General features: G+C 62.7%; 59 protein-coding genes and 1 pseudogene (2 of these 60 only partly in view). 37 read left to right on the top strand and 23 right to left on the bottom strand.

Annotated features, from left to right (window positions below):
* Positions 1-640, top strand: the 3' portion of a protein-coding gene (purD, locus tag NKI29_RS09505; protein ID WP_352571408.1) for a phosphoribosylamine--glycine ligase. It extends 638 nt beyond the left edge of the window; 640 of the gene's 1,278 nt are visible here — the last part of the coding sequence; the start codon falls outside the window, past its left edge; it ends in the stop codon at positions 638-640.
* A gap of 22 nt (positions 641-662) precedes the next feature.
* Here the strand turns inward: purD and NKI29_RS09500 are convergent, their stop codons facing one another.
* The 3 genes from NKI29_RS09500 to NKI29_RS09490 all read right to left on the bottom strand — a co-directional run bounded on the left by NKI29_RS09500 (position 663) and on the right by NKI29_RS09490 (position 2,746).
* Entirely contained in the window at positions 663-1,763 is a 1,101-nt protein-coding gene (locus NKI29_RS09500) for a glycoside hydrolase family 25 protein (RefSeq protein ID WP_352571407.1), read from the bottom strand.
* A gap of 195 nt (positions 1,764-1,958) precedes the next feature.
* Positions 1,959-2,462 carry a GNAT family N-acetyltransferase gene (locus NKI29_RS09495; protein ID WP_352571406.1) on the bottom strand — a complete coding sequence of 168 codons (504 nt, stop codon included), beginning with the start codon at positions 2,460-2,462 and terminating at the stop codon, positions 1,959-1,961.
* Entirely contained in the window at positions 2,459-2,746 is a 288-nt protein-coding gene (locus NKI29_RS09490; protein WP_352463862.1) for a type II toxin-antitoxin system TacA family antitoxin, read from the bottom strand. Before NKI29_RS09490 ends, NKI29_RS09495 begins: the two co-directional genes overlap by 4 nt.
* A 252-nt stretch (positions 2,747-2,998) precedes the next feature.
* Here NKI29_RS09490 and NKI29_RS09485 point away from each other — a divergent pair, with 252 nt between their 5' ends.
* Both NKI29_RS09485 and NKI29_RS09480 read left to right on the top strand, forming a co-directional pair.
* Positions 2,999-4,762, top strand: a complete 1,764-nt coding sequence (locus tag NKI29_RS09485; protein WP_352700346.1) for an acyl-CoA dehydrogenase family protein — start codon at positions 2,999-3,001, stop codon at positions 4,760-4,762.
* Positions 4,763-4,815: 53 nt separating this feature from the next.
* Positions 4,816-5,568: a crotonase/enoyl-CoA hydratase family protein gene (locus tag NKI29_RS09480; protein WP_352571404.1), complete on the top strand. Its 753-nt coding sequence runs from the start codon at positions 4,816-4,818 to the stop codon at positions 5,566-5,568.
* Positions 5,569-5,640: 72 nt separating this feature from the next.
* Here NKI29_RS09480 and NKI29_RS09475 read toward each other — a convergent pair whose 3' ends face one another.
* Both NKI29_RS09475 and pdxH read right to left on the bottom strand, forming a co-directional pair.
* Positions 5,641-5,916, bottom strand: a complete 276-nt coding sequence (locus NKI29_RS09475) for a hypothetical protein (protein WP_352571403.1) — start codon at positions 5,914-5,916, stop codon at positions 5,641-5,643.
* A 256-nt stretch (positions 5,917-6,172) separates the two neighbouring features.
* Positions 6,173-6,790 (bottom strand): pyridoxamine 5'-phosphate oxidase, encoded by a 618-nt coding sequence (gene pdxH, locus NKI29_RS09470; RefSeq protein ID WP_352449910.1) that lies wholly within the window; start codon positions 6,788-6,790, stop codon positions 6,173-6,175.
* 39 nt (positions 6,791-6,829) lie between these two features.
* On the opposite strand from pdxH, the gene NKI29_RS09465 reads away from it, so the two are divergent.
* The gene (locus NKI29_RS09465) at positions 6,830-7,291 is read left to right on the top strand and encodes an RT0821/Lpp0805 family surface protein (RefSeq protein WP_352700347.1); all 462 of its coding nucleotides are present in this window, start codon (positions 6,830-6,832) and stop codon (positions 7,289-7,291) included.
* A 100-nt stretch (positions 7,292-7,391) separates the two neighbouring features.
* On the top strand, positions 7,392-8,321 hold the full coding sequence (locus NKI29_RS09460) for a DnaJ C-terminal domain-containing protein (RefSeq protein WP_023674103.1): 930 nt from the start codon (positions 7,392-7,394) through the stop codon (positions 8,319-8,321).
* Positions 8,322-8,398: 77 nt separating this feature from the next.
* On the opposite strand, the gene NKI29_RS09455 is transcribed toward NKI29_RS09460, so the two are convergent.
* Positions 8,399-9,637, bottom strand: a complete 1,239-nt coding sequence (locus NKI29_RS09455; protein ID WP_023674104.1) for a YcaO-like family protein — start codon at positions 9,635-9,637, stop codon at positions 8,399-8,401.
* A 169-nt stretch (positions 9,638-9,806) separates the two neighbouring features.
* On the opposite strand from NKI29_RS09455, the gene NKI29_RS09450 reads away from it, so the two are divergent.
* Complete coding sequence (locus NKI29_RS09450) at positions 9,807-11,537, top strand: adenylate/guanylate cyclase domain-containing protein (protein ID WP_031211050.1); 1,731 nt, start codon at positions 9,807-9,809, stop codon at positions 11,535-11,537.
* Between the two features lie 10 nt (positions 11,538-11,547).
* Here NKI29_RS09450 and NKI29_RS09445 read toward each other — a convergent pair whose 3' ends face one another.
* Positions 11,548-12,126: a hypothetical protein gene (locus tag NKI29_RS09445; RefSeq protein WP_023674106.1), complete on the bottom strand. Its 579-nt coding sequence runs from the start codon at positions 12,124-12,126 to the stop codon at positions 11,548-11,550.
* A gap of 173 nt (positions 12,127-12,299) precedes the next feature.
* On the opposite strand from NKI29_RS09445, the gene NKI29_RS09440 reads away from it, so the two are divergent.
* The 4 genes from NKI29_RS09440 (at position 12,300) to NKI29_RS09425 (ending at position 16,777) form a co-directional block, all read left to right on the top strand.
* Positions 12,300-13,667: a S8 family serine peptidase gene (locus NKI29_RS09440; RefSeq protein ID WP_023674107.1), complete on the top strand. Its 1,368-nt coding sequence runs from the start codon at positions 12,300-12,302 to the stop codon at positions 13,665-13,667.
* On the top strand, positions 13,658-14,815 hold the full coding sequence (locus NKI29_RS09435) for a DUF1501 domain-containing protein (protein WP_352635352.1): 1,158 nt from the start codon (positions 13,658-13,660) through the stop codon (positions 14,813-14,815). Before NKI29_RS09440 ends, NKI29_RS09435 begins: the two co-directional genes overlap by 10 nt.
* 524 nt (positions 14,816-15,339) lie before the next feature.
* Complete coding sequence (gene fabI / locus NKI29_RS09430) at positions 15,340-16,158, top strand: enoyl-ACP reductase FabI (protein WP_031211054.1); 819 nt, start codon at positions 15,340-15,342, stop codon at positions 16,156-16,158.
* A gap of 31 nt (positions 16,159-16,189) precedes the next feature.
* Positions 16,190-16,777 (top strand): histidine phosphatase family protein, encoded by a 588-nt coding sequence (locus NKI29_RS09425; protein WP_352756324.1) that lies wholly within the window; start codon positions 16,190-16,192, stop codon positions 16,775-16,777.
* Between the two features lie 63 nt (positions 16,778-16,840).
* Here NKI29_RS09425 and NKI29_RS09420 read toward each other — a convergent pair whose 3' ends face one another.
* Positions 16,841-17,104 (bottom strand): DUF1344 domain-containing protein, encoded by a 264-nt coding sequence (locus tag NKI29_RS09420; RefSeq protein WP_023716902.1) that lies wholly within the window; start codon positions 17,102-17,104, stop codon positions 16,841-16,843.
* A gap of 275 nt (positions 17,105-17,379) precedes the next feature.
* Here NKI29_RS09420 and aroC point away from each other — a divergent pair, with 275 nt between their 5' ends.
* Complete coding sequence (gene aroC / locus NKI29_RS09415) at positions 17,380-18,489, top strand: chorismate synthase (RefSeq protein WP_352796040.1); 1,110 nt, start codon at positions 17,380-17,382, stop codon at positions 18,487-18,489.
* A 117-nt stretch (positions 18,490-18,606) separates the two neighbouring features.
* On the top strand, positions 18,607-19,707 hold the full coding sequence (gene ribB, locus NKI29_RS09410) for a 3,4-dihydroxy-2-butanone-4-phosphate synthase (RefSeq protein WP_023674113.1): 1,101 nt from the start codon (positions 18,607-18,609) through the stop codon (positions 19,705-19,707).
* A gap of 59 nt (positions 19,708-19,766) precedes the next feature.
* On the opposite strand, the gene NKI29_RS09405 is transcribed toward ribB, so the two are convergent.
* Positions 19,767-20,990, bottom strand: coding sequence for an MFS transporter (locus NKI29_RS09405; protein WP_352756326.1), 1,224 nt, complete (start codon positions 20,988-20,990; stop codon positions 19,767-19,769).
* Between the two features lie 118 nt (positions 20,991-21,108).
* Between NKI29_RS09405 and NKI29_RS09400 the strand changes: the two genes are divergently transcribed.
* The 7 genes from NKI29_RS09400 (at position 21,109) to NKI29_RS09370 (ending at position 26,839) form a co-directional block, all read left to right on the top strand.
* Positions 21,109-21,762 (top strand): TetR/AcrR family transcriptional regulator, encoded by a 654-nt coding sequence (locus tag NKI29_RS09400; protein ID WP_352756328.1) that lies wholly within the window; start codon positions 21,109-21,111, stop codon positions 21,760-21,762.
* 133 nt (positions 21,763-21,895) lie between these two features.
* The gene (locus NKI29_RS09395; RefSeq protein WP_352456880.1) at positions 21,896-22,822 is read left to right on the top strand and encodes a histone deacetylase family protein; all 927 of its coding nucleotides are present in this window, start codon (positions 21,896-21,898) and stop codon (positions 22,820-22,822) included.
* 3 nt (positions 22,823-22,825) lie between these two features.
* The gene (locus tag NKI29_RS09390) at positions 22,826-23,077 is read left to right on the top strand and encodes an exodeoxyribonuclease VII small subunit (RefSeq protein ID WP_031211056.1); all 252 of its coding nucleotides are present in this window, start codon (positions 22,826-22,828) and stop codon (positions 23,075-23,077) included.
* A 109-nt stretch (positions 23,078-23,186) separates the two neighbouring features.
* Positions 23,187-23,453: a DUF2277 domain-containing protein gene (locus tag NKI29_RS09385; protein WP_023716908.1), complete on the top strand. Its 267-nt coding sequence runs from the start codon at positions 23,187-23,189 to the stop codon at positions 23,451-23,453.
* Positions 23,454-23,462: 9 nt separating this feature from the next.
* Complete coding sequence (locus NKI29_RS09380) at positions 23,463-24,383, top strand: pirin family protein (RefSeq protein WP_023674119.1); 921 nt, start codon at positions 23,463-23,465, stop codon at positions 24,381-24,383.
* An 81-nt stretch (positions 24,384-24,464) separates the two neighbouring features.
* Positions 24,465-26,378, top strand: coding sequence for a 1-deoxy-D-xylulose-5-phosphate synthase (gene dxs / locus NKI29_RS09375; RefSeq protein ID WP_023674120.1), 1,914 nt, complete (start codon positions 24,465-24,467; stop codon positions 26,376-26,378).
* Positions 26,379-26,587: 209 nt separating this feature from the next.
* A complete protein-coding gene (locus tag NKI29_RS09370) occupies positions 26,588-26,839 on the top strand; it encodes a hypothetical protein (protein ID WP_352571390.1) in 252 nt (83 codons plus the stop codon).
* Between the two features lie 68 nt (positions 26,840-26,907).
* Here the strand turns inward: NKI29_RS09370 and NKI29_RS09365 are convergent, their stop codons facing one another.
* On the bottom strand, positions 26,908-27,309 hold the full coding sequence (locus NKI29_RS09365; RefSeq protein ID WP_023674122.1) for a GFA family protein: 402 nt from the start codon (positions 27,307-27,309) through the stop codon (positions 26,908-26,910).
* Positions 27,310-27,484: 175 nt separating this feature from the next.
* On the opposite strand from NKI29_RS09365, the gene NKI29_RS09360 reads away from it, so the two are divergent.
* From NKI29_RS09360 to NKI29_RS09350, 3 genes and pseudogenes are all read left to right on the top strand, one after another.
* Positions 27,485-28,264, top strand: a complete 780-nt coding sequence (locus NKI29_RS09360) for a TlyA family RNA methyltransferase (RefSeq protein WP_023674124.1) — start codon at positions 27,485-27,487, stop codon at positions 28,262-28,264.
* Positions 28,261-29,502 carry a class I SAM-dependent RNA methyltransferase gene (locus tag NKI29_RS09355; protein ID WP_352571389.1) on the top strand — a complete coding sequence of 414 codons (1,242 nt, stop codon included), beginning with the start codon at positions 28,261-28,263 and terminating at the stop codon, positions 29,500-29,502. Before NKI29_RS09360 ends, NKI29_RS09355 begins: the two co-directional genes overlap by 4 nt.
* Positions 29,503-29,577: 75 nt before the next feature.
* Positions 29,578-29,948: pseudogene (locus tag NKI29_RS09350) on the top strand (antitoxin Xre/MbcA/ParS toxin-binding domain-containing protein).
* 54 nt (positions 29,949-30,002) lie between these two features.
* Here NKI29_RS09350 and NKI29_RS09345 read toward each other — a convergent pair.
* The 4 genes from NKI29_RS09345 to NKI29_RS09330 all read right to left on the bottom strand — a co-directional run bounded on the left by NKI29_RS09345 (position 30,003) and on the right by NKI29_RS09330 (position 32,871).
* Positions 30,003-30,392 (bottom strand): type II toxin-antitoxin system VapC family toxin, encoded by a 390-nt coding sequence (locus NKI29_RS09345; protein WP_023674128.1) that lies wholly within the window; start codon positions 30,390-30,392, stop codon positions 30,003-30,005.
* Positions 30,379-30,654, bottom strand: coding sequence for an AbrB/MazE/SpoVT family DNA-binding domain-containing protein (locus NKI29_RS09340; RefSeq protein ID WP_023674129.1), 276 nt, complete (start codon positions 30,652-30,654; stop codon positions 30,379-30,381). The genes NKI29_RS09345 and NKI29_RS09340 overlap by 14 nt, the downstream gene beginning before the upstream one ends.
* A gap of 151 nt (positions 30,655-30,805) precedes the next feature.
* Positions 30,806-32,218 (bottom strand): metalloprotease TldD, encoded by a 1,413-nt coding sequence (gene tldD / locus NKI29_RS09335; RefSeq protein ID WP_352456885.1) that lies wholly within the window; start codon positions 32,216-32,218, stop codon positions 30,806-30,808.
* Between the two features lie 128 nt (positions 32,219-32,346).
* On the bottom strand, positions 32,347-32,871 hold the full coding sequence (locus NKI29_RS09330) for an invasion associated locus B family protein (protein ID WP_023674131.1): 525 nt from the start codon (positions 32,869-32,871) through the stop codon (positions 32,347-32,349).
* Between the two features lie 359 nt (positions 32,872-33,230).
* Here NKI29_RS09330 and coxB point away from each other — a divergent pair, with 359 nt between their 5' ends.
* From coxB to NKI29_RS09270, 12 genes are all read left to right on the top strand, one after another.
* The gene (gene coxB / locus NKI29_RS09325; RefSeq protein WP_352796037.1) at positions 33,231-34,121 is read left to right on the top strand and encodes a cytochrome c oxidase subunit II; all 891 of its coding nucleotides are present in this window, start codon (positions 33,231-33,233) and stop codon (positions 34,119-34,121) included.
* Between the two features lie 38 nt (positions 34,122-34,159).
* Positions 34,160-35,812: a cytochrome c oxidase subunit I gene (gene ctaD / locus NKI29_RS09320; RefSeq protein WP_031211058.1), complete on the top strand. Its 1,653-nt coding sequence runs from the start codon at positions 34,160-34,162 to the stop codon at positions 35,810-35,812.
* Between the two features lie 75 nt (positions 35,813-35,887).
* Complete coding sequence (locus NKI29_RS09315; RefSeq protein WP_352796036.1) at positions 35,888-36,832, top strand: heme o synthase; 945 nt, start codon at positions 35,888-35,890, stop codon at positions 36,830-36,832.
* Complete coding sequence (locus NKI29_RS09310; RefSeq protein ID WP_502896658.1) at positions 36,829-36,996, top strand: cytochrome c oxidase system small membrane protein; 168 nt, start codon at positions 36,829-36,831, stop codon at positions 36,994-36,996. The genes NKI29_RS09315 and NKI29_RS09310 overlap by 4 nt, the downstream gene beginning before the upstream one ends.
* Positions 36,997-37,003: 7 nt before the next feature.
* On the top strand, positions 37,004-37,636 hold the full coding sequence (locus tag NKI29_RS09305; RefSeq protein ID WP_352796034.1) for a cytochrome c oxidase assembly protein: 633 nt from the start codon (positions 37,004-37,006) through the stop codon (positions 37,634-37,636).
* A 1-nt stretch (position 37,637) separates the two neighbouring features.
* Positions 37,638-38,519 (top strand): cytochrome c oxidase subunit 3, encoded by an 882-nt coding sequence (locus NKI29_RS09300; RefSeq protein ID WP_352578608.1) that lies wholly within the window; start codon positions 37,638-37,640, stop codon positions 38,517-38,519.
* Between the two features lie 82 nt (positions 38,520-38,601).
* On the top strand, positions 38,602-38,988 hold the full coding sequence (locus NKI29_RS09295; protein ID WP_352796033.1) for a DUF983 domain-containing protein: 387 nt from the start codon (positions 38,602-38,604) through the stop codon (positions 38,986-38,988).
* The gene (locus tag NKI29_RS09290; RefSeq protein WP_352796032.1) at positions 38,985-39,740 is read left to right on the top strand and encodes an SURF1 family protein; all 756 of its coding nucleotides are present in this window, start codon (positions 38,985-38,987) and stop codon (positions 39,738-39,740) included. Before NKI29_RS09295 ends, NKI29_RS09290 begins: the two co-directional genes overlap by 4 nt.
* 107 nt (positions 39,741-39,847) lie before the next feature.
* Positions 39,848-40,852 (top strand): 4-hydroxy-3-methylbut-2-enyl diphosphate reductase, encoded by a 1,005-nt coding sequence (ispH, locus tag NKI29_RS09285; protein WP_254818458.1) that lies wholly within the window; start codon positions 39,848-39,850, stop codon positions 40,850-40,852.
* Between the two features lie 5 nt (positions 40,853-40,857).
* Positions 40,858-41,820 carry a homoserine kinase gene (locus tag NKI29_RS09280; RefSeq protein WP_352456890.1) on the top strand — a complete coding sequence of 321 codons (963 nt, stop codon included), beginning with the start codon at positions 40,858-40,860 and terminating at the stop codon, positions 41,818-41,820.
* A complete protein-coding gene (rnhA, locus tag NKI29_RS09275; protein WP_352796030.1) occupies positions 41,817-42,344 on the top strand; it encodes a ribonuclease HI in 528 nt (175 codons plus the stop codon). The genes NKI29_RS09280 and rnhA overlap by 4 nt, the downstream gene beginning before the upstream one ends.
* A gap of 42 nt (positions 42,345-42,386) precedes the next feature.
* Positions 42,387-42,980: a histidine phosphatase family protein gene (locus NKI29_RS09270; protein WP_352593374.1), complete on the top strand. Its 594-nt coding sequence runs from the start codon at positions 42,387-42,389 to the stop codon at positions 42,978-42,980.
* Between the two features lie 4 nt (positions 42,981-42,984).
* Here NKI29_RS09270 and NKI29_RS09265 read toward each other — a convergent pair whose 3' ends face one another.
* The 3 genes from NKI29_RS09265 to NKI29_RS09255 form a co-directional block, all read right to left on the bottom strand.
* Positions 42,985-43,464 (bottom strand): DUF2938 domain-containing protein, encoded by a 480-nt coding sequence (locus NKI29_RS09265; protein ID WP_352796029.1) that lies wholly within the window; start codon positions 43,462-43,464, stop codon positions 42,985-42,987.
* Positions 43,465-43,612: 148 nt separating this feature from the next.
* Entirely contained in the window at positions 43,613-44,113 is a 501-nt protein-coding gene (locus NKI29_RS09260; protein ID WP_352622961.1) for a peroxiredoxin, read from the bottom strand.
* 82 nt (positions 44,114-44,195) lie between these two features.
* The gene (locus NKI29_RS09255) at positions 44,196-45,002 is read right to left on the bottom strand and encodes a protein-disulfide reductase DsbD domain-containing protein (protein WP_352796027.1); all 807 of its coding nucleotides are present in this window, start codon (positions 45,000-45,002) and stop codon (positions 44,196-44,198) included.
* A gap of 147 nt (positions 45,003-45,149) precedes the next feature.
* Between NKI29_RS09255 and NKI29_RS09250 the strand changes: the two genes are divergently transcribed.
* Positions 45,150-45,758 (top strand): YqgE/AlgH family protein, encoded by a 609-nt coding sequence (locus NKI29_RS09250; protein ID WP_031211061.1) that lies wholly within the window; start codon positions 45,150-45,152, stop codon positions 45,756-45,758.
* 24 nt (positions 45,759-45,782) lie between these two features.
* Here NKI29_RS09250 and NKI29_RS09245 read toward each other — a convergent pair whose 3' ends face one another.
* The 4 genes from NKI29_RS09245 to thrC are packed head-to-tail and all read right to left on the bottom strand — an operon-like array spanning position 45,783 to position 51,990.
* The gene (locus NKI29_RS09245; protein WP_352796026.1) at positions 45,783-48,671 is read right to left on the bottom strand and encodes an EAL domain-containing protein; all 2,889 of its coding nucleotides are present in this window, start codon (positions 48,669-48,671) and stop codon (positions 45,783-45,785) included.
* A gap of 2 nt (positions 48,672-48,673) precedes the next feature.
* Complete coding sequence (locus tag NKI29_RS09240; RefSeq protein ID WP_254818464.1) at positions 48,674-49,270, bottom strand: GNAT family N-acetyltransferase; 597 nt, start codon at positions 49,268-49,270, stop codon at positions 48,674-48,676.
* A 15-nt stretch (positions 49,271-49,285) separates the two neighbouring features.
* Entirely contained in the window at positions 49,286-50,578 is a 1,293-nt protein-coding gene (locus NKI29_RS09235) for a M16 family metallopeptidase (protein WP_352456896.1), read from the bottom strand.
* A gap of 14 nt (positions 50,579-50,592) precedes the next feature.
* Complete coding sequence (gene thrC, locus NKI29_RS09230; protein ID WP_352796025.1) at positions 50,593-51,990, bottom strand: threonine synthase; 1,398 nt, start codon at positions 51,988-51,990, stop codon at positions 50,593-50,595.
* A gap of 128 nt (positions 51,991-52,118) precedes the next feature.
* Here thrC and NKI29_RS09225 point away from each other — a divergent pair, with 128 nt between their 5' ends.
* Positions 52,119-52,817, top strand: a complete 699-nt coding sequence (locus NKI29_RS09225; protein WP_352796023.1) for a hypothetical protein — start codon at positions 52,119-52,121, stop codon at positions 52,815-52,817.
* A 38-nt stretch (positions 52,818-52,855) separates the two neighbouring features.
* Here NKI29_RS09225 and NKI29_RS09220 read toward each other — a convergent pair whose 3' ends face one another.
* The gene (locus NKI29_RS09220) at positions 52,856-53,545 is read right to left on the bottom strand and encodes an HAD family hydrolase (RefSeq protein WP_254818468.1); all 690 of its coding nucleotides are present in this window, start codon (positions 53,543-53,545) and stop codon (positions 52,856-52,858) included.
* Positions 53,546-53,725: 180 nt separating this feature from the next.
* Here NKI29_RS09220 and NKI29_RS09215 point away from each other — a divergent pair, with 180 nt between their 5' ends.
* Positions 53,726-54,859: a site-specific DNA-methyltransferase gene (locus NKI29_RS09215; RefSeq protein ID WP_352796021.1), complete on the top strand. Its 1,134-nt coding sequence runs from the start codon at positions 53,726-53,728 to the stop codon at positions 54,857-54,859.
* A gap of 11 nt (positions 54,860-54,870) precedes the next feature.
* Here NKI29_RS09215 and NKI29_RS09210 read toward each other — a convergent pair whose 3' ends face one another.
* Positions 54,871-54,976: the final stretch of a hypothetical protein gene (locus NKI29_RS09210; RefSeq protein WP_352756330.1), read on the bottom strand. The gene runs 233 nt beyond the window's last position; the window shows 106 of its 339 coding nt (coding positions 234-339); its start codon lies beyond the right edge, outside the window — the gene reads right to left on this strand; it ends in the stop codon at positions 54,871-54,873.

Genomic DNA, 54,976 nt, shown 5'->3' with positions numbered 1-54,976 from the left:
GCGCCTCAGTGACGGCGACACCGGCCCGAACACCGGCGGCATGGGCGCCTATTCGCCGGCCCCGGTGATGACGCCGGAGATGATCGACCGAACCATGCGCGAGATCGTCGAGCCGACCATGCGCGGCATGGCTGAAACAGGCGCGCCGTTTTCCGGCGTGCTGTTCGCCGGGCTGATGATCACTGACAGCGGGCCGAAGCTGATCGAATACAACACCCGTTTCGGCGACCCGGAATGCCAGGTGCTGATGCTGCGGCTGAAGGACGATCTGCTCGTCCTGCTCAACGCAGCCGCCGACGGCCAGCTGGCGCATACTTCGGTGCGCTGGCGCGACGAGGCGGCGCTCACCGTGGTGATGGCAGCCAGGGGCTATCCCGGCACGCCGGAAAAGGGCTCGGTCATCCGCGGCGTCGAGGCAGCGGCAGGCGACGGCGTCGAGATCTTTCACGCCGGCACCGCCATCAACGGCGGCGCACTCGTCGCCAATGGCGGTCGCGTGCTCAACATCACGGCGACCGGCCGCACCGTCGGCGAGGCGCAGAAGAAGGCCTACGCCGCGCTAGACCGGATCGACTGGCCGCAAGGCTTTTGCCGCCGCGACATTGGCTGGCTGGCGGTGGCGCGCGAGCAGGCGAACTGATGCTTCGGGCGGGCCTTCGGCCTCAGCGCAAGCCGTGATCGAATTCGGTCGAGACGCTGCTGACCGCATCGGCGGTGGAGACAAATCCTGGCACCGATGCCGCACGCTTTTCGTTTCGCGTCCAGGCGACATATTCGGCAATCCCGCGCGGAAGGCCCGGCGCCGCTTTCGCCGCAGGCATTTGAAAGCCGCTGCTGAACCTGGCTAGGCGCGCCCTGAATACCGCGACCATCTCCTCGAAGCTTGCTGGCGTCACGCTAGCGTAAGCGATGGTGCCGCCGGCGAGCCCGGCTTCGCGTGAGAGCGGCACCGGTATCGAGGTGAGATAATCCGGCTGCACGTCGATCAGGCCGCCGAACGGCCACTGCGCGCGCAATTCCGTGGCGTTCATCGGCGCGACGCTGACGTCGATATCGTTGGGTGTGCCCGCGACCCTGTAAGGGCAGCGGAACCGGCCGCAATTTGCTCGCGCCGAAAACTGCCAGAGCGCATAACCCTGCCAGTTGCCCATCGGAAAATGCACGTCGATGTCGGGCTTGTAGCGCGCATACCACAGCGGCAGCCGCGACAGCAGCTGGTATTTGTATCTGTTGTCGGCGATGTGCCGGGCGGTCGTTCCATTGGTGTAGAGCACCGGAAAGCGGCCGAGCCGCCGATGCACCTGGCGGACGAATTCTTCGGCGTCGTTCAGCGACATCCACTGCGCCGGGTCGTCGTCCTCGATGTCGAGGGCAAGCAGGTCGTCCGGCCCGGGTTCGGCGAACTCGATGAAATGATTGGCCTGGCCGACCGGGTTGCCGGGGCGGGCGAGGTGATAGGCGCCCCATTTCAAGCCAAGCGCCTTGGCCACAACCTTGCGCGTCTGGAACAGCTCACGCGCCACCGCATGGCGCTTCCAAAGCGTCTTGCACAGCCGCGTCTCGGTCTCGTCGCCGAAACAGAAATAGGGTGGCGGCATTCCGTCGGATGCCTTGTTGATGAAGCCGACAAGACGCTTGTCGGTGGCAAGCCTGGTCCAGTCGATGGAATTGTATTCGTAGGCGTCGACGACCAGCGCCCTGTCGGCATCCTTCCACGGTTCGGAGAAATCCGAGGCCTTTGCCGGCGTCAGCATCAGGGTCATTGCGGCCGCGACAAGGAGAAGCGCTGAGCGGACAAGGGGGCGCGCCGGCGTTTTCAAACAGCAGATCCTTGCTGGCCAAAGCCAAATCCTGAACCGCCATGGTTAAGGAAATGCTTCGGGTGCCGAGTGGGCGAGTTGGAGCGCTGGCGAAGCGATCCTTGGTGCTCCTCAAGAGCAAAGCGATGGTTGCGATTGTCAGCCAAATAGCTTCAACGCTGTTGCTATGGGCAGGAACAGTGATGCCGGGCGGCTCTGAAACGAGGTGAAGCCATGCCTGCGATAATACGCGACCGCCTGGTCATCCTTGGCGTCGACAATCAACGCGAAGGCTGCTGGGGCAGCGCTGACGCTACGTCGTAGCGCATCCACGATCAGCGCCGACCCGACCCGCCGCCGCTGGTATCCGGCATCGACGGCCAGCCTGCCGACCAATATCGCGGGCAGAACCGGGTAGCGTGGCAGATGTTTTGTCTGTTCGTCAGGCAAGGACGCGATCGGTATGCTCGACGCCGCCAAAGTGTAATATCCGGCGATCGCGCCGCCATCGCGATCCACGGCAACGAAGCAATTGCCGACTCGGCGTTTGACATCCTGGCTGGCTTGCTCCCGAATGTAGCGGTCGAGCGCCGGTACCCCGCAGCTGAACGCCTTGCGATCATGCGATCCGCCGAGCGGTTCGATAATGACGGCGAAAGTCACCGGGTTTCGACGACCAGCCGTTTGTGGGCGTCGGCAGCCTTGCGCAGTGCCTCATTAGGCTCGGGCGGATTGAGAATCGCCTCCATCATGGCGCGCTGATCTTCGACGGAGATACGCATGATGGTGGTGTTCTCGATAGTACGCTGCGCCGCCTCTTGAGCGGCGGCGACCACGAAGTCGCTGACGCTGCGGCCCTGGATTTCGGCGGCACGTTTCACCACGTCCAGCATATCCGGCGAAATACGGGCTTCGAGACGGGCGGTGCGGGTCTGTTGGTTTGGCATTATCGTCACCCCTGATGCTGCCTTGTACGGGAACTAGCCGTACAAATCAAGTGCGTCGTCCGGCTCTAAGTAATTTTGCATACGAGCCAGCAATTGCAAAATCCGCGTGACAAAGTTTGACGTTTACGTAAAAAGAAGATGGACAGGGAACTCCGAAAGCAGATGATTTTGCATCGGCACAGGTCTTAAGTAGACCTGCCAGACTGGGGAGGGCCAGACTGGGGAGGGCCGGGCTGAGGAGGAGCGAACGCCATGTATCGGGCACCGGTCGAGGAGATCGCCTTCACCCTGAAGCATGTCGCCGGCTTGAAGCCGGCGCTCGATGCCGACACCTTTGGCGAACTCGGTGAGGACCTCGTCGACGCCATTCTGGCCGAGGCCGGCCGCTTCGCCAGCGAGGAGGTGGCGCCGCTCTACACGGTCGGCGACCAGCACGGCGCGGTGCTCAACGGCGCTGCCGTCATTACCCCGCCCGGCTGGAAGGAACTTTATCGCCGCTGGATCGGCGGCGGCTGGAATGCGCTGTCCGCGCCGGAAGCGTATGGCGGCCAGGCGCTGCCGGCCATGCTCGGCGTCGCCGCGCTCGAAATGTGGAACTCCGCCTCGATGGCGTTCGGCATCGCCCCGACGCTGACCATGGCCGCGGTCGAAGCACTCGACAAGCATGGCTCGAAGGCACTCAAGGTCAAATATCTGGAAAAACTGGTCTCCGGCGAATGGATGGGCACCATGAACCTGACCGAGCCGCAGGCAGGCTCGGACCTGAATGCCTTGCGAACCCGCGCCGAACCGGCCGGCGACGGCACCTACCGCATCTTCGGGCAAAAGATATTCATCACCTATGGCGAGCACGATTTCACCGACAACATCATCCATCTGGTGCTGGCGCGGCTGCCGGACGCGCCGGTCGGCACGCGCGGCCTGTCTTTGTTCCTGGTGCCGAAATTCCTCGTCGGAGACGATGGCGCGCTGGGCAGGCGCAACGACGTCTTCTGCTCCGGGCTGGAGCACAAACTGGGCATCCACGCTTCGCCGACCTGCACCATGATCTATGGCGATGGCTTCGAAGGCAGCAGGCCCGGCGCGATCGGCTGGCTGGTCGGCGAGGAGAACAAGGGCCTCGCCTGCATGTTCACCATGATGAACAATGCGCGCCTTGCCGTCGGCATGCAGGGCGTCGCGGTCGCCGAGGCGGCGACGCAGAAGGCGCTCGCCTATGCAAACGACCGCCGGCAAGGCAAAGCGGCGAGCTATCGCGGTGCCGGCATGGCGCCGATCGTGCATCACCCCGACATCCAGCGCAGTCTTCTGACCATGAAGGCGCTGACCCAGATTGCCCGTGCCATCTGCTATTCCTGCGCCCACGCCATCGATCTCGCGTCACAGAGCGAAGATGCAAAGCACTGGCAGGAGCGCGCCAATCTGTTGACGCCGCTGGCCAAGGCCTTTTCGACCGATGTCGGCGTCGAGGTCGCCTCGCTTGGGCTGCAGGTGCATGGCGGCATGGGGTTCATCGAGGAGACAGGCGCCGCAGCACTTTATCGCGACGCGCGCATCGCGCCCATTTACGAAGGCACCAATGGCATCCAGGCGATCGATCTGGTGACGCGCAAGCTGCCGCTCGGCGGCGGCCGGCATGTGCATGGCTACATCGCCGAACTCAAGGCCGTCGCCGATGCGGTGCGAGCGTCGAACCTTGAAGGCTTCGGCCGCACCGCCGATCGCCTCGACCAGGCGCTCGACGACCTGTCACAGGCGAGCCGATTCCTGCAAGACCTGCAAGCCGAAGGCCGATCGGACGAGGCGCTGGCCGGCGCCACACCCTATCTCAGGCTGATCTCGCTTGCCGCAGGCGGCGCCTATCTGGCGCGCGGCGCGCTTGCCGACCAAAACCGCATCGCGCTTTGCCGGTTCTTCGCCGAGAACCTGCTTGGCGAAGTGGGCGCGCTGAAGGAGCGCGTCGTCGGCGGCGCCGACAGCCTTGCCGTTGCCGGCAAGGCGCTGATTTCAGCCTGACGTTCGCAACGCCCGAAATTCACCAAGGCCCGAAATTCACAAAGGACCAATCCGTGACAGACCACATCCTCGTCGAACGCCAGGGTGCCATCCAGATCATCCGGATGAACCGTCCGGACAAGAAGAACGCCCTGACCCGCGCCATGTACGCGACGATGTCGGCGGCTCTTGCCGGCGGCGACGCCGATCCGGCGATCCGCGTCCATGTCTTTCTTGGCGTGCCCGGTGCCTTCTCGTCCGGTAACGACCTTGCCGATTTCATGGTCGTCGCCTCGGGCGGCGAAAGCGGTACCGAAGTCTGGGATTTCCTGATGGCGCTGGCCAAAGCGGAGAAGCCGATGGTTTCCGGCGTCGACGGCATTGCGGTCGGTATCGGCACCACGCTCAACCTGCATTGCGACCTGACCTTCGCCACGCCGCGCACAATATTCCGGACGCCCTTCGTCGATCTCGGCCTTGTGCCGGAGGCCGGTTCGAGCCTGCTCGCGCCGCAGATCCTCGGCCGCCAAGGCGCCTTCGCGCTGCTTGGCCTCGGCGAGGGCTTTTCGGCCGAGAGGGCGAAGGCCGCCGGGCTGATCTACGAGGTGGTCGAGGAGAGGGAACTCGAAGCATCGGTATTGGCGGCGGCGGGCCAGATCGCCGCCAAGCCGCCGCAAGCGCTGAAGATCGCGCGCGACCTGATGCGCGGCTCGCGCGACGCCCTTGTCGAGCGCATCGGCCAGGAAAGCCAGCATTTCCGCGAGCGGCTCAAATCCGACGAGGCCCGCGCAGCCTTGACGGCCTTCATGACCAGGAAGAAGGCCTAGACCTTCTGGCCTTGTCTCGCACCGTGGACCCGCCGGCAGCAACCGGCGGGTTTTCTTGCCATGATCTCTTTGTCACATCGCCATTTTTTTACATTCGGCCTGGGCCTTTGGCGAAGACGTGTCGATCATGAATGTCTTGCCTTTGGCGTCGGTCATCAACATCATGCAATGCTTGATCGGTTTCGCCATTTTCATCATTTCGGCGCTCATCTTCGCGTCGGGCATCATGGTGCCCATATGCCCATCGGGCATGATCGCCATGACCTCCCCACCCTTCATCACCGTCATTGTCCCCATCGCGTCCTCCGCAAAGGCTTGCGAAGCGAAAAGGCAGGCAAGACCGGCCATCGTGACCAACCTGAGTGAATGCATTGCTTCCTCCTGAATTTGCGCCAGCGGCGCGTTGAGCCCTTCCCTGGTTCGTTCCGGCAAGCTGGAACGTTTCACGCACACGAGATCGTGATAGTGGGAATTGGAAATCCGGCAGAAGCGGCCCGGCCTTGGCCGCCTTCATGACCAGGAAGAAGGGCTGAAAAAATGGGCGCCGGTGCGGAAGCTGCCGATGTCCCCCTTGTGGGGGAGATCGGCGCTCCACCGTCGTGCCCTACGGATAAAGCCTCACCTTGTCCCAACCGCCCTCGGCGTTGCGCGAAAACACCACACGGTCGTGCAGCCGGAACGGACGGTCGTGCCAGAACTCGATGGTCTGCGGCACGATGCGGAAGCCTGACCAGTGTTTTGGCCGCGGGATCTCGCCGATCGCATGGCGCGCCGTATATTCGGCGACCGCCTTTTCCAGCGCGAAGCGGCTCTCCAGCGGCCGCGACTGTTTGGAGGCCCAGGCGCCGATCCGGCTGCCGCGCGGACGCGTCGCGTAATAGGCGTCGGCTTCGGCGTCGGTGACGATCTCCACCGGGCCGCGCGCTCGCACCTGCCGGCGCAGCGATTTCCAGTGGAAGCACATCGCCGCTTTCATGCTGCCAAGAATCTCACGGCCCTTGGCGCTCTCGAAGTTCGTGTAGAAGACAAAGCCGCCCTCGTCGAAGCCCTTAAGCAGCACCATACGGACATTCGGCATGCCTTCGGCATCAACGGTCGCCAGCGCCACGCTGTTGGGGTCGTTGATCTCGCTCTTCGTCGCGTCGTCGAGCCACGCCGCAAAGAGCCGGAACGGCTCCGCCGCCTCGGTAAAGTCACCGCTTGTTAACCCGGTTTCGCTCATAGTTTTCCCAAATTTGTCGCCGGCTGGGGAGATTGCCGATTGTCGCGTATCGCGCAAGCTTTTGACAGTGGGCAATGGAGCGTTATCGCTTCGGCCAGCGCCAAAGCCATGATCGTGACAATCATCCTGCCGCTTGCCGCCTGTGGCGGCGGCGGCTTCAGCCTGGAGCAGGCGGAGGTCGACCGCTCGATACTGACCTCGAGCACGCCGGCCTCAGTCATGTCGCTCGATCAAGACCGCGCCTCCGATCAGGCCACGATCCGCAACGCCGTGTCCTCCGCTGACGTCGAGCAACTGGCTGGGCAGGCCGTTCGCTGGGCGAATGCCGACACCGGCTCGCGCGGCTCCATCACCGAGCTGGCGGAATTCAGGGCTAACGGCGAGACATGTCGTCGCTTCACCGCATCGCGCGAAAGCTTCGACGGCGTCGCGCTGTTCAAAGGCGAAATATGCCTGGCCGGCGGCAGCATCTGGCGCATACAGGACTTCAAGGCGCTCTGATTTTCCGCCGGCAACATGGTGGTAAGCCACTGGAATTCCTTCCTATGCGAGCGCATATAGGAGGCGATTATGGACTCACTCCTTCTCCAGGGCAGTAAGCATGCGCGACCCCTATGAGGTGCTGGGCGTTGCCAAGAACGCATCGGCCAAGGACATAAAATCCGCATACCGGAAGCTCGCCAAGAAGTATCATCCGGACCAGAATCCGGATGATCCCAAGGCGAAGGACCGTTTTGCCGCCGCCAACCAGGCTTACGAGATCGTCGGCGACGAGAAGAACCGGGCGGCATTCGATCGCGGCGAGATCGACGCCGACGGCAAACAGCGTTTCCAGGGTTTCGAAGGCGCGGCCGGCGGCGCCGATCCTTTCGCCGGTTTCCGCCGGCAGCAAGGGCCGGGCGGCGCGCATTTCGAATTCCGCACGGGCCGTCCCGGCGGCGATCCGTTCGACGGCAACAGCGACATCTTCAGCCAGATCTTCGGCGATGCTTTCAGCCAGCAGCGCGGCGCCGGCACCGGCGGCCGCCGTCAGGCCCCGACCGCCGCCGATCTCAACGTGACGCTGGACGTCACCATCGAGGAGGCCGCCACCGCGGAGAAGGTGACGGCGATGTTCCCCGACGGCCGCAAGATGGCGGTCAAGTTGCCGGCCTATGTCGAGGACGGCCAGACCATCCGGTTGAAAGGCCAGGGTGAGCAAGGACCGGGGCAGCCGGGCGATGCGCTGGTTAAAATCCGTTTCCGCCGGCACCCGCGCTACCGCGTCGAGGGCCGCGACCTGCATGTCGACCTGCCGGTGGAACTGGCCGATGCGGTGCATGGCGCCAAGGTGGCGGTCGAAACCCCGACCGGCAGGATTGCGGTCAACGTCCCCCCTTGGTCGAGCTCGGACAAGGTTCTGCGGCTGAAGGGCAGGGGCCTACCGGAAAAGGCCGGCGGTCACGGCGACCTCTACGCACACGTGCGGCTGATGCTGCCGGAAGGCGGCGACGCCGAGCTCGAGGCGCTGATGCGCCGTAGAAAGGGCTGACGGTCGAAAAGGCTGGCGCTTAATGCCGTGTGTGTAAAGCGGGCACTCCGGGGTGGGCATGCCCGCGACCATCCGGATCACAATGGAAAGGGAACCTCGTTGATGGCCTGGGAAACTGATGGCTTCAAACCTAGGCGCACAGGAACATCATAGAGCCTGCCGCCGCCCAACCGGGGCTTGGTAGGACGAAGTCCAGGTACAAACACTCGTGCAACAGGCGATTCGGCGTTGTGCGTCAGGTTGACCGCGAAGATCTCAAGTTCCTGCTCGTGGCAGATGTCGAGGCAATAGTTCCAATCCAGTCGCAACTCGGCCGACGAGGCCTGAACTGCTGAATTGCCGGAAAGGTGAGGAAGGCGATGAATGTTCTCGTCCATGTGCCACCGATAGAGGTGCAGCGCGCCGGGGGTGAAGGCCGCCGTGCCGGACGTATCGGCGTTCCGTTTGAGCAGGGTAAGGTTCGCCTCACATTCTGCAAGTTCCCCCACCGCGCGCCGGGCCGCCTCCGACATGGATCGTCCGGCCGCGAATCCGAACGCAATCGCGTCACCGCCCACGTGATGAGAAATTGCAGCGACAATGGGGATGGGCAGGTCAAGCGTCAGGAGCAGAAGCCGCAATTCGCGGTTCTGCGTCAGCAGCCAATCGGCGTACTGGGACGCCAGTCCATCCGACAGCGAAGTCAGGTCTATCCGAGGCAGAACCAGCCGATTGTACCACCATATGGCTGTTGCATCGCGCTCCACGACTTCGCAGAAGCCGCGCACGACCGCGTCCTCTATGCTCGATCCCCTCGCAAGACCATTGGAGTCCGCCGGGGGCAGACCTGATGACTCATCGTTGGGATACCCGAGAAAGCACAATCCCGCAGGCACCCAGGCCTCGCTCGTGCTGAAGCGCGGATCGCTCCGGATCCAGTCCAGCGGCTGCGACCTGCGCCAGCGGATCGGGACCGCGCGGCTATCATCGACGTTTTTGTTCCAATGCAGCCGCTCGCAATACTGCGCATCACTGAAAAGTGTGAGTGCAGGCGGCTCGATCACGCGCCCGCGCAATTCGCCGGCGCGGGCGCGTGAGAGTCGCTCATGAGGGATCATCTGGGCGAAATAGGTTTCATCGGCCTCATACCCGCAGGCGGTTGCCGCCTCCTGGGTGGTGTTGCCCCACCCTGACACAAAACGAGAAGGTCTGGCCCCTCGGACGGGGCCGACCGCGACCGTGATCGGGCATCTGAGCGTGGGATCGGTGATCACGATGGGGCCGTAAACCAGGCTTGACCCGCCGGCCCCTGCCTCGGACGCCCGCCGCTCCGGCATTATGGACCCTTCACCCAAGCACGGCCCTCACATGTTCAATCCTCTACAGTATCGGCACCAATTGCTCATTCGCACGCTGACACGCACTGGAGTATGATGCAAACTCCTGCGAGACGCTTTGATATCGTCAAGCCGACGTCGAACATAATATAACCCGCCGAGGGAGAGAATGAACGCGGGCGACAGCAATCTTCAGCGACGTCTGACGGCTATCCTGGCTGCTGACATGGTCGGTTACTCGTCGCTGATGGCCCGCGACGAAGAGCGCACCTTCGCGCTCGTCAAACATCTCATGCAGGACGAAATAGAGCCTAGGATCACGCAGCACCGGGGACGGGTTGTGAGAACGACCGGAGACGGGATGCTCGCCGAGTTTCCAAGCGCTTTCGGAGCCGTGCAGTCAGCAGTGGAAGTCCAGGAACTGCTTGTCGGCCAGTCTTCGGGGAAGGCCAGCCAGGAAATTTTTCTCCGGATTGGGATCAACTTCGGTGATATTATTGTCGATACCGATGGCGATGTGTTTGGAGATACCGTCAACATAGCCGCGCGCCTGGAACAGTTCGCCAGCCCGGGCGGTATCTGCCTTTCCGGAAAGGTACACGACGAAGTTCGCGACAAATTTAATCTTCCGTTTGAATATTGCGGCGAACAGCATCTCAAGAACATTCCACGCCCGATTCCCGTATACTCGTTGTTCCAAAAGCCCAAAGGGCTGCCACCTGCATCGACTGCGCAGGTGGCTGGTCCGAGCAAGCCCTCCATCCTCGTTCGCCCGTTCAAGAGCGCGGGCGACGTCCAACCCTATTTCAGTGGCGGCTTCACCGAAGACATCGTCACGGAACTGACGCGCTTTACTCAGCTTACGGTTGCGTCCCATTATACGTCGACGCGGCTCAAGGATGTGGACCTGGTCGCGGATAACGGCGTGGATTTCGTCATCGAAGGCGGGATCCGCCGCATGGGCCGGCGAATGCGCATTACATGCGAGCTGGTCGACGCAACCTCGGGTGAGTGCTTGTGGGCCGAGCGCTACGACGGGGACGAGCAGGACATCTTCGATGTCCAGGACGAACTGATCGGGAAGATCGTCGGGACCGTTATCGGCCGTCTTACGGCCGCAGGCGCCGAGAAGGCGCGGCGTAAACCACCTGCCAATCTCGCGGCCTATGAGTGCGTGCTCCGGGGCAATGCCCTGCCCCTGGGCGACATCGCGGCCGAAATGGAGGCTCGACAGTGGTATCAGCGAGCGATCGAGCTCGATCCATCCTACGGGCGCGCGTACGCCAAGCTCGCCCACTATAAGCAGCTTGAATGGTTTCGCGACATGGGGCCGTCGGATGCGGTGCTTGCCGAGGCTTATGACATCGCCAAAAAAGCGGTGGCGCTTTCCCCCAATGATCCAGTCTGCCTGAACATACTGGGCTGGGTGCTCCTCCACCGTCGTGATTTCGACGTCGCATCTCAGCTATACACACGCGCGCTCGAACTCAATCCGCACGATCCCGAGCAGGTCTCCTATCAAGGGACTTATCAAACATTTGCCGGCGAGCCCCAAAGTGCCTTGGACTGGTTCGAACGGGCGCGAGTGCTCGATCCCCTATACGAGCCTTCATGGTATTGGCCGTTCCGCGGTCTTGCCCATTTCATTGCCCACCGTCCGGATAAGGCAGTCGTCGATCTGGGCCGCTCGTCCACCATGCCGACCTGGGTTAAGGTCTATCTGGCTGCAGCGAACGCCCTGCTTGGCCGAAACGAAGAGGCGAAGAGCTACACGTATCTGGTTCTGCGTGGCGCACCGGAGTTCTCCGGGCGGCGGTTCGCCACCAAGGAACCTTACAAGCTGGAGGGTGACCGTAACACGCTGCTCAACGGCATGCGGGAAGCGGGATTGCCCGAGTAGGGACTGGCGACTATCTGCAGCCGAAGAGCACGGCCGTGGCGAGCTCGTCATGGTAGTGCCTGCCCTGGGCGTATTTGTGGTAGTCGTGGAGATAATCGATCAGATCGCTGCGGGTCAGGACCCCCCTCGGCACCTGGGGCACCACCACATTGATCAAGTTCGGTTCGTCCACGTGAACTTCGACAGACACTCCCGTTTCCACGATGTCTTCCAGCACCATTTTGAGATCACGCTTCAGGTCCGCATAGGCGGCAGCATCCGGGATCGCGTCGCCCCCGTCGAGAGGGTCATCCTCGTATTTTATGGGCTGCCCATTCAGATCTTCTATCGTTAGTGTCTGCGAATGTGGCGCTGTTCCGGCGGCGGCGGTCCGGACCCTGATGTTGCCGATAGCACGGCCTGCTTCCGGCCGAAGTCTGATAGTATCACCGACGGCGAAAATCTGCCGATCAATGGTAATTGTTAGGGGATCTGTTGAATCCATGGACAAGATACGTGACGAGGCCGGCAAAAGCTTGAGCCAGGCCCCTACGATCGCTGCGCCGATCTCTTGGACTTGCCGACCTGGCTTCAATTCTGCCCTGGGCATCGCCGAGGCTCCCCTCCGAGGTCAATGCAAATAGCCTAAACGCATTTTGCATCTGTCGCAAGCAATGCGCAGGCGGCATGCTCGCATCGACTCGATGTTTTCATGGACAGAAAGCCGTATTGGGAGCATTCTGATCCTCGCGGTATCAGTAACGACAGCCGGAGGGTGTACGAATGATACTTGCTCAACTTCGTGTGCTGTTGCTCGGCTGTCTCCTCGCCGTTGTCGGAACAGCGAGACCGGAAGCGTCAGGCGAGGAGGGCTTCACCGACAGCGGTGACATCGAAAAGACTTTCATCGTCGACATCGCCAGGGCGGCGGAGTTACGCAAGGATATCGGCGCGCTAAACAAGTTCATCGCAGGCAAGGGCAAGCTGGAAGCGGTGGACATGCCGGATATCGGTATCAGCATCGTGACGGGGACCTTTTCCGAGAGCGAGATCGAAGAGCTGCGCTCCAGGGGATATGAGGAGCCGGATCCTTTCGTGGTGAACCTGTTCGATGGTGCCACCTGCGAGGGGCCGGAACTCCTGGGCATCTCGCCGACTGCGGATGTTGTCCCTCCCAGCGTCTGCAGGGTCGTCGGGTCACCACAGCCGGTGGCTTCAGGATCGCCCACCGTATGGATCATCGACAGCGGAGTGGATTGGAGCGTTGTCACCGCCGGGCTCCTCAAGGTTCAGGAAGCCATCGATTGCACGAGCAGCCCATGCCAGACCGTGTCGAGCCTCGACGACACAGTAGGGCACGGGACGATGGTGGCAGCAGTTATCGGCGGAAAGCGTGTCAAGCAGGGCGACCAGTATATAGGTCTGGTTGGTGTCAGCCCCGACGCCCCGCTCAAGATCGTAAAGGCCTTCAGTAAGCTGAAGACCGAAATTTTCGGCCCGCCTCTTCTCGCGCTTCGCCATGTTCGGGACAACGCGGTCGCTGGGGATATTCTGAACTTGAGTTGGGGTGCATTATATCTGGAGAGCACCAGACGCGGAAGCACGTTGCAAGATCTTAAATTTCTCGACGCCCTTCTTTATCAGATCGCCGACCGTCAGGTGCGCGTTGTGGTAGCTGCGGGCAACCCCCGGGAAGACGAAGAGGGCCCTTGGGTACAGTCTTATTTCCCGGCCAATGCGGCGACTTATTTTTCGCCTGTGACGACAGGAAACAAGGTGGGAGCGATATACAGCGCTTCGGCTTCCAACAGCGAATATATTCAGGTGGCAACTCCTGGGAAATGCCAAGGCATCAGCAACGCCTGGTGCGACACGCTATGGCGCGGGGGGGCGTTCGGCGCGTCCTATGCCGAACCGGGCGTCAATGTCCTGTCACTGTGGAAGAGCCGAAAGAACGGCAAGCTCCGGAGGAACATCTGTTCGGGCACATCTTTCGCAGCCCCGGCACTTGCCGGCCTTTTGGTTCGCAACGCGCAGCCGACTAACAAGGCTCTGACAACGGGAAGTCTTAGCCCGAATACGGATCTGCTAGGGTATATGACCGCGGGTACGCCGGTGAACCCAAGTTCGGACGAGCCTAAATGCAACTGACCCGAAGGGCAGCGCTGCAAGGTTTGGCCTTGGCGTCCGCGTTCGGTAGCGTGCGTCTGGCCGGTGCCTCGCTTGTGGACGAAGATCCTCGCCTTCTGCTCGTCCACGTGCGTGGCGGACTCGATGCACTAGCTGCCGTGCCGCCCTACGGCGATCCGCATTTTGCCTCGGCGCGCGGGCCCCTCGTGCCTTTCCCGAACTCTGGCGTCGCCGAGATGCTCAAGCTCGACGGGCTCTTCGCGCTTCATCCGGCGCTCGGGTCTCTCCTGCCCCACTACTCGTGCGGCGAGTTGCTCATCGTGCCCGCGACCGCCATTCCGGATGTGGGCCGGTCCCACGCGGCCGCCCAGGCGGCGCTGTTCGACGGCGATATCGACGGCGGCAGCGCCGGATGGCTCGACCGGGCTTCTTCTGTACTGTCGGGCCGGCAGAAGGCGGTGTGGCGGGGCAGACCGGCCGATCGATCGATGGACATGCTGGCCCATCTTGCGCTGGCCAATCCTCGGCTCGAACTCGTCCGCCTCTACGCCGAGGGCACTTGGCCGTCCGGCGCAAAAGGCAGCGAAAGCCTGCTGGAACAACATGCCGCATGCGACGCGGCTCGCTTCGGCGACGCGGCCAGGAGCGCGGCGCTTGCCCTGTCAGCTACGGGCGGACCGCGGATCGCGATGCTCGAGGTGGCCGGCTTCGACACGCATGTGGCGCAGGGAGCGGACTTCGGAAGGCTGGCGCGGAGTTTGAATGGGCTGGCGCGGGGCCTCATTGCATTTGCCCAAGCGTCCGGGCCTGCCTGGAACAGGACGGCGGTGCTGGTGGTCACGGAGTTCGGCCGTTCCGTGGTGCCCAACACCGACGGCGGCACTGATCACGGCGTCGCGAGTGTCACCTTGTTAATGGGTGGCGCCGTTGCCGGCGGGCGAGTAGGCAATCGCTGGCCCGGTCTTGCTCGAGACCTGCTTCATGGCGGAACAGACTTGGCTGCTACGACGGACGTACGATCGATCATAAAGGGCGTGCTGACGGAACACCTGCGTCTTCCTGACCGAGCAATGGCTGAAATTTTCCCAGGCGCTGCCGGGATACCGGCGGTGCGTGGACTGTTTATCGGGAGCCGTTGTCCAGGCGGAGGTCGACTGGCTTCGATGTGATCTCCAGCGCGGTTTAGCTTCTTATCCGCGTCGGCTACGGGACGCATCGGACTGCAATAGGCGGACGCCTAATCTTAAGTGGCCGCTTCTAAGAAGCTTCCGGAATCACGGCTATTGTGAAGGGTTTCGAATGCCGGCCTCCCAGCGCGGTCGCCTATAATGTCCGGTTTAAGGCAATGGCCGAGCTAACTTGAATGGCCGAGATGAGGCGCAAAGCGGTCGCCAACGGCCCAAAGTATGGAAGTCGGCTCGGGGTCATGAGCGTGACTTCGGCCGCTGGCCAACGAAACTTCCGCCAAAGGGTCATCTTCCGCCGTGCCACACCGACACCAGTGTCGGATTTTTCCACTGGCCCACGACCGCAAGGTCAAGGCGCTACAGCGTCCTTTGCGCGCCCAAAGGACGCGCGGCGCTGTTGAGCAACCGCTTTGTCCCCCGAACTGTCCGCTTTGAACGCTTGAAGGGGCACTGTGGCTGTGCGATAGGCACTCCACAAAGTAGAGAACCTTGCGGAGAGCGCTGACATGGCGGGTGGACGGGGCCTTATGGCCGGCAAGCGCGGCCTTATCCTTGGCATCGCCAACAATCGCTCGATCGCTTACGGCATCGCCAAGGCCTGTGTCGACCACGGCGCCGAGATCGCGCTGACCTATCAGGGCGAGGCGTTCAAGAAACGCGTCGAGCCGCTTGCCGCGGAACTGGGCGCGCATGTCGCCGGCCATTGCGATGTGACCGACCCGGCCAGCCTCGATGCGGTGTTCGCCGATATCGCCAGCCATTGGGGCAAGCTCGATTTCCTCGTCCACGCCATCGCCTTTTCCGACAAGGACGAGCTGACCGGCCGCTATGTCGAGACGACGCGCGACAATTTCCTGCGTACAATGGATATTTCGGTCTATTCCTTCACCACCATCGCCAAACGTGCCGAGGCGCTGATGACCGATGGTGGGTCGCTGCTGACGCTGACCTATTACGGCGCGGAAAAGGTGATGCCGCACTACAACGTCATGGGTGTTGCCAAGGCGGCACTCGAAGCCAGCGTGCGCTATCTGGCCGTCGATCTCGGCGCCAAGAAGATCCGTGTCAACGCGATCTCCGCCGGCCCGATCAAGACGCTTGCCGCATCCGGCATCGGCGATTTCCGCTATATCCTGAAGTGGAACGAATACAATTCGCCGTTGAAGCAGACGGTCACGCAGGAGGAGGTCGGCGATTCCGGCGTCTATTTCCTGTCCGACCTTTCGCGCGGCGTCACCGGCGAGATCCATCATGTCGATTCCGGCTATCATGTCGTCGGCATGAAGGCGGTCGACGCGCCGGATATTTCGACCGTCAAAGACTGACGCCACCGTCTGACCTCTTCCGGAAGACCCGATGTACCCGCTCGTCTATATCGTGCGCCACGGCCAGACGGCGTGGAACGCCGAGGCCCGGCTGCAGGGGCAGGCCGATACCGACCTCAACGAGCTTGGCCGCGAGCAGGCTAGCCGCAACGGGCGCAGGCTGGCCGAACTCATCGACAAGCCCGAAGATTTCGAATTTGTCGCCAGCCCGATGCGGCGCACGCGCGAGACGATGGAGCGCCTGCGCGCGGCGATGAAGCTCGATCCGCACGCCTATCGTACCGAGCCGCTGCTCGTGGAATTGAGCTTTGGCGACTGGCAGGGTTTCACCTTTGCCGAACTCGAGGCGAACAATCCCGGTTCGACCAGGCGCCGCCGCCTCGATAAATGGAATTTCCAGCCGCCCGGCGAGGGCGCCGAAAGCTACCAGATGCTGCTCGAACGGGTGAAGCCGTGGTTCGACGCGCTCGATCGCCAGACGGTCTGCGTGACCCATGGTGGCGTCATGCGCGCGCTGTTCCGCTTCGTGCTGGGGATGTCCGAACAAGATGCGGTCAGCATGGAAGTGCCGCAGGACCGCGTGCTCAGGCTGGACGGCCGGCGCCTGGAGTGGCTTTGAGACCGATGACGTAGCCTATGTTGAGATCAGGTCGGGCCGGCCTCAGCTGAATATCGACGCGCCCTATTCCGTCGATCCGGTGTCCGGCAGTTCCATGTCGGTGACGACGTTCTCGCCATTCGTCACGTCGTAGGCGAGGACGATGTCCATGCCTGGCTTCAGCGCATCGAGGTCGGTTTCGGCGTTCAGCTTGTAGGACTTGCCGTCGTCCAGCGTCAGCGTCAGCGCATCCTTATCGACCTTCTTGATCAGGCCTTCGGTCTGGCCGGCGAAGGCGGCGGTGGAAATCAACAGCGTGGCGGCAACAGCGCCAATCAGGATACGCATCATCGTCCTCTTTAATCATTGCCGGTACAGCGGCTCGGTCCAACGGAACAGAACTGAGCAGAAACCAATCGAATGTGTCAAAACTAAATCCGCGGGATCACAGTTTGACCACTGTGGAAAACGCCAATAGAAGGCAGGCGACAGCGCCGCGCGTCCTCCTGGGCGCGCAAAGGACGCTGTAGCACTTTTGATTTTGTGCATGATCCTTTCCGAAAATCGCTCCGATTTTCGGGGTCATGCGCTGAGCCGGCTTCGACGCCGGCAGGGCTGGTTCCATGTCGCACAACACGTTCGGCCATCTTTTCCGCGTCACCACCTGGGGCGAAAGCCATGGGCCGGCGCTGGGCTGCGTCGTCGACGGCTGTCCACCAGGCATCCGCTTCAGCCGCGACGAGATCCAGGCCAAACTCGACAAGCGCCGCCCCGGCCAGTCACGTTTTGTGACGCAGCGTCGCGAACCTGACGAGGTCAAGGTCCTGTCCGGCTTCATCCTCGATGAGGACGGCGAGACGATGATCACCACCGGCACGCCGGTGTCGATGCTGATCGAGAACGTCGACCAGCGCTCCAAGGACTATGGCGACATCGCCCGCCAGTTCCGGCCGGGCCATGCCGACTACACTTACGAGGTCAAATACGGCCTGCGCGATTACCGCGGCGGCGGCCGCTCCTCGGCGCGTGAGACGGCGGCGCGGGTGGCGGCCGGAGCGCTTGCCCGCAAGGTCGTGCCCGGCATGGTGGTGCGCGGCGCGCTGGTGTCGATGGGCGATAAATCGATCGATCGCGCCAATTGGAACTGGAATTTCGTCGGCGACGCCGAAAACCCGTTCTTCACGCCTGATCCGGCGTCCGTCGCCGTCTTCACCAAATATCTGGACGGCATCCGCAAGGCGGGCTCCTCGGTCGGTGCGGTCATCGAGATCGTCGCCGACGGCGTTCCGGCGGGGCTTGGCGCGCCGATCTATGCCAAGCTCGACCAGGACATCGCCGCCGGCCTGATGTCGATCAACGCCGTCAAGGGCGTCGAGATCGGCAACGGTTTCGAGGCCGCCCGCATCACCGGCGAGGAGAATGCCGATGAGATGCGCATGGGCAATGACGGCAAGCCGGTCTTCCTATCCAACAACGCCGGCGGCATCCTCGGCGGCATCTCGACCGGCCAGGCGATCGTCGCGCGTTTCGCCGTCAAGCCGACCTCGTCGATCCTGACGCCGCGAAAGTCGATCGACAAGGACGGCAACGACGTCGAGATCATGACCAAGGGCCGCCACGATCCATGCGTCGGCATCCGCGCCGTGCCGATCGGCGAGGCGATGGTTGCCTGCGCCATTGCGGATCATTATCTGCGTCATCGGGGACAGACAGGTAGGGGAGTAGGGGAGTAGGGCAGTAGGGCAGTAGGGCAGTATGTTTATGTTAATGCCCGGCAGGCAGCCATTTTCGCTTTCCCCTACTGCCGTACTGCCCTATTCCCCTACTCCCTGCGAGCGAAGCGAGCACCCATGCCTTACGACCAGAAGAAGATCGTTGAAGCCCTGCGCGCCTTCGAGCGCGGCGAGATCGTCGTCGTCATGGACGATGACGGACGCGAGAACGAGGGCGACCTGATCGTCGCCGCCGTCCATTGCACGCCGGAAAAGATGGCGTTCATCGTCCGCAACACGTCAGGCATCGTCTGCACGCCGATGCCGCGCGAGGAAGCCAAGCGGCTCAACCTGTCGCCGATGGTGGCCGACAATGATTCCGCCCACACCACTGCCTTTACCGTCAGCGTCGACTTCAAGCACGGCACCACGACGGGCATTTCGGCGGACGACCGCACGCTGACGGTGCGCAATCTCGCCAACGGCAATGTCGGCGCGTCCGATTTCGTGCGCCCCGGCCACATCTTTCCGCTGATCGCGCGCGAAGGCGGCGTGCTGATGCGTTCGGGCCATACCGAGGCCGCTGTCGACCTCTGCAAGCTCGCCGGCCTGCCGCCGGTCGGCGTCATTTCCGAGCTGGTCAATGATGACGGCACTGTCATGCGTGGCCCGCAGGTGCAGGCCTTCGCGGAAAAGCACGGGTTGAAGCAGATTTCGGTTGCCGACCTAATCGCCTACCGGCAACGCAAGGAAACGCTGGTCGAGCGCGTCGCCTGTTCGGACATCGAGACGCCCGGCGGCAAGGCACAGGTCTTCACCTACACGCTGCCCTGGGATTCCATGCATCACGTGGCGGTCGTCTTCGGCGATATCCGCGACGGCGTCGAGGTGCCGGTGCGCCTTCATTCCGAGGACGTGGTCAGCGACGTCTTCGGCACCAGCCACCGGCTGGACGCCATCATGAAGGCGATGGGCGAGCGCCAGCGCGGCGTCATCGTCTATCTGCGCGAAGGCTCGGTCGGCGTCGCCCATCAGGAGCGCAAGCGCCCGGCTGCCGGCGACCGCGAGGATCATGAAGAGGCTCGCCGGCGCGAGAACGAATGGCGCGAGATCGGCCTCGGCGCGCAAATCCTCAAGGATCTCGGCATTTCCTCGATCAATCTGATCGCCTCGCGCGAGCGCCATTATGTCGGCCTCGAAGGTTTTGGCATCCACATCGCCAAGACCGAGATTCTTTAGGCCATTCTCACGATGCTGGTATGCGTCCGGCCCCGCCTCGGGACCGGACGCGCCGGAAACTATTCCGCAGCGACCGCGGCTGCGTCGCATGCAGCCATGTCGCAGTCCGGCGCGACAAGGCTGCGCTGGCCGGCGAGCACGATGACCAGCGCGATTGTGCCCGATGCCACCGATACCCAGAACCCGTTATGCGCGCCGAAAGCGTCCACCACCCAGCCGGCGGCGAACGAGCCGAGCGCCATGCCGATGCCGATGCCGGTCATCACCCAGGTCACGCCTTCGGTCAGCACCGCCTCGGGCACGCGCCGCTCGATCAGGCCGAATGCCGTGATGAAGGTCGGCGAGATCGCCACGCCGCTGACGAAGACGGCCAGTGCCAGCAGCGGCACGGTGTCGGCGACGAGCAGCGGCAGCGTGGTAAGCGCAATGATGGCGATTGCGATGGCAAGCTGAATCTGCAGCGGCAGTTTCAGGTTCAGGGCGCCGATGATGATGCCGACGACGAACGATCCAAGCGCGTAGACGCCGATGACGAAGCTGGCGGCGCCCGGCTGGGCAAGCTCCTTGGTGATCGCCACCGTGCTCACCTCCGTGGTGGCGAAGGTCGCGCCGATGAAGATCAGGGCCAAGGTGATGATCTGGACCGGCCGCAGGCGGATTGCCGAGCCGCCTGAACCATGTTCCACCGGTCGGGCTCGCGGTTCGGTCGAGCGCTGCAGGATGAAGGCCGTCGAACCGAAGGCGAGGAACAATGTGCTCGCGAGCACTCCCGCTTCCGGGAAAAGCGCGACGCTCAGCCCTACCGACAGCGATGCGCCGGCTATGTACACCAGTTCGTCCGCCGCCGACTCGAAGGCGAACGCCGTGTTCAGCTCGGGGCGGTTGCGAAAAATCTCGGTCCAGCGTGCGCGCACCATTGCCGGGATGCTGGGCATGACGGCGGCGAGCAGCGCCGAGACGAATAGCGTCCATATCGGCCAATGCTGATTGGCCGCCGCAATCAGGATCGCGAAAGCGAGCGTGGAAATCACAGTGGTCGGCACCACAATCCGCGTCTGGCCGAGGCGGTCCACCAGCCGTGATACCTGCGGGGCGACGAAAGCGTTGGCCAGCGCATATGTCGCGGAGACGGCGCCGGCCAGCCAGTATTGGCCATCGGTCTGCGACAGCATCGCGACGATCCCGATCGGAGCCATGGCGATCGGCAGCCGGGCAGCGAAGCCGGCGGCGGCAAAGCCCTTGGCGCCGGGCGCGCGAAAGATCTGGGAATAGGGATTTTGCATGGTCTGGCTCCTCGACAACGGCCGGTTCGGCGATTACATACGTGGCGTATGAGTTTAAATAGATCATACGCGGCGTATGTCAATTGGCATACGAGACGTATGTTAATAGGGCCAGAGCATGCATAGACCACGCAAGGAGATGATTGCCGAAACCCGCGCCAAGCTGATCGGGGCGGCGCGCCAGGCCTTCGGCACGCTCGGCTATGCCGAAGCCTCGATGGACGATTTCACGGCATCGGCCGGGCTGACGCGCGGTGCGCTCTATCATCATTTCGGAGACAAGAAGGGCCTACTCCAGGCGGTTATCGCCGAGATCGACGCCGAAATGGCAGCCCGGCTGAAGGTCGTTTCGGCCAAGCCGGACAATCTCTGGCAGGGCTTTGTCGACGAATGCACCGCCTATATCGAGATGGCGCTGGAGCCGGAGATCCAGCGTATCGTGCTTCGTGACGGGCCGGCGGTGCTCGGCGATCCATCGCAATGGCCAAGCCAGAGCACATGCATCCGCTCGATGACAGAGAGCCTGCAAAGACTGAGCGACGAGGGGACAATTCTCGCCGTCGATCCCGAAGCCGCGGCAAGGCTGGTCAGCGGCGCCTCGTTGCATGCGGCGCAGTGGATCGCAAATTCGAACGATCCCGAAGCGACGTCGAAGAAGGCAGTGAAGGCGTTCAAGGTTCTTCTGGAAGGGCTGCTCAATCGCACCGGCAAGCTGCCTAAGCCTGATCGATCGTCAGCGAAGCAGCCCCAGATTGACCGATCACCGGCCTGAGATCATTCTTTTCGCCGATCCCAGGCGGCTCGCGGTGGGTTCAGCCGACGCCGGTTGCCTAAACCCTGTTGAACATCGCCTCACCAGCGCGCGAAAACATGGCCAAAGCGGCGAGGCGCGCCTATATCGGGGCATGGTCACGAGACTTTACACCCACCCGATTTTCCTCGAGCACATAACACCGCCCGGTCATCCGGAGCGGCCGGACCGTTTGCGCGCCATAGAGCGTGTGCTTGACGACGAGGCCTTCGCGGCGCTCGATCGCGTCCAGGCGCCCGAAGGCGACGAGGCAACCATCCTCTACGCGCATCCGCCCGAATTCGTCGAACGTGTCCGCGCAGCGATACCGGACACCGGCATCGCCCGTATCGACGCCGATACCACCGCCAGCCCAAAGAGCTGGCAGGCGGCCGTGACCGCGATCGGCGCAGCCAACGCCGCGGTCGACGACGTCTTCACCGACCGTGCCGAAAACGTCTTCGTCGCCGCACGGCCGCCCGGCCATCATGCCGAAAAGACCACCTCCATGGGTTTTTGCCTGTTCAACACCGCCGCGATCGCGGCACGCTACGCGCAGAAGAACCATGGCGCCGACCGCGTCGCCGTCGTCGACTGGGATGTGCATCACGGCAACGGCACGCAGGACATTTTCTGGGACGATCCATCGGTGCTCTATTGCTCGACACACCAGATGCCGCTTTACCCGGGAACCGGGGCCGTGAGCGAAACCGGCGCCGGCAACATCGTCAACGCTCCGCTGGCGCCGCAGAGCGGCAGCGATAGTTTCCGCGACGCCTTTCTGTCGCGCATCCTGCCGGCGCTCGACAATTTTGCGCCCGACCTCATCATCATCTCCGCCGGTTTCGATGCCCACCACCGCGATCCGCTGGCCGAGATCAACCTGACCGAGGATGATTTCGACTGGGCGACCGGCCAGTTGCTCGAACGAGCCGGGCGCCATAGCCGCAACCGGCTCGTCAGCGTGCTCGAGGGCGGCTACGATCTGCAGGGATTGGCATTTTCAGTCGCCGCCCATGTCGGGCGGCTGATGAAGGGATAGACGATGGCTGGTGAGACCAACGAGGACGTCAAGGCGATGAGCTTCGAGCAGGCGCTCGAGGCGCTGGAGAGGATCGTCGACGATCTGGAGCGCGGCGACGTGCCGCTCGACCAGTCGATCCGCATCTACGAGCGCGGCGAGGCGCTGAAGGCGCATTGCGACCGGCTGCTGAAGGCGGCCGAGGACAAGGTCGAGAAAATCAGGCTGTCGCGTGACGGCAAGCCGGTGGGGACAGAGCCGTTGGACGCGGATTGAGGCGCGGCCTCGAACGACAATTTTGCTTACCGGCTTTGGACATCATCACGATTGAGGATAAAACTCATCCCGTTTGAAACGGCTCCAGGACGAGAGGAGATTGCGAAGGATGTGCAGAAACATCAAGACCCTGTTCAATTTCGATCCGCCGGCAACCAATGACGAGGTCCGCGATGCCGCACTTCAGTTTGTCCGCAAGCTGAGCGGAACGACGCGGCCGTCTAAACAGAACCAGCATGCGTTCGACCATGCCGTCGAGGCCATTGCCGCCTCGGCGCGCGAATTGCTCGACAGCCTCGAGACGACACAGCATCCGCGCAATCGCGAAGAGGTGGCGGCCAAGGCGAAAGCCAAATCTGCACTTCGCTTCGCCTGAGGGGACCGCGTGAGCTTCTTTCCCGGAAACGATCCGCAGATGGGCGATGCCTTCGCCAGCGATCAGATCGAGCTGATGGTCATTCCGAACGCCAAGGATATTGGCGGATTTCAGGTTCGCCGCGCCTTGCCGACGGCCAGGCGCCGGCTGGTCGGACCCTTCATCTTCTTCGACCGCATGGGTCCAGCCGTTCTGCGAGCGGGCCAGGCGCTCGACGTGCGTCCGCACCCACATATCGGCCTGTCTACGGTGACTTACCTGTTCGACGGCAAGATCAGGCATCGCGATTCGCTCGGCACCGAGATGGTAATCCAGCCCGGCGACGTGAATTTGATGACCGCCGGCCGTGGCATCGTCCATTCGGAGCGCACGCCGGAAGAACTGCGCGGCGCGCCGATGTCGGTTTCCGGCCTGCAGACATGGCTGGCGCTGCCGGACGGCAAGGAAGAAGTCGCGCCGGTCTTCGAGAACACCGCGGCCCTGCGCCTGCCCGAAATCGATGCGGAGGGCGTTAGCGGCCGCGTGATCATCGGTGCGTTTTCCGGACTGCGCTCCCCGGTCGCCACCGCTTCGGACACGCTTTATGCCGATCTCAGGCTGGCGCCGGGTGCCAGCGTGAAAATCCCGGCCGATGCCGAGGAGCGCGCCATCTATACGCTGGAAGGCGAGGTTTCGATATCCGGTGACCGCTTCCCGGCCGAGCGGCTGCTGGTCTTCCGGCCCGGCGACGAAATCGTTGTCTCATCGGAACGCGGCGCCCATTTCATGCTGTTTGGCGGCGCCTCGCTCGGTTCGAAACGCTATATCTGGTGGAATTTCGTATCGTCCTCAAAGGAACGCATCGAGCAGGCGAAAGAAGAATGGAAGACAGGCCGCTTCGATATCGTTCCTGGAGACGAGCAAGAGTTCATCCCGCTGCCCGAAAGCTGATGCGCGTTACCGCCACATTTACATTCGCCGGCCAGCGGCATATTTCACGATGAACAGAAAATCTGACCAGGCTCGCAAACAGTGAACGCAAAGCCCGATACGCCGCTTCTCGACAAGGTCCGCGTCCCAGCCGATTTGCGCACGCTTGCCGAAGGCGACCTGCCGCAGCTGGCGTCAGAGCTTCGCGCCGAACTGATCGACGTCGTTTCCCACACCGGCGGCCACCTCGGCGCCGGCCTTGGCGTCGTCGAACTGACCGTCGCGCTGCACTACGTCTTCAACACGCCGGACGACCGGCTGATCTGGGACGTCGGCCACCAGGCTTATCCGCACAAGATCCTGACCGGCCGCCGCGACCGCATCCGCACGCTGCGGCAGGAGGGCGGCCTGTCCGGCTTCACGCGTCGCGTCGAGAGCGAATACGATCCGTTCGGCGCAGCCCACTCCTCAACCTCGATTTCAGCCGGCCTCGGCATGGCGATGGCGCGCGATCTGTCCGATGGCCGCAACAATGTCATTGCCGTCATCGGCGACGGCGCCATGTCGGCCGGCATGGCCTATGAGGCGATGAACAATGCCGGCGCACTCGATGCCCGGCTGATCGTCATCTTGAACGACAACGATATGTCGATCGCTCCGCCGACCGGCGCAATGAGCGCCTATCTGGCCCGTCTGGCGTCGGGCAAGACCTATCTGGGCTTGCGCGATTTCGGCAAGAAGCTGACGTCGTATCTCGGCGAGCGCGCCGATCGCGCCATCAAGCGAGCGGTCGAGCATGCGCGCGGTTACGTCACCGGCGGCACGTTGTTCGAGGAAATGGGGTTCTACCACATCGGCCCGATCGACGGTCACAACCTCGAGCACCTGATCCCGGTGCTGAAGAACGTCCGCGACAATGCCGACGGCCCGGTGCTGATCCATGTCGTGACCCAGAAGGGCAAGGGCTACGCCCCGGCCGAGGCGGCGGCCGACAAATATCATGGCGTCAACAAATTCGACGTCATCACCGGCGCCCAGGCCAAGGCGCCCGCCAATGCGCCGAGCTACACCAAGGTGTTTGCCGAAAGCCTGATCCAGGAGGCCCGAGAGGACGACCGCATCGTCGCCATCACCGCCGCCATGCCGAACGGCACCGGGCTTGATCTGTTCGGCGAAGCGTTTCCGGCGAGGACCTTCGATGTCGGCATCGCCGAGCAACATGCGGTGACCTTCGCCGCCGGCCTTGCCACGGAAGGCTTCAAGCCTTTCGCGGCGATCTACTCGACCTTCCTGCAGCGCGCCTACGACCAGGTCGTCCACGACGTGGCGATCCAGAAATTGCCGGTGCGCTTTCCGATCGATCGCGCCGGCTTCGTCGGCGCCGATGGTGCCACCCATTGCGGCGCCTTCGACACGACCTTCCTGGCGACGCTGCCCGGTTTCGTCGTCATGGCCGCGGCCGATGAGGCCGAGCTGCGCCACATGGTACGCACCGCCGCAAGCTACGATGACGGCCCGATCGCCTTCCGCTACCCGCGCGGTAACGGCGTTGGTGTCGAGATGCCGCAACGCGGCTCGGTATTGGAGATCGGCAAGGGCCGGATCGTCAGGGAAGGCACCAAGGTTGCGCTGCTTTCCTTCGGCACCAGGCTGCAGGATTGCCTGGCCGCGGCCGAGGAGCTTGGCGCGGCCGGGCTTTCGACCACGGTCGCCGATGCCCGTTTTGCCAAGCCGCTCGACGAGGACCTGATCCGGCGGCTGGCCCGTTCACACGAGATACTGGTGACGGTGGAAGAGGGCGCGGTCGGCGGCTTCGCCAGCCATGTGCTGCAGTTCCTGGCCCATGAAGGGCTGCTGGAGAGCGGCCTGAAGGTGCGCCCGCTGGTGCTGCCCGATACATTTGTCGACCATGCCAAGCCGGAAAAGATGTATGCCGATGCCGGGCTGGACAGCGCCGGCATCGTGCGCACCGTGTTCGTGGCGCTGGGGCATACCGCGCAGGCCCAGCGCGCCTAGCTTTTAGACGCATTCCCGCGACGCCGACGCGATTCAACTTGGCTGCAAGATGCTAGTCTGAATCAATATCTCAAACGCTTGAATCAAATTACCGGCGAACAATCGTAACATGCTGTTTACGCTGCCGTTTGGCGATTTGCTTACCGTGTCCTTTGGCCGTTCTTCAACGCTGCCCTGCTAGAAGGCAACAGGCAGGGGAAAGCAGACCAATGAGATCGCTTTTGGGCGGCATCGCGCTTGCGGCCATCTTCGTCTTGTCGGCTACAGCCGAAACGCGCTACGACCGCAAACTCGAAGAGGCGGTGATGGGCGTCGTCGCCGGCAAGATCGGCGAAATCCGTGGCGGCTTCTCCTACAAGCAGGCGCCGCAATTCGTCGTCGTGCCCGATACCTTGCCGAAGGCGTCCAGTTCCGCTGACCGGCGCGCACACAGGTGTCCGGCGACAGCAGCGACGGTCTGACGCCGGCCGTCGAACGGCGGGTTTCGCGGACCATATTCTAAAGCATGATCCCGAAGAGACTCTAGAAACTAGAACCACATGTCCCGCACACAGCGACCATCTCTCGGCAAATCCTCGAATGTATCGAGACCCTCGAAATGGTCGATCGGGAGATCGGCGACGGCCTCGGGCGGCGCAAGCCTCACATTGACGGCGATGCGGTAGCGCCCAGCCGCCTCGGGATGCAAACCGCGCCAGGCCAGGACGCAAGCGCAGGTTGGGCAGAAGAGAATCTCAAGCGAAGGATGAGCCTTTCCGACGCGCCGATAGGCGCTTACGGGCCCGGCAAGGCGGATGCGTTCGTCGACATAGTCGTAAGCCCAGAGCGTGCCGTAGCGACGGCAAAGTGTGCAATTGCAGGCAGTGATCGAACCGGGATCGCCCTCCAGGGTCCAGTGGGCTGCGCCGCAGTGGCAGGTTCCCGTCAGCATGTTCCTCCTCCACGTTTCGACGGCTAAACGGCATCTCTTTCTTAGCATTGCGTCGGGTCTCGTGCGAGGCTCGACAAACAGCGCAGCGGCTTGATGCGCTCACCGCCTTTCCAACTATGCCTTGTCTGATCGCCAAATTCCTTGCCATCATCGTTGGCTTTCGCCATGAAGGCCGATGACTTCCCTTCCGCCAGCCAGCATACGCCAGCGGCTCGACGAATTGCTCGTCCAGCGCGGCCTGTTTGCCAGCCGCTCGCGTGCCCGCGACGCGGTCGAGCGCGGCACCGTGACGGTCGATGGCATCGTCGCCCTCAAGCCGGGCCAGGCCGTTCTGCCTGAGTGCAACATCGTCGTTGACGATCCGGCGCAAGGTTACGTGTCGCGCGCTGCACTGAAGCTGAAGGCTGGTCTCGACCATTTCGCCCTCGACCCCACCGGCAACGAAGCGCTCGATGTCGGCGCCTCGACCGGCGGCTTTACGCAGGTGCTGCTCGAACGCGGCGCGGCGCATGTCACGGCGATCGATGTCGGGCACGGCCAGATGCACTCCGACATTGCCGGCGATCCGCGCGTGACGGTAATTGAAGGCCTGAATGCGCGCGAACTATCGGCCGCCGATCTCGGCGGCCGTGTGCCGGATTTCATCGTCTCGGATGTCAGCTTCATATCGCTGAAACTGGCGCTGCCGCCGGCGCTTGCCTTGGCCAGGAATGGCGCAAAAGCTGTGTTTCTGGTCAAGCCGCAATTCGAGGCCGGCCGCGAGGCGATCGGCAAGGGCGGCCTGCTGAAGGACCCCTATGATGCGGCGCGCATTGCCGGCCTGATGCAGGACTGGCTCGATGCCATTCCCGGCTGGCGCTCGCTGGGGCTTCATCTGTCACCGATAGAGGGCGGCGACGGCAACCGCGAGTTCCTGCTCGGCGGCATCAAGGACGTCGAGACCCAGAGGCGATGAGCACCCGTTTCACGATCGCAAGGTTGGGCTCGCAGGGCGACGGCATCGCCGAGACGGAAACCGGCGAGGTTTTCATTCCGTTCGCGCTGTCGGGAGAGGTCGTCACCGCCGCGCGGGAGAAAGATCGCGCCACCTTGATGTCGGTCCTTGAGGCTTCGCCGTTGCGGGTCGATCCGCCGTGCCGGCATTTCGGCGCGTGCGGCGGCTGCGCCGTCCAGCATCTCGAGACTGAAGCCTATCACCGGTGGAAGCGCGAAAAGGTCGTGCATGCGCTGAAGAGCAAGGGCATCGCTTGCGATGTCGGGGCGCTGGTGCCGTGCGCGCCGCACACACGCCGCCGTGTCGTCTTCACCGCCCGGCGGAGCGAGGCGGGAATGCAGTTCGGCTTCGTTCGCGCGCTGTCATCCGAGATCATCTCGATCGAGGAATGCCCGATCTCGGCGCCGCAGATCGTCGCTGCGCTCGACCGTTTGAGGATGCTTGCCGGACTGATCTGCACCACGACCAAATCGTTCCACATGACGGTGACGGTGACCGGTTCCGGCCTCGATGTCGCGGTTCACGATTCCGGCAAGCTCGGCGAGAACCAGCGCCGCGTCGCTTCCAACTTCGTCATCGCCGAGCGGCTAGCCAGGCTGTCGGTCGACGGCGAGGTCATTATCGAACCAAACAAACCGGTCGTCCTGTTTGGTGGCGTCGCCGTCGCAGTGCCTCCGGGCGCTTTCCTGCAGGCGACCGAGGCTGCCGAACAGGCGATGGCCAACATTGTCGTCCAGCATTTCGCGCGCGCCAAAAAGGTCGCCGATCTCTTCGCCGGCTGCGGCAGCTTCGCGCTGCGCCTAGCCGCAAGATCGGAGGTTCATGCGGTGGAAGGCGATGCGGCAGCACTCGCGGCGCTCGACCGGGCATTCCGTTTCGCCAGCGGCCTGAAGCGGGTGACCGGCGAACGTCGCGACCTGTTCCGGAGGCCGCTGACATTCAAGGAGTTGAATGCCTTTGACGGCGTTGTCTTCGACCCGCCTCGCGCCGGCGCCGAGGACCAGTCGAAGCAGATCGCGCGCTCCGACGTGCCGCTCGTCGCCGCGGTGTCTTGCAATCCGGTAACGCTGGCGCGGGACCTACGCATCCTCATGGACGGCGGCTACGCCCTGAAGAGCGTGACGCCGATCGACCAGTTCCTGTGGTCGCCGCATGTCGAGGTCGTGGCGCTGTTGGAGAAGCCGAGACGAAGGCGCTAGCAGCCAGGGCCTGAAACGCGCACCAAAAAAGCACATTTTGAACGCACGTCGTTCAGACTGTGCTAGGGAATTGCCATGAGCACCGCAGCCTTCGAAATTTCGGCATGGCGCTTCGGCGAGGAGCGGGCGCGTTTCTCTCGCCAAGGCGGGTCGCTGAACTGCTAGGGGTTAATATGACAGAACTGGCGGGGCTGACCGGTCTCGCGCGCAACACGCTTGCCGCCAAGTCCGGTGCGCGCAAGGTCGACGCCGCATTGAGTCCCATCGTCCGTATCCTGGCGATGGCCGGCGAGATGGCCGGTGATGAACATCGTGCGGCGATCTGGTTCAAGCATCAGCCGATCCCCGGTTGGGCCGGAAAGACCGCCTACGATCTGGTTCGCGAAGGCAAGACGGACAAGGTGCTTGCCTATCTGGAGGCAGTCCGCTCCGGCATCTATGCCTGAAACCAGGCTGACCCTGTGGCGCGCTTTTGTGCCGCGCTGGGCCGCTGTGAGCTGCTATGCTTCTTGCACGCGTTCGTATCCGGCCGCCTTCGCGGCCCTGACGAACTTGCGGTCAAAAGTCGCGAAGCCAGCGCAGTGAGCGGACTTGCCCAGATGCAGCGCGTCAGCGAAATCCAACCCCTGTTCCGAGAGGTCGAGCGCGGACGACACGACCGCCCCGTCTTCCACCTCTACCGTGGGAAGCCCGCTAAACACCCGTAGCGTACGGGCGATTTCAAGCGGCGCAAAACCGTAGGCGCTGCGCAACACCCATTCGACTTCCAGCATCACCGTGACGGCGACAAAGACCGGCTGGCTATCGATCAGCGCCCGGGCGCGGGAAGACTGCGACGGGTGATCGCCCGTCAGGTAGCGGACGATCAGGTTGGTATCAATTGCGAGCATGGCGCCGCCGCGCTTCGGCGAGCACGCCCGCGTCCATTTCTTCCAACGTCTTCGGCCTGCCGCTATAGCGCAGCGATCCAAACACGTCCTCTGGCCGCGTCTCGGCGAAGACTGGCGCAGGCTTCAGTAGCACGCCCTCCGGGGTATCCTCGACCAGAAGGCGTGTGCCGGCATGCCATTCCCTCCGTTTCCGGATCGCGCTGGGCAGGATGACCTGTCCCTTGGTCGAGACCGTAGTTACGAGCTTCTCTGCGGCAGCCATCTCGGCACGTCCTTAGGTGTAAGACGAATGTAAGATAGTCGAAGCTCTCGGCAAATTCAAGGCGCAAGCTACTCCTACTTAAAGCGATGACAAGGCAGTGGGCGGCGGGGATTGGTTGTTCCGGAGCGGCGATAATTCGGCGTCAACTCCATCAAACCCTGGTGCCGCCGACTGTCATCTGGTTCATCCTGAGATGCGGCTGGCCGACGCCGACCGGCACGCCCTGTCCGGCCTTGCCGCACATGCCGATGCCGGTGTCGAGCTTCATGTCGTTGCCGATCATCGCCACACGATGCATGGCATCCGGCCCGTTGCCGATCAGCATGGCGCCCTTGATCGGTTGCGTCACCTTGCCGTTCTCGATCATGTAGGCTTCGGTGCAGCCGAACACGAACTTGCCCGAAGTGATGTCTACCTGGCCGCCACCGAACGACACGGCATAGATGCCGTTCTTGACCGAGGCGATGATCTCGTCCGGCTCCATGTCGCCTGCTGTCATGTAGGTGTTGGTCATGCGCGGCATCGGTTCGTGCGCATAACCTTGGCGTCGCCCGTTGCCGGTGGCTTTCATGCCCATTAGCCGGGCGTTCTGACGATCCTGCATGTAGCCGACCAGCTTGCCATCGTCGATCAGCACGTTATGGGCCGATGGCGTGCCCTCATCATCGACGGTAAGCGAGCCACGCCGCTCGGGCATGGTGCCGTCGTCAACGACGGTGACGCCTTTCGCTGCCACCTGCTGGCCAAGCAGGCCGGCAAAGGCCGACGTCTTCTTGCGGTTGAAATCGCCCTCCAGCCCGTGGCCGACCGCCTCGTGCAACATGACGCCCGGCCAGCCGCTCGACAGCACGATGTCGAAAGTGCCGGCAGGTGCTGGAACCGCTTCGAGATTGACCAGCGCTTGCCGCAATGCCTCCTTGGCCGCGTGCCGCCAGCTGTCCTCGATCAGGAATTCACCAAAATCCTTGCGGCCTCCCATGCCGTAGGAGCCGCTCTCCTGGCGGTCGCCGTCGCCGACCACCACCGACACGTTGATCCTGACCAGCGGACGGATGTCGCGCACCATCTGGCCGTCGGCGCGCACGATCTCGACATGCTGCCAGGAGGCGGCGAGCGACGCCGTCACCTGCCTGACGCGCGGATCCTCGGCCCGCAGCCATGCATCGATTTCCTGAAGCAGCTTGGCCTTGGCCTCGAAGGAAGGCGAGGGGATAGGGTTTCCGTCGCCGTAGAGATGGCGGTTGGTGCGGGCAGGCGCTGCGGCAAGCGTACCGGAATAGCCGCTCTTCACCGTCGAAACGGCATCGGCGGCGCGCAGCAGCGAGGCTTCGGAGAGATCGCTGGAATGGGCGTAGCCGCTGGCTTCGCCGGCGACGGCGCGCAGGCCGAAACCCTGGTCGGTGTTGAAATTCGCGGTCTTCAGCTTGCCATTGTCGAACATCAGCGATTCGCTTTCGCTATATTCGAGAAACAGTTCGCCGTCGTCGGCGCCGTTAATAGTCTCGGCAACGATTTGCTTGATGCGATCGTCGGAAATGTCAAATTGGCCGATCAGGCTGTTCATGGCAGGTCCATTCGCAGGAGGATTGTTTCCCACGATGTAGGCGCGAAGGCCCGCACAGACAATCTGAAATGAGATTTGCCGTGACCTCGGCCGGTCAACATCACTGGATCGTGCTACAAGACCAAGTCTCAAGGCAGGGCGGCGAAGCCGTCGGCGAAACCCTTGAGGTCGACGGGAATGCCGATGCCCTCTTCCGGCGTCTGGAAGACGATGAAGGTGGCGGACGTACCAGTCTTCAGCGTGTCGAGCAGCGGCTTTTCCAGGATGACCTCGGCATAGCAGCCATCCTGGAAACAGCGCACGAAATAGGCGCGGCCGATATCCTTGCCGTCGACATTGAGGCCGAGGCCGTTGGGCAACAGGACGCCGAGCGGCGCCAGCACACGCAGGATTTCGGCCTTGTTGTCGGCTGTGCGCAGCACGACAACGGAAAGACCCATTTCCGGACGGTCCTCGGCGACGACGTTCTGCATCATCACGCATTGTTCGGATGTAGCACCGGCGGGCGTATCGCAGATGATCGACCACGCCCCATGCGTTGACTTCACCGTGCCGCTTGGCTGCGCGGCATTGGCCAGGCCGGCGCCGGACAAGGCTATTGCGGCGGCAACAAAGATGACCTTCGCCAAGGTTCTCGAAAGCCAAGGGTTCATGACGGCTCCATTGCGAATCACGGCACTTTAAGCCGCACTAAACCCAAGTAAAGGACGAGACCCTGGCGATCTGCCCCGACACAGGCGACAATGCGCTTTTCAGTGCCAATTTCGCCCTAATTGCGACGGCTCCGCACGCCGCGCGGCTCATTCTACCCAGATGCCGCTCCGGTGATTCGCGGCAAGCAGTCACCGCACGAAGCCACAGCCGCGCTTGCGCGCAAAAATGCCGCACGGGTTCCGGCGCTCCTTTCTTGCGGAGGCAAATAGAGTATGGTTTGAACCAGCCTTGAATTGTCCGGGATTCCCGTCCCGGCATTGTTCGACATTCTTGCGGTCCGATCGCGAGGAACTGGGAGATGACGAGGGCGATGAGAAAATTCCTGGCAACCGCCAAAATCGTAGCTAGTGCCGCCGCCACGTTGTTTGCCGCTGCATCCGCTCATGCAGCCCAGCCCCAACCTTGGGAAACCAGTTTTCAGCCTCCGGCAACCGACATTATGCGGCAGATCGAGTGGTTCGGGAACTACTCGTTCGCGTTCATCATTGTGATCACCGCCTTGGTGCTTTTCCTGATCGCCTACTGCATTTTGCGGTTCCGGGCGAGCGTCAACCCGACGCCGTCGCGCACCAGCCACAACACGCTAATCGAGGTCATCTGGACTGTCGGTCCCGTCGTCATCCTGCTCTGTCTCGCCATTCCCTCGTTCCAGCTGCTGACCGCGCAATACACGCCGCCGGAAGAAGCCAAGCTGACCGTCAAGGCGACCGGCAATCAGTGGAACTGGGACTACGAATACCAGGTCGACAACACGCTTTCCTTTAATTCCGCGATCCTTCAGGATGCCGACAGGGCTGCTGCCGGCAAGGAAGATCGCGCCGCGTATCCGCGCCTGCTCGCCGTCGACAATGAGATGGTGGTGCCGGTCAACACCATGACCCGGGTGCTGGTGACGGCGACCGACGTCATTCACGCCTTTGCCATGCCGTCCTTCGGCATCAAGACCGATGCGGTGCCGGGCCGCATCAACGAGGTCTGGTTCAAGGCGGACAAGGAAGGCCTCTATTACGGCCAGTGCTCGGAACTCTGCGGCAAGGACCACGCCTTCATGCCGATCGCCATTCGCGTCGTCTCCGATGCACAATACAAGAACTGGCTGGCGGCAGCCAAGACCGACCTTCCCGGCGCCAACAAGGCGCTGATGGCCGAGGTCGATGGCACGAACAAGGTAGCGGCCGCCGGCAATTGATGCCGCGACCAGAAAAGATTCAGGGAACGGAGCCGACCATGGCGCACGCTGCAGCTCACGACGACCACGACCACAAGCCGTATCATGGCTGGGTCCGGTGGGTGTATTCGACCAACCACAAGGACATCGGTACGCTTTATCTGATCTTCGCGATCATGGCGGGCTGCATCGGTGGCGCCTTGTCGGTCGTCATGCGCATGGAATTGCAGGAGCCGGGCATCCAGATATTCACTGGCCTGGCGCAGATGGTCTACGGCATGAATGGCGACGCCGCCATCGACGGCGGCAAGAGCATGTACAATGCTTTCACCACCGCGCATGCGCTGATCATGATCTTCTTCATGGTGATGCCGGCGCTGATCGGCGGCTTTGCCAACTGGATGGTGCCGATCATGATCGGCGCGCCGGATATGGCCTTCCCGCGCATGAACAACGTTTCGTTCTGGCTGCTGCCGCCGGCTTTCATCCTGCTGATTTTCTCGGCCTTCGTCCCGAGTGCGCCCGGCGCCTACGGCGTCGGCGGCGGCTGGACGCTTTATCCGCCATTGTCGACATCGGGCCAGCCCGGACCGGCCATGGACCTGGCGATCCTGTCAATCCACATCGCCGGCGCCTCCTCGATTCTTGGCGCCATCAACTTCATCACCACCATCTTCAACATGCGCGCGCCCGGCATGACCATGCACAAGATGCCGCTTTTCGCCTGGTCTGTGCTGATTACCGCCTTCCTGCTGCTTCTGTCGTTGCCGGTGCTGGCCGGCGGCATCACCATGCTTTTGACCGACCGCAATTTCGGCACCACCTTCTTCGCCCCGGACGGCGGCGGCGATCCGATCCTGTTCCAGCACCTGTTCTGGTTCTTCGGCCATCCGGAGGTCTACATCCTGATCCTGCCGGGTTTCGGTATCATCAGCCATATCATCTCGACCTTTTCGAGGAAGCCGGTGTTTGGCTATCTCGGCATGGCCTATGCGATGGTTGCCATCGGCGCGGTGGGCTTCATCGTCTGGGCCCACCACATGTACACGACGGGCCTATCGCTCGACACCCAGCGCTATTTCGTCTTCGCCACCATGGTCATCGCGGTGCCGACGGGTGTGAAGATCTTCTCGTGGATCGCCACTATGTGGGGCGGGTCGATTTCACTCAAGACCCCGATGCTGTGGGCGATCGGCTTCATCTTCCTGTTCACTGTTGGCGGCGTCACCGGCGTGCAGCTGGCCAATGCCGGCCTCGACCGCCCGCTGCACGACACCTATTTCGTGGTCGCGCACTTCCACTACGTGCTGTCGCTGGGCGCGGTCTTCGCGATCTTCGCCGGCTGGTACTACTGGTTCCCGAAGATGACCGGCTACATGTATTCGCCGGTGATCGCCAACACCCACTTCTGGGTCACTTTCGTCGGCGTCAACCTGGTCTTTTTCCCGCAGCACTTCCTCGGCCTTTCCGGTATGCCGCGTCGCTATATCGACTATCCGGATGCCTTCGCCGGCTGGAATATGGTGTCGTCCTACGGCTCGTACATCTCGGCTGTCGGCGTCGTCATCTTCCTGTTCGGCGTCTTCGAGGCGTTCCAGAAGAAGCGGGTCGCCGGCGCCAATCCTTGGGGCGAGGGTGCGACCACGCTGGAATGGCAGCTGCCTTCGCCGCCGCCGTTCCACCAGTGGGAACAGTTGCCGAAGATCAAGTAGGCGGTTTCCTCCTTAATACGGAACCGCCGGCCGGCCGGCGGTTTTGGCCAACGGAATGATGGACTTTAAGTACGCATGGCCCTTGCCGAAGACAGACTGATTGACGAGCCGGGCTTCCGCATGTCGGAAGCGACGGCGGGCGATTTCTTCGCCCTGCTGAAGCCTCGCGTCATGTCGCTGGTAGTGTTCACCGCGTTTGTCGGCATGGTCGCCGCCCCGGTGACCATCAATCCGCTGCTGGCGGTGATCGCGATCCTGGCTATTGCCATCGGCGCCGGCGCCTCCGGTGCGCTCAACATGTGGTATGACGCAGATATCGATGCGGTGATGACGCGCACCGCCGGCCGTCCCGTGCCGGCCGGCCGCATCCGGCCAGGCGAGGCATTGAGTTTCGGGCTGGTGCTGTCGGTTCTGTCGGTGATGACGCTCGGCGTGCTGGTCAATTGGTTGGCAGCATCGCTTCTGGCCTTCACCATCTTTTTCTATGCCGTCATCTATACGATGTGGCTGAAGCGCTGGACGCCGCAGAACATCGTCATCGGCGGGGCTGCCGGTGCCATTCCGCCGGTCATCGGCTGGGCGGCGGTAACCGGATCGGTCAGCCTCGAAAGCTTGGTGCTGTTCCTGGTCATCTTCCTGTGGACGCCGCCACATTTCTGGGCGCTCGCGCTCTTCAAGTCGGAGGATTATGCGAAGGCAGGCATTCCGATGATGCCGAATGTCGCCGGCCAGGCCTCGACCAGACGCCAGATCTTTGCCTATGCGCTGGTCCTCGCGCCGGTTGGCGTGCTGCCCTGGGTTCTCGGGTTCACCACGCCGGTCTATGGCATCGTTGCATTGCTGCTCGGCGCCGGCTTCGTCTGGTATGCGTGGAAGGTGCTGCAAATGGCCGATGACGACCGGGCGATGAAGCCGGCCAAGGCCTTGTTCGGCTATTCGCTGCTCTATCTCTTCGCCATCTTCGCCGCCTACCTTGGCGATTGCGTCGTCGCGCGCGCGCTGACCATCGGTGGAGTATGAGCATGATCGAAAAGAAGCTTGAACTGGTCACGCTGACCGAACGTCAGCAGAAGGCCCGCCGCAATCGCTCGGCCGCAATCGGTTTCGCGCTGGCGGCGCTGGTCGTCATATTCTACGTCGCGACCATCGTGAAATTTGGTCACAGCCTCACCGGCTCGATGTGAGCTCACAATGACCAGGCAAACAGTCACCGATCCTACGAAGAAAAACACGAACCGCGTCGTCGCCGGCGTCTGCATCGCGTTCTTCGGCGGCATGATCGGCATGGCCTACGCCGCGGTGCCGCTCTACGCGATGTTCTGCCAGGCGACAGGCTACGGCGGCACCGTCAAACGGGCGACCCAGCAATATGCCGATCGGGTGCTCGATCGCGACATCACCATCCGCTTCGACGCCAACACCGCCGGCGTTCCCTGGCAATTCCAGCCGGTCGCCCGCTCGATCACCATCAAGATCGGCGAAACCGCCGAGGCGCATTTCAGCGCGACGAACAAATTCAGCCGGCCCATCACCGGACGCGCCACCTTCAACGTGCAGCCGGAACTGGCCGGACCTTACTTCAACAAGGTCGAGTGTTTCTGCTTCACCGACACGACGCTGAAGCCGGGCGAGACGCTGGACATGCCGGTCGTCTTCTATGTCGATCCCGACATCGTCAACGCGCCGGAATTGAAGGATCTGACGACGATTACCCTGTCCTACACGATGTTCCCGGTCGACAAGACCAAGCCGGTCGCATCATCGGTGCCGGCCGACGGCCGCCGCAACAAGATTTCAGATACCGAAGCAAGCCTCGGGGATTGATATGGCAGACGCACACGCAAAACCACAACATGACTACCACCTTGTCGACCCGAGCCCGTGGCCTTTCCTGGGCTCCGTCGGGGCGCTGGTGACCGCGTTCGGCGGCGTCTGTTACATGCAATATCTCAAGGGCGGCGATTTCCCGATCTTCGGTTTCAACATCGCTAATCCATGGCTGTTCTTCATCGGCCTGCTGATCGTCATCTACACAATGTTCGCCTGGTGGTCGGATACGATCAAGGAGGCGCATGAGGGACACCACACCCGTGTCGTGTCGCTGCATCTGCGCTACGGCATGATCATGTTCATCGCCTCCGAGGTGATGTTCTTCGTCGCCTGGTTCTGGGCCTTCTTCGACGCCAGCCTGTTTCCGGGCGAGGTCCATCAATATGCCCGTACCGCCTTCACGGGCGGCGTCTGGCCGCCCAAGGGCCTCGAGGTTCTCGACCCCTTCCATCTGCCGCTCTACAACACCGTCATCCTGCTTCTGTCGGGTACCACGGTGACCTGGGCGCACCACTCGCTCATCCACGGCGACCGCAAGGGCCTGATCAATGGCTTGGTGCTGACCGTCGGCCTCGGCATGCTGTTCACCATGGTGCAGGCCTACGAGTACATGCACGCGCCGTTCGGCTTCAGGGATTCGATCTACGGCGCCACCTTCTTCATGGCGACCGGCTTCCATGGTTTCCACGTCATCATCGGCACGATCTTCCTGTTGGTCTGCCTGATCCGCGCCATGAAGGGCGACTTCACGCCCAAGCAGCATTTCGGCTTCGAGGCCGCCGCCTGGTATTGGCACTTCGTCGACGTGGTGTGGCTGTTCCTGTTTGCCTCGATCTACGTCTGGGCATCGAACGGCGCGATGATCGAACCGCACTAAGATCGAGCTGAGGAAATCGACAAGGCGGCTGCGGCGACGTGGCCGCCTTATCTTTTGCGGCAAATGCTCCTAGGATGACCTCATGAGCGACGACAAGGCGATCTGGCCACCAATCGATCCGATCTCGGCCGGCTTGCATGGCCGCTGCCCCCGCTGTGGCGAGGGCAAGCTGTTCTCCGGGTTCCTCACGGTCGGTGATCGCTGCTCCAATTGCGGCCTCGATTATTCCTTCGCCGATGCCGGCGACGGGCCGGCGGTGTTCGTTATCCTGATCATCGGCTTTATCGTCGTCGGCCTGGCGTTGTGGATGGAGGTGACGCTCAATCCGCCGCTCTGGCTGCATCTGCTGCTGTGGATTCCGCTGACGCTGGTGCTTTGCCTGGCGGCGCTCAGGCTGATCAAGGGCGTGCTGCTGACGCTGCAATACCGCCACAAGGCGGCCGAGGGCCGGCTGGACCGCGGCGAATGAGCGAGGCATCAGGTTCGGTGGCCGGCCGGTCGCGGCCGAAGCGCGCATTGGGGCTCGGCCTGGGTATCGTCGTGTTTTTGATCCTGCTGGCGCTCGGCACCTGGCAGGTTCAGCGCCTGCACTGGAAAGAGGGCCTTCTCCAGACGATAGACCAGCGCACGCATTCGGCGCCTGTGCCATTGGCCGAGCTCGAAAAGCGGTTTGCTGCCGCCGGCGACGTGGACTACACGCCGGTGATAGTGACCGGCACTTTCCTGCATCGAGGCGAGCGGCATTTCCTCGCCACCTGGGAAGGCCAGTCCGGTTTCGACGTCTTCACGCCGCTACAGCTCGACGATGGCCGTTTCGTGCTGTTCAACCGCGGCTTCGTGCCTTACGATTTCAAGGATCCAGCCAAGCGGCCGCAGGGGCAGGTAACGGGCAAAGTGACGGTGACGGGGCTCGCCCGCAACCCGCTGCCGGCCAAGCCCTCGATGATGCTTCCCGACAATGATCCGCAGAAGAATATCTTCTACTGGAAAGATCGTGACGCGATGGCCTCGAGCGCCGGCCTGCCGACAGGTGCGGCGCTGGTGCCGATCTTCATCGATGCGAACGCCACGCCCAACCCCGGCGGGCTGCCAGTTGGCGGTGTCACCGTCATCGACCTGCCGAACAGCCATCTGCAATATGCGATAACCTGGTACGGCCTTGCCGCCGCCCTTGCCGGCGTCCTGATCTCCTGGCTCCGCCGCCCGGCGAAAGACCAATGATCGCCGCCACTACCCTTGACAGGGCAGGGCCGCGCACCTCATTTCGCGCCTTGAGCTCAGAAGTCATAGTCCGATCAACCGGCCTACAATCAGCGTAAGATGCAATCATGCTTCACACAAAGCCGCCGCTGACCATCCGGCTCTGCCAGCCCCGCGGTTTCTGTGCGGGCGTTGACCGTGCCATCCAGATCGTCGTGCTGGCGCTGAAGAAATACGGCGCGCCGGTCTATGTCCGCCACGAGATCGTGCACAACCGCTACGTCGTCGAAGGGCTGCAAAGCCTCGGCGCGGTGTTCATCGAGGAGCTCTCCGAGATCCCGCCCGAGCATCGCCAGAGCCCGGTCGTCTTTTCGGCGCATGGCGTGCCGAAATCGGTGCCGGCCGACGCCCAGTCCCGCAACCTGTTCTATCTCGACGCGACTTGCCCGTTGGTCTCGAAAGTCCATAAGCAGGCGATGCGCCATCAGCGGCTTGGCCGCCACGTGCTCTTGATCGGCCATGCCGGGCATCCGGAGGTGATCGGCACAATGGGCCAGTTGCCGGACGGCGCGGTCACTCTGATCGAGACCGAGGCCGACGCCGCAAGCTTCGTGCCTGCAGACCCGCAAGCGCTCGGCTTCGTCACCCAGACGACGCTGTCGGTCGAGGACACCGCCGGTATCATCCGCGCCCTGCAGCAGCGTTTTCCCGAGCTGCACGCGCCGGCGGCGGAATCGATCTGTTACGCCACCACCAATCGCCAGGAAGCGGTCAAGGAAACAGCGGCCGGCGCCGATCTCTTCCTGGTTGTCGGCGCACCTAACTCCTCCAACTCGCGGCGCCTGGTCGAAGTGGCCGAGCGCGCCGGCGCCTCGATGTCGCTTCTCGTGCAGCGCGCCTCCGAAATTCCGTGGAATGAGATTGCCGGCATTTCGACGCTCGGCCTGTCGGCGGGCGCCTCGGCGCCGGAGATCATCGTCGACGAGATCGTCGATGCGTTCAGGCAGCGCTTCGACGTGACCATCGAGCTGGCCGTGACGGCGACGGAGACGGAGGACTTTCCGGTGATGCGGGTGTTGCGCGATGTCGAACTGACGGCTGCCGACATGGCCTTCGTCAACGGGGCCGCGTAGCAACGATGGCGGTCTACACCGACGTCAACGAGGGCGAGCTCGGCGCATTCCTCAGGAACTATCCGGTCGGCGACCTCTTGTCCTACAAGGGCATCGCCGAAGGCACCGAAAACTCGAATTTTCTGCTGCACACCAGCAGCGGCTCCTACATCCTGACGCTTTACGAGAAGCGCGTCGACAAGGCTGACCTGCCGTTCTTTCTCGGCCTTATGGCCCACCTCGCCAGAAAGGGCATTTCGTGCCCGCTCCCGGTCACCGCACATGATGGCGGTGTGATCGGAACACTTGCCGGCCGGCCGGCGGTCATCATCACCTTTCTCGAAGGCCTGTCGCTGCGGCGGCCGACGGCTGCGCATTGCGGCGAGGTCGGCAAGGCGCTGGCGGCACTGCATCTCGCCGGCGCGGATTTTCCGATGACCCGCCCCAACGCCCTTGCCATCGATGGCTGGCGCAAGCTGTGGAATGCCGCCCGCGCCCGCGCCGACGAGGTCGAGCCGGGACTGGCGGCCGAGGTCGATGCCGATTTCGCCGATTTCGAGCGGAACTGGCCGAACGGTCTGCCGCAAGGCATCATCCATGCCGATCTTTTCCCGGACAATGTGTTCTTCCTCGGCGAGAAACTGTCCGGGCTGATCGACTTCTATTTCGCCTGCAACGACCTCTACGCCTATGACGTTGCCACGTGCCTGAACGCCTGGTGCTTCGAGAAGGATTTTTCCTTCAATCTGACCAAGGGCACGGCGTTGCTTGCCGGCTACCAAAGCGTGCGGCCGTTGAGCAGTGACGAGAAAGCTGCGCTGCCGATGCTGGCGCGCGGCTCGGCGCTGCGCTTCATGCTGACCCGGCTCTACGACTGGCTGACGGTCCCGGACGGCGGGCTGGTGATGAAACGCGACCCGACCGAGTATATCCGCCGGATGCGCTTCCACCGGGCGATCAACTCTCCTTCCGAATATGGGCTGACATGACCAAGCGCGTTGAAATCTTCACTGATGGTGCCTGTTCGGGCAACCCGGGGCCTGGCGGCTGGGGCGCAATCCTGCGCTTCAACGGCGCAATGAAGGAGCTCCATGGTGGCGAGGCTGCCACCACCAACAACCGTATGGAACTGTTGGCGGCCATCTCGGCGCTTAATGCGCTCAGGGAGCCCTGCGCCGTCGATCTTTATACCGACAGCAACTATGTCAAGGACGGTATTTTCAGCTGGATCGACGGCTGGAAGCGCAACGGGTGGAAGACGGCCGCCAGGCAGCCGGTGAAGAATGCCGAGCTGTGGCAGCAGCTCGACGCGGCGCGTAACCGCCATCAGGTCACCTGGCATTGGGTCAAGGGCCATGCCGGCCATCCCGAGAACGAGCGCGCCGACGAATTGGCGCGGCTCGGCATGGCGCCATTCAAGAAAGGCCTCGTCAAGACTGCGGCGCCAGAACCAGGTTCGCAGTCAAAGCAGCCGGCCGCCACAAAGGCGCGGCGCTCGACGCAAAGCTATTGAATTCCGGCTGCGGGTCCGCTCTCTGGCAGGAAAGCTCTTATCATGCCGATTGCATACTACATCACGCATCCCCAGGTTCAGGTCGATGCCAACGTTCCAGTGCCGGAGTGGGGACTGTCCGACATCGGGCGAGCGAGAACATCTGCAATGCTCGATCAGCCGTGGGTTGGGTCGATCCGGCGGATCGTGTCGTCGGGTGAACGCAAGGCGATAGAAACCGCCGAGATACTCGGAAGGCATCTCCGCCTTGCAGTCGAGGTGAGGGAACGGATGCATGAGAATGACCGATCGGCAACCGGTTTCCTGCCGCCATCGGAGTTCGAAGCGGTCGCCGACCAATTCTTTGCCAATCCAAACAGCAGCATTCGTGGATGGGAGCCAGCTATCGAAGCCCAGCGTCGTATTCTAAGCGAGGTAGACACTGTGCTACGCACCGACGCCGCCGTCGACGTTGCTTTCATAGGTCACGGAGGTGTCGGAACGCTCCTGCTGCTCTCTTTGAGCGGTCGGGAAATCAGCCGCGAGGCGGATCAGCCAGCGGGCGGTGGGAACTACTTCGCATACGATATCAGCGCGCGTCGCGTTATCCATGGATGGCAGCCGATCGACAGGCCGACGCAGCGCCGCGACGGTTAATTACCTATCGGATCAGCAGGGCGGTGCCGAACAGTCCGATTGCGAACACCGTGTGCGACACAAGATTGAGGGCGCGGACCTGCATCGGATTGGGCCGCTTCGAAGCGGCCCAGCCGGCGCCCATGCCGGGCGCCAGCAGAAACCAGCCGGCGCCGACGGTGACGATGCCGAGGGCAAAGGCCGGCAGGAAGGTCGGCGCGGTGAGCCAGGCCGTTCCGGCCAGCACGACCAGTATGATGCCGTAGACGATACCGACAGCATAATGAAAGGCCCAGCCAAGTACTGATTCATGCGGGTAGGGCGAGGCCTTGCCAATGTCGTCATGGAAGACCTTGCCTTCCCTGAGATGCCAGACCCAGCGGCCGACCAGCCCCCAGTTCGGCCGCGGTTGAGCAAACACCTTGCTCAGGAAAATCGCCCAGACATCCATAAGCGCGGTTGCGCCGATGCCGATCGCGACGCTGCGCCAGACGATGTCAGACATAATCGAGGTCCCCAAAAGCAAGCAGCCCCGAAGGGCCGACGCATGGTCCCGAAAACCGGGTCGGCTTTCGGAAGGATCATACGCCGATGCGAAAGTCAGCGTCCTTTGGACGTTGAGCGCTCGAAGGCGCCCCTTTGCCGTGCCTGGCCTAGGCTGTCGCCAGGACGGAAAGCTGCCCGAGAATGTGAGCAGCGCCGGATTCGTCGACGCCGGGCTTTGTCTCGACATTGAGTGCAGTGACCTTGCCGTCATCGACGATCATCGAAAAACGCCTCGAGCGCAGCCCCATGCCGCCGCCGGAGAGGTCGGCGTCGAGGCCGACCGATTTGGCGAAATCGCCATTGCCATCGGCAAGATAAAGGATTTTGCCTTCACCGCCGCTGAAGCGGGCCCAAGCCCCCATGACGTGAACATCGTTGACCGAGACAACGGCGATAGTGTCGACGCCGCGTGCCAGGATGGCGTCGTAATTGTCCAGGTAGCCGGGCAGATGATTGTTGCTGCAGGTCGGCGTGAAGGCGCCTGGAACGCCAAACAGCACGACCTTCTTTCCTGAGAATATCTCGCCCGTCGTGATCGGCCTTGCACCGTCGGCGGTCATTGTCTTGAAGGTCGCATCGGGCAGTTTGTCGCCAACGGAGATCGTCATGATGGTCCTCGCTTGGAAATGGAAGGGAGTGTCCTTGCGATAGCGAATTAAGGCGCGCCCGGCAACCGTCCAGACGTTGGCATCACGGGAATGGCAACAGGCCGTCGACCGCGCCTGCGGCACTTGTCAGTGTGTAGTGCAGGCCGCCATCGGTTGGCGTTGTCGACGGCCTGTCGAGGATCGGCACAGTAAAGATCAGCTTGCCATCCTTTTCGCTGCGTGCCGGGGCACCGAACATGTAGTCGCGTTCGCCGGCAACGAAGAAGTCGGCGCCCTCGGGGCTGCCCGGAAAGCTCGCTTCGACAATCAGCGTTTCGTGGTCGCCCGGCAGTACGTTTATGCCGAAGTCGGGCGTTGCCGTGGCGGGCAGGGCGGCAAGGCCTGCCTTGACCAGTGCTGCGTCCTCGGCGTTGTCCGGATCGGCGCCGGGATCGACGGTCAGCCTTGTCTGCACCGGGATGCAGATGGTTTCGCAGATGCCGAGGAAAATGTCCGCATCGATGACGGCCGACTGGCCGGGCGCGGCAAGCGTGAACGTCACCGGCAACGAAACCGGGTGGTCGTAGCCGGCCCATTTGCCATAGCCGTCGTCATGGCGCTGCGGCGGCGGAAACGAAAGCGTCGCGTCGGCAATGTTGGTGCTGGCCGAGACGTCGATCTGTGGCGGCACGCCCGCATCGCCCGGATCGCGCCAATAGGTTTTCCAGCCGGGCTTCAGCGCAATGTCGAGGACGCCCTGGAGACGTCCGGCCTCGTCGGCTTTGCCGCTTGTTACCAGCCGCACCCTGCCGCCTTCGCTGTTGTACCAGGCCGATGAGGAGGCTGAGGCGGGGAGGCCGGTCGCCGATCCAATGGCCACACCAAGCAGCAGGATTTTCAAGCTTTGCATGGCGATGATTTGATCGTCCGTTGATGGCCGCACAATGATTTCATGACGCCGCCAGCATCATATTTGCGTGACCTTCGATTTACGAGCCTGATCAAATCGGGCGCCGCCCATCTTTTCGACGCCCCGGAAACGCGTTACCCTGTGGCCATGGATTTGTTGCGCCATAAAAGGACGGCCGCAGGACCCGGCTTTCTCGACGATCAGTTCCTGATTGCCATGCCCGGCATGAAGGATGACCGCTTCACGCGCTCTGTCATCTACATTTGCGCGCACAGCGACGAAGGCGCGATGGGGCTGATCATCAACCAGACGCAGCAGATGCTGTTTCCGGACCTGCTCGTGCAACTCGGCATCATGAACGAGCTGGAGGCAATTCGCCTGCCGCCGCCGGCGCGCGACTTCGTCGTGCGCAATGGCGGACCGGTGGATCGCAGCCGCGGCTTCGTTCTGCATTCGGGCGACTACCGGGTGGAATCCTCGCTCGCCGTGTCCGATGATGTCTGTCTGACCGCGACCGTCGACATATTGCGCGCCATCTCCTCCGGCCGCGGACCCCGGCGGGCTCTGATGGCGCTCGGCTATGCCGGCTGGGGTGCGGGCCAGCTTGAAAACGAGATCGTCGAGAATGGCTGGCTGACTTGCCCGGCAAGTGCCGAGCTTCTGTTCGACGCCGACATCGACCGCAAATACGACCGGATCCTTGCCTCGATCGGCATCGATCTCGCGCATCTCAGCCTGGCTGCCGGTCACGCCTGAGCCTCATCACGTCCCCGAAACTTGTCACGCTTGAGTGAGCGGATACTGTTCCTTCAGCGTCTTCAGCACCTGGTCGCCCGGCATCGGCGCGCCGAACATGAAGCTCTGCACGTATTCGCAGCCCATCTGCCGCAACTCCAGCGCATCGCTCTCGTCCGAAATGCCTTCGGCGACAACCGACAGGCCGAGTTCATGCGCCATGTTGACCATGGATTTGAGCAGCACCGCACGTTTCGGCGTCGCATCGTCGACGAAGCTCTTGTCGATCTTGATGGTGTCGAACGGAAAGCGCGTCAGATAGGCCAGCGATGAATAGCCGGTGCCGAAATCATCCAGCGACAGGCCGATGCCAAGCTGCTTCAGCTTGGTCAGCACATGGGCGGTCTGCTCGGGATTGTCCATCACCAGCGATTCGGTGAGTTCGAGCCGGAAGCAGCGCGGTTTCAGGTTGGCTCGTGCGATCACCGAGCGGACGTCGCTGACCAGGTCGCGGCGGATGAGCTGGCGGCTGGACAGATTGACCGAGACCGACAGCGGCGCATCGCCGATCTGCTTTTGCCATCCCGCCAGGTCTTCGGCAGCCTGTTGCATGGCAAACAGGCCAAGCTGCACGATTAGGCCGCAGTTTTCGGCGACCGGAATGAAATCCGCCGGCGGGATCATGCCGCGACGCGGATGGTCCCAGCGCAGCAGCGCTTCGAAGCCTGCGACGCTGCCGTCCTCCAGCCGCACGATCGGCTGGTAGGCAAGCGTGAATTCGCGTCGTTCGATGGCGCGGCGCAGATCGGACTCGAACTGCAGCCGGTCGGTGCCGACGGTGCGGAAGGCGGGACGGAATGGCTCGATCCGGTCCCCGCCGAAGCGCTTGGCCTGATGCATGGCAAGCTCGGCATCCTTGACCATGTCCTCGGCCGAGGTCTGCGTGGCGGTCCAGGTGATCAGCCCGATCGAGGCCGTCAGCACGATCTCGCGCTTGGCGAAGGTGATCGGGTTGTTGATGGCGTGCTTGATGGCATCGGCAATGGCCGCGATGCGGGCCGGATCCTGCTCCGACAAAAGCATCAGCGCGAACTGGTCGCCGGCAAAGCGCGACAGCGAATCCTTCGGCTTGAGCAGTCGGTGCAGCCGCCGCGCGATAGTCAAAAGGATGGTATCGCCGGCCGAGATGCCGAGCCCGTCATTGACCTGCTTGAACCGGTCTATGTCGATGACGAAGACGGTCGGGCGCACCTTCTCTTCGGTGCGGGCAATCGAAATGATCGCCTCCAGCCGGTTCATGAACAGCTCGCGGTTGGGCAGGCCGGTCAGATTGTCGTGCACGGCGTCATGCAGCAGCCGTTCCTCGGATTTCTTCTGCTCCGTCACGTCGACCATGGTGCCGACGCAGCGGATGACCTCGCCGTCCGAGCCGATCACCGGCCGGGCGCGCAGCGAAAACCAGTGATAGTGCCCGTCGGCGCCGCGCAGGCGGAAGTTTTGCGACACCCGGCCGCGCCGGTGCTCGAGCACCACGTCGAGTGTCGTGCGAAACGTGTCGCGGTCGTCGGCATGCAGCACCGGCAGCCAGTTGCGGGCAGGGCCGCCGAGGCTGTTGGGGGCAAGACCGAGCTGAATGCTGACGTCGGGACGAGTGACGACGCGGTCGCGCAGCACGTCCCAGTCCCACACAGTATCGCCCGATCCGGCAACCGCCAGCGCCTGCCGCTCAAGGTCGGAGAACAGGCCCTGATGCAGCGCGCCGCCCGCAAAAGCGTGCTGCATCACGGTGAAGCCGATCAGCAGGATGATGAGGATCAGCCCACCGCCCAGCGCCGGCTGAGCGATATCGTTGTCCAGCATGCCGGTGATTGCCATCCACGATCCGCATAGCCACAGCAGAACCATCACCCAACTGGGCACCAGCATGATGGCGCGGTCGTAACCGCGGATACCGAGGAAGATAATCAGGCCGAGCCCGGTCAGCGCGGTGGCGGCGAAGGACAGCCTGGCAATTCCGGCGGCAACCGCCGGATCGATGATGGCGACACCGGCGATCAGCACCAGCCCGAGAATCCAGACCAGTGCGCCGTAGCTGAAATGGCCGTGCCACCGGTTGAGGTTGAGATAGGCAAACAGGAACACCACGAAGGTCGCCGCGAGCGCCACCTCCGTTCCGGCGCGCCACATCTGCTCATTGCCCGGTGAGATTTCTATGATCTTGTTAAGAAAGCCGAAATCGACGCAGATATAGGCAAGCACCGCCCACGCTAGGGCCGCCGTTGCCGGGAACATCGAGGTCCCCTTGACGACGAAAAGAATGGTCAGGAACAGCGCCAGCAGGCCGGCAATGCCGATGACGATGCCACGAAACAGCGTGTAGGAATTGACCGAATCCTTGTAGGATTCAGGGTCCCACAGATAGACCTGCGGCAGCTTGGGCGAGGCGAGCTCGGCGATGAAGGTAATCACCGTTCCCGGGTTCAGCGTGACCCGGAACACGTCGGCGTCGGGGCTGGTCTGGCGGTCGAGCGCAAAGCCCTCGCTGGGCGTGATCGCGGCGATACGGGTCGAGCCGAGATCCGGCCAGAACAGGCCGGAATTCACCAGCCGGAAATGCGGTGCGACAATCAGCCTGTCGAGCTGCTGGTCGGTGGTATTAGCGAGCGCGAACACCGCCCAGTCACCGGTCGAGCGCGCATCATTTGCCTCGACCTCGATGCGCCGCACGATGCCGTCCGGGCCTGGCGCGGTCGACACCTGAAAATTCTCGCCCTGGTTCCGGTAGATCAAGACGGCCCCCGAAAGATCGAGCGCAACATCGTCGCGGGCGATCTTGATCGGTTCTACGGCAAACGCCGAGGACGCCGCGCAGAGCGTGACGATTGCCGCCAGCATAAAGGCAAGCAGCGACCCGTTGCGCAGAAAATTCGTCAAAATCAGTCCTTTGTTCCAACGCCCGGCGGATCGTCCGCGATTCGGGCGTATAGGTAATGGTCCTGCCAGATGCCGTTGATCCTGAGATAGGATCGTAGCAGTCCTTCGCGCCGGAATCCGGCTTTTTCAAGCACGCGGATCGACCGGGCGTTGTCGGGAATACAGGCAGCTTCGATCCGGTGCAATCGCAGCGTTTCGAAGGCGAAACGCGTCACCACTTTGACGGCATCGGTCATCAGGCCGCGTCCGCTGAAGCGCTCGCCGATCCAGTAGCCGATATGGCCGCTTTGGGCGACGCCGTGGCGGATATTGCCGAGGGTGATACCGCCGGCCAGCTTGCCGCTGCTTTTCTCGAAGATGAAGAAGGCGATCGCCGTCCCCTGCGCGTAGTCCTCGCGGTAGCGCCCGATACGATGCCGCCACGCCGTGCGGTCGAGTTCGTCAGGGGTCCATCGCGGCTCCCACGGCTCAAGAAAAGCGCGGCTTTCACTGCGCAGCACCGACCACTCGCGATAGTCGTTGGTCAGCGGTACGCGCAGCGTGACAAGCTCGCCCTTCAGTGCCGGCAGGTCGCGGCGAAAGAAAGGGAGCGCGAACACGACGCTCGAATAGGCTTAGACGGCAAGCTTACGGGCAGTGGTCTGCGTGCCCGAAAGCGAATCGAGGATCGCCTCATAGGGCGCGAGCGTACCCACCGGCCCGACGGCTGTAAGCGTCGGCTTGGTCGAAAAAAGTCGGGACGACAGATCCGTCAGCCGCTCGACAGTCAACGCCGCCAGCCGCTCCATCAGCTCTTCCTTGGCGATCGGCCTGCCGAACAGAAGCAACTGCCTGGCGATCTGCGAGGCGCGGCTGGCCGGGCTCTCGGCCGACATGATCAGCCCGGCGCGGTATTGGGCACGCGCGCGGTCAAGCTCCTCCTGCAGGATGTTTTCACCGGCCTTTTGCAGCTCGTCGATGATCACAGGCACCAGCTCGGCAATATCGCTTTGTCCGGTCGCCGCATGGACCCCGAAGACGCCGGTGTCGGAAAAACCCCAATGGAAGGCATAGACCGAATAGCACAGGCCGCGTTTTTCGCGGACTTCCTGGAAAAGTCGCGACGACATGCCGCCGCCCAGGATCATCGACAGGACCTGGGAGGCATAGAAATCGCGGACGTGATAGGCGCGGCCCTCGAAACCCAGCACGATCTGGGCGTCCATCAGGTCGCGGTCCTCGCGAAAATCGCCGCCGACATATTGCGCATATTGCGGGACGGTGCCGTCGGCCTTGCCGCGGAAGCCGCCGAGACGCTTTTCGACCTCCCGCACGAAATCGTCGTGCTTGATATCGCCGGCCGCCACCATCACCATGTTCTCGGCGCCGTACTGCCGTTCGATGAAGTCGTGCAGCTGCTTCGAAGTGAAGGATTTGACGGTTTCCGGCGTGCCAAGAATCGAGCGGCCGATAGTCTGGTGGCGGAAGGCGGTCTCGGTAAAGTGATCGAAAACGACGTCGTCGGGCGTATCGTGCGCGGCGCCGATCTCCTGCAGAATCACATGCTGCTCTCGTTCCAACTCCTGCGGATCGAATTCGGATTCCTGCAGGATGTCGGAAAGGATATCGACGGCCAGCGGCACGTCGTCGCTCAGAACCCTTGCATAATAGGAGGTCGTCTCGACGCTGGTGGCGGCATTGATCTCGCCGCCGACGTCCTCGATCTCCGAGGCAATCTCGAAGGCGCTTCGCCGCCTGGTGCCCTTGAAAGCCATGTGCTCGAGCAAGTGCGCCATTCCGTGCTCTTCGTCACGCTCGTTGCGTGCGCCCGACTTGACCCAGGCGCCAAGGGCAACAGATTCGAGGCTTGGAAGGGTTTCGGTGGCGACTGTCAGGCCGTTCGACAGACGGCTTACCTCAACACCCATATGGCAATTACTCCCTAACGCGCCGCCCGCGTGTGGCGGCCGAGATAATCTTCCACCATTTTCAGGTCGGATGGAAGTACCGTGTATTTTTCCTCGGCGCTCATCAACCCGCCTAGCCATGCAGGCAGGGCAGGCGACACGCCGCTGGCGGCTTCGACGGCGGCGGGAAACTTTGCCGGGTGCGCAGTGCCCAGCACCACCATCGGCACCTCACCCGCAGCCTTGCCGGCGGCCACATGCACGGCCGCGGCCGTATGCGGGTCGAGCAGATAGCCGCTCGCCGCAAGTGTGGTGCGGATGGTGGCGGCGACCTCGTCCATGGTGGCGCGGCCGGCGTCGAATTCGGAGCGGATCTTGGCGATTTCGCCGGCCTCGATGGTGAAGGCGCCGGACTGCTTGAGCCCGTTCATGTGGCGCCGCACGGTCGAGGCATCGCGGCCGGACGCTTCGAACAGCAAGCGTTCGAAGTTCGAAGACACCTGGATGTCCATCGAGGGCGACGTGGTCGAAAAGACCCCCTTCATGCGGTATTCGCCGGTCGCCAGCGTGCGCGTCAGAATATCGTTGTCGTTGGTGGCGATGATCAGCCGTTCGATCGGCAGCCCCATCTTCTTGGCGGCATAGCCGGCGAAGATGTCGCCGAAATTGCCGGTCGGCACGGTGAAGGAAACCGGCCTGTCGGGCGCGCCGAGCGACAGGCCGGACGAGAAATAATAGACGATCTGGGCCATGATGCGGGCCCAGTTGATCGAGTTGACGCCGGACAGCGATACCCGGTCGCGAAAACCGTGGTCGTTGAACATGTCCTTTACCAGGCCCTGGCAGTCGTCGAAATTGCCTTCGATCGCCAACGCATGGACGTTTGCGGCGGTCGAGGTCGTCATCTGCCGCTGCTGTACCGGCGAGACGCGGCCGTGCGGGAAAAGCACGAAGATGTCGGTGCGGTTGCGCCCGGCAAAGGCATCGATGGCGGCCCCTCCGGTGTCGCCGGAGGTGGCACCGACAATGGTGGCGCGCTGGTCGCGCTCGGCCAGCACATGGTCCATCAGCCGCGCAAGAAGCTGCATCGCCACGTCCTTGAACGCGAGCGTCGGGCCGTGGAAGAGCTCGAGCACGAAGCTGTTCGGCCCGGTCTGCACCAGCGGGCAGACGGCCTCATGGCGGAAGGTCGCATAGGCTTCGCGCACCAGCCGTTCGAACACCGGCGCCTCGATCTCGCCGCCGAGGAACGGCGACAGCACACGGATGGCAAGATCGGGATAGGCAAGGCCGCGCATGGCGCGGATCTCGGCTGCGGAAAAATGCGGCCAGGCGCTCGGCAGGTAGAGCCCGCCGTCGCGCGCCAGTCCGGCCAGCACCGCGTCGGAAAATCCAAGCGCGGGCGCTTCCCCGCGGGTACTCACATATTGCATCGTCACGTTTCCATTGCTGCCGGGAATTTTCGCCCGCCGCGAGGTGGTGGATTTCTGCGCAGGCTCAGTCGCATTTTTGCCGCGCGGTTGATATACGTCACCGGCTTTGCGAGAGGGAAGTGCAGTTCATGGCGTTTCATTCATTCAACGGACGTTTTGTCGCGGGTCTGGCGCTCGCCGGCTTTATGCTTGCCGCCGCAGGTTGCCAATCGAGCGACAATGGAATTCTCGGCTTCGGCAAAAAGGATGCGACACCGCCACCGCCACCCGATCCCAAGGTGCTTTCCAGCCAGCTGCAGGCCTATTGCCCGAAAGTGACGTTGCGTGACGGCACTGCCTTCTTCAATACCTACGCCAAGAGCGGTCCGAAGCCGAAGAAAAAAACCGATGTTGCCGCCGAGGAAGCCGCCCAGCCGGCAGCGGACGCGGCTGGCGCCGATCAGCCGGACGATTCCGCCAAGATCATCTATCAGGCTTCGATCACCGATGTGACCCGCGACTGCAGCCGCGCCAACGGCTCCTTGTCGATGAAGATAGCCGTCGCCGGCAAGGTCGTGCCTGGCCCGATGTTCACCCCCGGGACCATCACCATGCCGATCCGCATCGCGGTGATGCACGGCACCGAAGTTCTCTATTCGCAGCTTCACTCCTATCAGGTCCAGGTTACCGATCCTTCAAGTGCCACGCAGTTCGTCTTCACCGATTCCAACGTCGTCGTTCCGGAGCCGACGGCGAAGGACTACCAGGCATATGCCGGGTATGACGAGGGCGCTCCGAAAGTAGCGACAGACAAGCCGAGGAAGAAGAAAGCCGCCGCGACCAACTAAGCCGCTGCATTCGCGCCACGGCGGTTGGAGGCGGCCTCTCAGGCGTCCGCCGACCATTCCGACAGCGCGGCGATCACGCTTTTCAGTTCCGCCCAGCGGCGGATGACCGTTTCCGCGCCGGCCTCGGTCAGCGCATCGGCGTGGCCGGGATAGCTGTGCGCCGCGCCGGTGAAGCCGATGACGCGCATTCCCGCCGTCTTGGCGCCGGTGACGCCATGCACCGAATCCTCGATGACAAAGGTGTTCGCAGGATCGGCCTTGAGTTTTTCCGCGGCGAACCGAAACACGTCCGGCGCCGGCTTGGTTTTCCCGGTCGGGGTTTCCAGCGAGGAAAAGATACGGCCGGCAAAGAACGGCAAAAGCTGCACCTTCTCCAGCATGAATTCGATTCGCTCCGAACGCGAATTCGAACAGACGCAGCGCGGCACTGCTACCGCGGCGACAGCCTCGTGCGCCCCGTCGATGGCACGCACGTCGCTGCGCAGCCTACGATCGACCAGCTGTTCCTCCTTGTCGATCAGCGAGGCCTGGAACGGGATCCGGGACTTTTCCTCGACCCGCATCATGATGTCCTTGAAAGTCAACCCGGCATACACCTCGGAAATCTCCTCGGCCGATATCTCGTAGCCGGCCGAGGTCAACAGCTCGGCATCGATCCGCGCGGCGATGATTTCGGAATCGACGAGCACGCCGTCGCAATCGAAGATGACAAGGTCTGGCTGGGGCATGGTGATCCGGAAAGCGGGATGAGGGGAATGCCGAGGGCCCTTTGGTCCAAACGGCTCAGGCGGCGCGGCATACACCAACAGGCCGGGCTTCGCAAATTCGGCGGGCTGCTTCACTGAATATTTACGCTGATCGGTAACCATAACGGACAGTAAACAGTAACGCGTGCCTTGGGTGTCACAATGTCTGCCGTGCGTCTTCTCGACGAGCTTTCCGATGCTCCCCAGCAATCCGAGTGGCTGGATACGATCCTGAAGGGCGACTGCGTCGCCGCGCTCGAACGGCTGCCGGAAAAGTCGATCGACGTGATCTTCGCCGATCCGCCCTATAATTTGCAGCTCGATGGCGATCTGCACCGGCCCGACCAATCCAAGGTCGATGCCGTCGACGACCATTGGGACCAGTTCGACAGTTTTGAGGCCTACGACGCCTTCACCCGCGCCTGGCTGCTGGCGGCGCGCCGTGTGTTGAAGCCCAACGGCACGATCTGGGTTATCGGCTCCTACCACAATATTTTCAGGGTCGGGGCAAAGATGCAGGACCTGGGCTTCTGGATCCTCAACGACGTCGTCTGGCGCAAGACCAATCCAATGCCCAATTTCCGCGGCCGCCGTTTCCAGAACGCGCATGAGACGATGATCTGGGCATCGCGCGACCAGAAGGGCAAGGGCTACACTTTCAACTACGAGGCGCTGAAGGCATCGAACGACGACGTCCAGATGCGCTCGGACTGGCTGTTTCCGATCTGCACCGGCGGCGAGCGCCTGAAGAACGACAATGGTGACAAATTGCATCCGACGCAGAAGCCGGAAGCGTTGCTTGCCCGCATCATGACGGCATCGACCAGGCCGGGCGACATCGTGCTCGACCCGTTCTTCGGTTCAGGAACCACCGGGGCTGTGGCCAAGCGGCTTGGCCGCCACTTCGTCGGCATCGAGCGCGAACAAACCTATATCGATGCCGCCATGGAACGTATCGATGCGGTCCGGCCGCTGGAAGGCGCCAATTTGACGGTACTGACCGGCAAGCGGGCTGAGCCGCGCGTCGCATTCGTCACGCTTCTCGACAATGGCCTGGTGGCGCCAGGCGCCACGCTCTACGACGCCAAGAAGCGCTGGGCGGCAAAAGTGCGCGCCGACGGCACGCTGGCGATCGGCGACAGTGCCGGGTCGATCCACAAGATCGGCGCCGAGGTGCAGGGGCTGGACGCCTGCAACGGATGGACCTTCTGGCATTATGAGCGCAGCGGCGGCCTGACCCCGATCGACGAGCTTCGCCGCATCGCCCGCCTGGGCATGGAACGGGCAGGGGGCTGATAGTCGGTCGCTTAGTCCTTTTCTTCCAGAACGATTTCGTTCAACGCGCCCCCGGCCATCAGCGCCAGTTGCTTGCTGAAGCGGGACAGTCTCGAATAGTCGGTGCGAAGCTGAATA

The organism is Mesorhizobium sp. M0678 (assembly GCF_040320505.1).
In the GTDB taxonomy this organism is placed as follows: domain Bacteria; phylum Pseudomonadota; class Alphaproteobacteria; order Rhizobiales; family Rhizobiaceae; genus Mesorhizobium.
The sequence above is the reverse complement of the archived record's forward strand: the minus strand, read 5'-3'. Positions and strand labels throughout refer to the sequence as shown.

Bases quoted from the DNA above. Each gene is read 5' to 3' on its own strand.
- NKI29_RS09500 (WP_352571407.1), bottom strand. From the start codon at position 1,763: ATGACCCTGATGCTGACGCCGGCAAAGGCCTCGGATTTCTCCGAACCG.
- NKI29_RS09490 (WP_352463862.1), bottom strand. From the start codon at position 2,746: ATGCCAAACCAACAGACCCGCACCGCCCGTCTCGAAGCCCGTATTTCG.
- NKI29_RS09485 (WP_352700346.1), top strand. From the start codon at position 2,999: ATGTATCGGGCACCGGTCGAGGAGATCGCCTTCACCCTGAAGCATGTC.
- NKI29_RS09475 (WP_352571403.1), bottom strand. From the start codon at position 5,916: ATGGCCGGTCTTGCCTGCCTTTTCGCTTCGCAAGCCTTTGCGGAGGAC.
- pdxH (WP_352449910.1), bottom strand. From the start codon at position 6,790: ATGAGCGAAACCGGGTTAACAAGCGGTGACTTTACCGAGGCGGCGGAG.
- NKI29_RS09460 (WP_023674103.1), top strand. From the start codon at position 7,392: ATGCGCGACCCCTATGAGGTGCTGGGCGTTGCCAAGAACGCATCGGCC.
- NKI29_RS09455 (WP_023674104.1), bottom strand. From the start codon at position 9,637: ATGCCGGAGCGGCGGGCGTCCGAGGCAGGGGCCGGCGGGTCAAGCCTG.
- NKI29_RS09450 (WP_031211050.1), top strand. From the start codon at position 9,807: ATGAACGCGGGCGACAGCAATCTTCAGCGACGTCTGACGGCTATCCTG.
- NKI29_RS09445 (WP_023674106.1), bottom strand. From the start codon at position 12,126: ATGCCCAGGGCAGAATTGAAGCCAGGTCGGCAAGTCCAAGAGATCGGC.
- NKI29_RS09440 (WP_023674107.1), top strand. From the start codon at position 12,300: ATGATACTTGCTCAACTTCGTGTGCTGTTGCTCGGCTGTCTCCTCGCC.
- NKI29_RS09435 (WP_352635352.1), top strand. From the start codon at position 13,658: ATGCAACTGACCCGAAGGGCAGCGCTGCAAGGTTTGGCCTTGGCGTCC.
- fabI (WP_031211054.1), top strand. From the start codon at position 15,340: ATGGCGGGTGGACGGGGCCTTATGGCCGGCAAGCGCGGCCTTATCCTT.
- NKI29_RS09425 (WP_352756324.1), top strand. From the start codon at position 16,190: ATGTACCCGCTCGTCTATATCGTGCGCCACGGCCAGACGGCGTGGAAC.
- NKI29_RS09420 (WP_023716902.1), bottom strand. From the start codon at position 17,104: ATGCGTATCCTGATTGGCGCTGTTGCCGCCACGCTGTTGATTTCCACC.
- aroC (WP_352796040.1), top strand. From the start codon at position 17,380: ATGTCGCACAACACGTTCGGCCATCTTTTCCGCGTCACCACCTGGGGC.
- ribB (WP_023674113.1), top strand. From the start codon at position 18,607: ATGCCTTACGACCAGAAGAAGATCGTTGAAGCCCTGCGCGCCTTCGAG.
- NKI29_RS09405 (WP_352756326.1), bottom strand. From the start codon at position 20,990: ATGCAAAATCCCTATTCCCAGATCTTTCGCGCGCCCGGCGCCAAGGGC.
- NKI29_RS09400 (WP_352756328.1), top strand. From the start codon at position 21,109: ATGCATAGACCACGCAAGGAGATGATTGCCGAAACCCGCGCCAAGCTG.
- NKI29_RS09395 (WP_352456880.1), top strand. From the start codon at position 21,896: ATGGTCACGAGACTTTACACCCACCCGATTTTCCTCGAGCACATAACA.
- NKI29_RS09390 (WP_031211056.1), top strand. From the start codon at position 22,826: ATGGCTGGTGAGACCAACGAGGACGTCAAGGCGATGAGCTTCGAGCAG.
- NKI29_RS09385 (WP_023716908.1), top strand. From the start codon at position 23,187: ATGTGCAGAAACATCAAGACCCTGTTCAATTTCGATCCGCCGGCAACC.
- NKI29_RS09370 (WP_352571390.1), top strand. From the start codon at position 26,588: ATGAGATCGCTTTTGGGCGGCATCGCGCTTGCGGCCATCTTCGTCTTG.
- NKI29_RS09365 (WP_023674122.1), bottom strand. From the start codon at position 27,309: ATGCTGACGGGAACCTGCCACTGCGGCGCAGCCCACTGGACCCTGGAG.
- NKI29_RS09360 (WP_023674124.1), top strand. From the start codon at position 27,485: ATGACTTCCCTTCCGCCAGCCAGCATACGCCAGCGGCTCGACGAATTG.
- NKI29_RS09355 (WP_352571389.1), top strand. From the start codon at position 28,261: ATGAGCACCCGTTTCACGATCGCAAGGTTGGGCTCGCAGGGCGACGGC.
- NKI29_RS09345 (WP_023674128.1), bottom strand. From the start codon at position 30,392: ATGCTCGCAATTGATACCAACCTGATCGTCCGCTACCTGACGGGCGAT.
- NKI29_RS09340 (WP_023674129.1), bottom strand. From the start codon at position 30,654: ATGGCTGCCGCAGAGAAGCTCGTAACTACGGTCTCGACCAAGGGACAG.
- tldD (WP_352456885.1), bottom strand. From the start codon at position 32,218: ATGAACAGCCTGATCGGCCAATTTGACATTTCCGACGATCGCATCAAG.
- NKI29_RS09330 (WP_023674131.1), bottom strand. From the start codon at position 32,871: ATGAACCCTTGGCTTTCGAGAACCTTGGCGAAGGTCATCTTTGTTGCC.
- coxB (WP_352796037.1), top strand. From the start codon at position 33,231: ATGACGAGGGCGATGAGAAAATTCCTGGCAACCGCCAAAATCGTAGCT.
- ctaD (WP_031211058.1), top strand. From the start codon at position 34,160: ATGGCGCACGCTGCAGCTCACGACGACCACGACCACAAGCCGTATCAT.
- NKI29_RS09315 (WP_352796036.1), top strand. From the start codon at position 35,888: ATGGCCCTTGCCGAAGACAGACTGATTGACGAGCCGGGCTTCCGCATG.
- NKI29_RS09310 (WP_502896658.1), top strand. From the start codon at position 36,829: ATGAGCATGATCGAAAAGAAGCTTGAACTGGTCACGCTGACCGAACGT.
- NKI29_RS09305 (WP_352796034.1), top strand. From the start codon at position 37,004: ATGACCAGGCAAACAGTCACCGATCCTACGAAGAAAAACACGAACCGC.
- NKI29_RS09300 (WP_352578608.1), top strand. From the start codon at position 37,638: ATGGCAGACGCACACGCAAAACCACAACATGACTACCACCTTGTCGAC.
- NKI29_RS09295 (WP_352796033.1), top strand. From the start codon at position 38,602: ATGAGCGACGACAAGGCGATCTGGCCACCAATCGATCCGATCTCGGCC.
- NKI29_RS09290 (WP_352796032.1), top strand. From the start codon at position 38,985: ATGAGCGAGGCATCAGGTTCGGTGGCCGGCCGGTCGCGGCCGAAGCGC.
- ispH (WP_254818458.1), top strand. From the start codon at position 39,848: ATGCTTCACACAAAGCCGCCGCTGACCATCCGGCTCTGCCAGCCCCGC.
- NKI29_RS09280 (WP_352456890.1), top strand. From the start codon at position 40,858: ATGGCGGTCTACACCGACGTCAACGAGGGCGAGCTCGGCGCATTCCTC.
- rnhA (WP_352796030.1), top strand. From the start codon at position 41,817: ATGACCAAGCGCGTTGAAATCTTCACTGATGGTGCCTGTTCGGGCAAC.
- NKI29_RS09270 (WP_352593374.1), top strand. From the start codon at position 42,387: ATGCCGATTGCATACTACATCACGCATCCCCAGGTTCAGGTCGATGCC.
- NKI29_RS09265 (WP_352796029.1), bottom strand. From the start codon at position 43,464: ATGTCTGACATCGTCTGGCGCAGCGTCGCGATCGGCATCGGCGCAACC.
- NKI29_RS09260 (WP_352622961.1), bottom strand. From the start codon at position 44,113: ATGACGATCTCCGTTGGCGACAAACTGCCCGATGCGACCTTCAAGACA.
- NKI29_RS09255 (WP_352796027.1), bottom strand. From the start codon at position 45,002: ATGCAAAGCTTGAAAATCCTGCTGCTTGGTGTGGCCATTGGATCGGCG.
- NKI29_RS09250 (WP_031211061.1), top strand. From the start codon at position 45,150: ATGGATTTGTTGCGCCATAAAAGGACGGCCGCAGGACCCGGCTTTCTC.
- NKI29_RS09235 (WP_352456896.1), bottom strand. From the start codon at position 50,578: ATGGGTGTTGAGGTAAGCCGTCTGTCGAACGGCCTGACAGTCGCCACC.
- thrC (WP_352796025.1), bottom strand. From the start codon at position 51,990: ATGCAATATGTGAGTACCCGCGGGGAAGCGCCCGCGCTTGGATTTTCC.
- NKI29_RS09225 (WP_352796023.1), top strand. From the start codon at position 52,119: ATGGCGTTTCATTCATTCAACGGACGTTTTGTCGCGGGTCTGGCGCTC.
- NKI29_RS09220 (WP_254818468.1), bottom strand. From the start codon at position 53,545: ATGCCCCAGCCAGACCTTGTCATCTTCGATTGCGACGGCGTGCTCGTC.
- NKI29_RS09215 (WP_352796021.1), top strand. From the start codon at position 53,726: ATGTCTGCCGTGCGTCTTCTCGACGAGCTTTCCGATGCTCCCCAGCAA.